The sequence below is a fragment of the Mesorhizobium sp. M2A.F.Ca.ET.043.05.1.1 genome, from assembly GCF_003952445.1.
Classification (GTDB): Bacteria; Pseudomonadota; Alphaproteobacteria; order Rhizobiales; family Rhizobiaceae; genus Mesorhizobium.
The window spans coordinates 285,806-340,615 of the sequence record NZ_CP034446.1 but is presented as its reverse complement, the minus strand read 5'-3'; the positions used below and the strand labels follow the sequence as shown (position 1 = coordinate 340,615).

The following is a 54,810-nucleotide window of genomic DNA, read 5'->3' as shown; positions in this document are numbered from 1 at the left end:
CCTTCATCCAGATGCGTGAGCGTATCGAGCGCCAGATCGAGCAGCGCACCGCCATGCTGACCGGCGTCAGCCACGACCTCAGGACCATCCTCACCCGCTTCAAGCTGCAGCTGGCGCTGGCCGGCGGCAAGGCCGAGACCAAGGCCGCGCTCAACCAGGACATCGACGACATGCAGTCGATGCTGGAAGGCTATCTCGCTTTCGCCCGTGGCGAGTCCGCGGAGGACACCGGACGCTTCGACCTCAACGCCTATTTCCAGAAGCTCGGCGAGGAAGCGCAATTGCGTGGCTGCAAGCTCACGACGACACAGACCGGCGACCCGGCGGTGCATGTGCGGCCGAACGCCTTTGCCCGTTTGCTTTCGAACGTCATCGGCAATGCGTTTCGCTATGCCAAGGCCGTCGAGGTCCACGCCAACCACGGCCATGGCTCGCTCACCGTCACCATCGACGACAATGGGCCAGGTATCGCGCCTGACAAGCGTGAAGAGGTGTTCAAGCCATTCCTGCGGCTGGACGAGGCGCGCAACCTGGACGCCAGCGGCACCGGACTTGGCCTGTCGATCGCCCGCGACATCGCCCGCAGCCACGGCGGAGACATCAGCCTCGAGGACAGTCCGCTCGGCGGCCTGCGCGCGGTCATCAAGGTGCCCGCGTAGGCAGGGCCAAGACAGGCTTCATCCGCCCGTCATGAAATCATGGTCAAGAGCGCGCATGAAGCGCGCAACCCTTGTTGATTCGGCCCTGCCGCCCGGCTTCGATCCCGCCCCCGCCCGGGTGCGCTGGAGCGAAGCCCAGGCTGCTGCCTGGCTGCCGTTCCGGCACCGCGCCGGCGCGTCCAGGAACTATTGCAAAGTGTCGCCATGGGCAGCGGGATCGCCATGCGCATCCTGATGGTCACCGACGCTTGGCGGCCGCAAGTCAACGGCGTGGTGCACACGCTGGAACGCCTCACCGAGGCGCTGAAACCCTTCGACGTCGAGCTCGATTTCCTGACGCCGAACCTCTTCCGCACCCTGCCGATGCCGACCTATCCCGACATCCGGCTCGCGCTGACGACGCCGGGTCGTGTGGCGAGCCTCATCGAAACGCGCAAGGCCGACCACATCCACATCGTCACCGAGGGCCCGCTCGGCATCATGGCGCGCCGCTACTGCCGCAAGGCCAGCCGCCCCTTCACCACCAGCTATCACACGCGCTTTCCCGAATATCTCAGCGCCCGCCTGCCGGTGCCGGAGAGCTGGGCCTACAACTGGCTGCGCGACTTCCACAATTCCGGACAAGGCACGCTTGTCGCCACGCAATCGCTGGCGGACGATCTCGCCGCGCGCGGCTTCAACAAGCTCAGGCCCTGGACGCGCGGCGTCGACACCGACCATTTCCGGCCCGACAAGCGTAAGGAAACCCGATTTCCGCACCCGGTCTTCCTGTGCGTCGGCCGCGTCGCGATCGAGAAGAACCTGACCGCCTTCCTCGATCTCGACCTGCCCGGCAGCAAGGTGATCGTCGGCGAAGGGCCCGAACTGGCAAAACTCAAGGCGCGCTATCCCGACGCGCATTTCCTCGGCCATCGCCCGAACGACGAGCTGGCCGAGATCTACGCCTCGGCCGATGTGTTCGTGTTTCCGAGCCGCACCGACACTTTCGGCAACGTCATCATCGAGGCGCTGGCCAGCGGAACGCCGGTGGCCGCCTATCCGGTGACCGGACCGATCGACATCGTCGGCGATGGCGTCGGCGGAGCCGTGTCGAAGGACCTGGGCGAGGCCGCGCTCAAGGCGCTTCACAGCGACCGCTCGGAAGCGCGCCAGCGCGCCATGCGCTACAGCTGGAAGGCCTGCGCCGAGATGTTCCTCGACGCGGTCGACGAAGCGCTGGGCATGCCAAGTAAGCGCGCCGACGAGGACAGGGTGGCTCCGGGTCGCCCTAGGCTCGTCCTAGAATAGGCGCCCGCCGTCGGGCACCTTGCGCTCAATGGCGCCGAGCACCACCGCGCCCTCCTCATCGGGAAAGCCGAGCGTCAGGACCTCCGACATGAACGGACCGATCTGGCGCGGCGGGAAATTGACCACCGCGAAGACCTGCCGGCCTACAAGCGTCTCCGGCGCGTAGTATTTGGTGATCTGCGCCGACGACTTCTTCACACCGATCGCCGGGCCGAAATCGATCTTCAGCTTGATTGCCGGCTTGCGCGCTTCCGGAAACGGCTCGGCCTCGACGATCGTGCCGGCACGGATATCGACACGGTCGAAATCGGCAAAGCTGATCTCGGGCTTGCGCTCGCTGCTGGAACTCATCGGCGATATCGGCTTGGTTCAGGCGTTTCCGTGGGTCTCGAAGAGCACGCTGGAGAGCGCGTCCTTGGCCGATGTACCCGACCAGACGACGAACTGGAAGGCCTGGAAATAGCATTCGCAGGCCTCGAGCGCCGACGATAGAAGCACCTCGACCTGCTGGCTCGACGGCTCGACGCCGCCGGCAAGCAGCAGCGATTGCCGGAACATGATCGCGCCTTCCTGCTCCCACAGATCGAAATGCCCGAACAGCATCTGCTCGTTGATCAGCGACAACAGCCGCATCACTTCCAGCGCGCGCGTCTCCGGCACCTTGATGTCGAAAGCGCAGGCCAGGTGCAGCGCCTCGAAATCCTCCATCCAGGAAAAGGAGACATGATAGTCGGTCCAGCTGCCGGCCACCGAAATCGAAATCTCGTCGTCGCCGGCGCGCTCGAAGGACCAGTCATTGTTGTGGGCCACCTGCTCGATGACGTCCACCGGGTGGATTTCGCGGGAGAATTCGAGTTCGAGGAGTTCCATGAATGCTTCCTGTGTTCAGGGGAGCGCCACACGCTCCGCGGGGCACACACGACGAACAATCTTGTCTAGAACTCGGACGGTCAGGACTTTCCAACGCAAAGACCCAACCGGACCCCACCGCCCGGCGCATGACCCTGCTTCGAATCATGCAACAAATTCAGTCTATTGATCGGGAGTCGCGTGAACAGCCCAATTTTTCGCACCGGGTCATCCGCATGTGGAAAGGTGGCTGTCACAAAGATTCATGCAATGCCGGTAAGCGATTCACGGCAAAGCGATTTTTCGGATCGCGCTATGTGGAAAAGTTTAACGATTATTTTTTTGCGCGGGGCTTCGCGGCACCCGCAGGTGCGGCCTGTCCGGTCAGTTCGGCGAGCCTGGCCTCGAGCGCCTCGACGCGCGTCGCCAGTTGGATGTTGTCTTCCCGCGCCTTGACCGCCATCTCGCGCACCGCCTCGAATTCTTCGCGCTGCACCACATCCATGGAATTCAGCATGCGCTCGGCTTGCGCCCGGAACGCCGTCTCCACTTCGCGCCGAACGCCCTGCGCGGCACCCGCGGCATCGGTCATGATCTTTGCGAATTCGTCGAGAATGCGGTTCGGTCCGGTCGCCATGGCAGATCCTCGCTTTGTCGTTTTGACGTAGTGGCGCGCGGCGTGGAATGCAAGAACGTTAAGGGTCAATGCGCCCTGTGCGTTGCTATGGCGCATGGCGCAGCATTGGCTTTGCGCGGCTGTACTTGAAGGCGCCAAATCGCCTAGTGTGTTGCATTCCTTCAGCACTCTTCAGTCAGGGTCAACCAATGGCAACACCCCCGCGCCGACCAACAGATCCGATGGCCGCCGCAGAAGCTGCCTTCAAGCCGGCCAAGAAACCAGCGGCCCCGATTCGCGAGCCCGCCAGCGCACCAAACGTCAGAGAGCTTGTTTCGATCAGAATCGATCGAGCTGTGCTGGACTATTTCCAGGAAGATGGTCCAGGCTGGCAGGACAGGATCAACGACGCTCTAAAGCAAATTGTCGCCGGCAAACGGCCGGTTTGAAAACCGCCGTCTGTGCGATCAAGGCAATCGCCGCCGTTGCCTTGACCCCGCCAAAACCCTGCCGCATGGTCCGCGCCCGAATGACCGCGCCCTGGAGACCCTGTTGAGCGAATATTTCCTCTTGCCGCTGGCCTCCCTGCCCTTCCCCCACATCGACCCGGTCATCGTCAAGATCGGGCCGCTGGCTGTGCACTGGTATGGCGTCGGCTATATCGTAGGCATCCTCTTTGCCTGGTGGTATGCCAAACGGCTGGTCACCAACGCTCGTCTCTGGCCGGACGGCCACCTGCCGATGAAGCCCGAGGACCTTGACGATTTCATCGTCTGGGCGGCGATCGGCGTCGTGCTCGGCGGGCGCACCGGCTATGTGCTGTTCTACGACCTGCCGCGCTACATCGCGCATCCGCTCGACATTTTCGCCGTCTGGCAGGGCGGCATGTCGTTCCATGGCGGCCTGCTTGGTGTGATCCTCGCCATGACGCTGTTTTCGCTCAAGCGCCGCATTCCAACCTGGACATTGTTCGATGTGGTGTCGGCAGGCGTGCCTGTCGGTCTCGGCCTTGTGCGTGTCGCCAACTTCATCAATTCGGAGCTTTGGGGCCGGCCGTCGAACGTGCCCTGGGCGATCGAATTCCCCAATGGCGGCCCATTCACCCGCCACCCCAGCCAGCTCTACGAGGCCTTGCTCGAGGGCCTGGTGCTGTTCCTGGTGCTGCGCTTCCTCACCCATTCGCGCCTGAAGCTGAAGACGCCGCGTTTCGTCGGCGGGGCCTTCATCTGCGGCTACGGCCTGTCGCGCATCTTCGTCGAATTCTTCCGTGAGCCGGACCAGCAGCTCGGTTACCTGCTCGGCACCAGCTGGCTGACCATGGGCATGATCCTGTCCACGCCGATGGTTCTCGCCGGCATCTGGGCCATGGTCACGGCAAAGCCGGCGCCGCAGCCGCGGGCGGCATGACCCGGCTGAAGGAACGCATCAAAGGCCTGATCGGCGCGGCCGGGCCGATCCCGGTCAGCGAATATATGGCGCTCTGCCTGTTCGATCCCGAGGAGGGTTACTACACGACGCGCGAGCCCTTCGGCGCCGTCGGCGACTTCATCACCGCGCCCGAGATCAGCCAGATGTTCGGCGAGCTCGTCGCCGTCTGGCTCTACCAGGCCTGGCAAGGTGCCGGCCGGCCCCTGCCCGCGACCTTTGCCGAGATCGGTCCCGGCCGCGGCACGCTGATGAAGGACATGCTGCGGACCTGGTCACGGCTCGACCCGGCGCTCGTGGCCGGCGCCTCCTTCGCCATGATCGAGACCAGCCCCCGCCTGGCCGAGATCCAGAAACAGACGCTCGCCGGCCAGAGCGTGGCGCCCGCCTGGCACCAGACCATCGACACGCTGCCGCGGCAGCCGCTCTTCATCGTCGGCAACGAATTGTTCGATGCGGTGCCTATCCGGCAGTTCGTCTATGTCGGCGCGGGCTGGCGTGAGCGCGTGGTCGGCCTCGATGGCGCCGACGAACTGCACTTCTTCGCCGGCGCGGGGTCCGTCGACCCGGCGCTGCTGCCACCAGCAGCCGCCGATGCGCCGCAAGGCGCCATCGTCGAAGTGGCGCCTGCTCGCTCGGCGCTGATGGCGCAGATCGCCGAACGCATAGCCGGCCAGGGCGGCGCCGGCCTTTTCATCGACTACGGCCATCTGCAGCCGGGTATCGGCGACACTTTCCAGGCGCTGCGCCGGCACGAGCGCGAGGACGTTTTGGCCAATCCAGGCGAAGCCGACCTCACCGCCCATGTCGATTTCGCCGCTCTTGCCGACATCGCGCGGGCGCACGGTCTCGATGTGCAATTGTCGACCCAGGGCGAATTCCTGCTCCGCATGGGCCTGCTCGAACGTGCCGGCACACTTGGCGCCGATGCCGATGCCGAAACACGTCAGATCATCTCGGGCGCGGTCGAACGCCTGGCCGGCCCCGACGCGATGGGCGAGTTGTTCAAGGTGATGAAGGTCCTGCCGAAGGCGAAAGGCGGCTGAGATCGGCGAGCGGCCGCGGCGGCTGGTCCGCTCGTCTCCGAACTTCGCCTTGACGAACCCGCCTTGCACGGACGACAAACCCAACCATGCTGAATCAGAACAGACCCGATCCAGTACGCTCGCCGCTGCTTGAAAAGGCGCAAGGCATGCGCCACGGCTACTTCACCCGCATCGGCGGCGTCTCCGACGGCATCTATCGGGGCCTCAACATCGGCACGGGCTCCAGCGACGACCAGACATTGGTCGCCGAGAACCGGCGGCGCGTCGCCGACTGGATGGGTGTGCCCGCGGACCATCTGCTGACCGCGCACCAGATCCACTCGCCGGATGTCGTTGTCGCCAGGGAACCCTTCGCCGGCCCTCGCCCGAAAGCCGACGCCATCGTCACTGATCGTCCGGGCATCGCCATCGGCGCATCGACCGCCGATTGCGGGCCGGTGTTGTTTGCCGATGCCGAGGCGCGCGTCATCGGCGCCGCCCATGCCGGCTGGAAGGGCGCCTTCACCGGCGTGCTCGAGAACACCGTCGCGGCGATGGAAGGCCTCGGCGCCCGCCGCGACCGCATCGTCGCCGTGCTTGGCCCCTCGATCGGGCCCGACAATTACGAGGTCGGGCCGGAATTCGTCGCCCGCTTCGTCGAGGCCGACGCCGGCAATGAACGCTATTTCAGGCCATCCAAGACTGTCGGCCACTCGATGTTCGACCTCAACCAATATACGGTCGACCGGCTGCGCAAGGCCGGCGTGACCGCCGAGGGGCTTGGCCGCTGCACCTACGCGGAAGAAGACCTTTTCTATTCCTACCGGCGCACCACACACCGCAAGGAAGCGGATTACGGGCGCCAGGTTTCGGCAATCGTTCTGGAGAAAGAGTAATGGCGCTGCATTTCGAACGTTCGGAATTCGACGCGCGACGTGATCGGCTGCTGATCGAGATGGCCGAAAAGAAGCTCGACGCCGTGCTCCTGTTCGCGCAGGAGAGCATGTACTGGCTGACCGGCTACGACACGTTCGGCTTCTGCTTCTTCCAATGCCTGGTGGTGAAGGCCGACGGCTCGATGGTGCTGCTCACCCGCTCGGCTGATCTGAGGCAAGCGCGCAATACCTCGACCATCGAGAACATCGTGCTGTGGACCGATCGTCAGGGCGCCAACCCGGCAATCGACCTGCGCAACCTGCTCAACGACCTCGATCTTCTCGGCGCCCGCATCGGCGTCGAATACGACACCCATGGCCTGACCGCCTATAACGGCCGCCGGCTCGACGAGCAGTTGCAGACTTTCGGCCAGATCGCCGATGCCTCCGGCATCGTCGGCCGGCTGCGCCTGTTCAAGAGCCCGGCCGAGATCGCCAAGGCGGAAAAGGCCGCCAATCTTTCCGACGACGCGCTCGATGCCGCCCTGCCGCTGATCAAGCAGGGCGGTGACGAAGGGCTCATCCTCGCCGCCATGCAGGGCGCGGTCTTTGCCGGCGGCGGCGACTATCCGGCCAACGAATACATCATCGGCTCAGGCGCGGACGCCCTGCTCTGCCGCTACAAGGCCGGCCGCCGCAAGCTTACCAAGAACGACCAGCTGACGCTCGAATGGGCCGGTGTGTTCCACCACTATCATGCCCCCATGATGCGCACCATTTTGACGGGCAAGGTGTCGAAGCGCCATCAGGAACTGTTCGACGCTTCCCGAGCCGCGCTGCTCGCGGTCGAAAAGGCGATGACGCCGGGCAACACCTTCGGCGATGTCTTCGACGCGCATGCCCGCACGCTCGAAGCACACAATCTGACCAAGCACCGGCTGAACGCCTGCGGCTACTCGGTCGGCGCCCGCTTCACGCCGTCCTGGATGGACATGCCGATGTTCTACCAAGGCAATCCGGAGCCGATCGCGCCCAATATGACGCTGTTCGCGCATATGATCATCATGGACTCCGAGACCGAGACGGCCATGACGCTCGGCCGCACCTACCTCACCACGGAATCGGCGCCGAAGCCGCTGTCGCGCCATGATCTCGACTTGATCGTGCAGTGAATCCATAATGGTTGGTTCACGCGGGGGCGTTCGCCAGTAGGGAGTTTTCAAGCAAATGAGACGATCGCGGATGACGACCGTGTCATTGCTTGCGGCGCTGGCGCTCGGCGCCTGCACAAACGCCAAGGACGTGCTCGAACCTTCGGCCATCACTCCGCCGGCGAGCTCGGCCCAGTCCTCGGCCGCCCCGCAGGGCACATCGACGACGGCCACAACCCCGACCACGACCGCGCCTGCCCCTTCTCCCGCGCCTTCCACCACAGCGTCACCCAGGACATCGGCCCAGACCGCTGCCCTGGCCAAGACACGGTTGCAGGTGGCGCCGATCGTCGGCGCATCGGTGGACGCGGCAGCACCGTTGACGGCGGAACTGCAGACCCGCGCCAAGCAACGCGGCTTGACGCTTGTCGGCAGCACCGACCAGACGGCGACGCATGTGCTGAAAGGCTATTTCTCGGCGATGTCCGAGGGCAAGGACACCACCGTCATCTATGTCTGGGACATTTACGACCCCTCGGGGAACCGCCTGCATCGCATCAACGGCCAGCAGAAAGCGCCCACGGTCGGCAGCGGCGAAGGCTGGCCCACTGTGGCGCCCGCGACCATGCAGGCCATCGCCGACCAGACGATCGACCAGTTCGCCGCATGGCTCGGCAGCGGCGGCGCCGGTTGACCGTAAGGTAGCCGGCCGAACTGTTGCCGGCTTGCGATGTTTTGCGTGTTTGTTGCGGTCGCCGGGAGGATTCCCGATAACGAGGCTTGCAATACCGGCACGGGCCGCTAAAAGCCCGCTTAAAAGGCTCGTTGAGAGTCTCTCGGGCCTCTCCATCCTTCGCCAGGAACGGTGCATGAAGCTTTTCGCGGGCAATTCCAACCGGGTGCTGGCCGAAGCGGTCGCTCGCTATCTCAACATCCCGCTAGGGAAGGCCAGCGTCAGGCGATTCGCCGACCAGGAGATCTTCGTCGAGATCCAGGAAAACGTGCGCGGCGAGGATGTCTTCATCCTGCAGTCCACCTCTTATCCGACCAACGACCATCTGATGGAGCTGCTCATCATGATGGACGCTTTCATGCGCTCCTCGGCGCGACGCATCACGGCGGTCATCCCCTATTTCGGCTATGCAAGGCAGGACCGCCGCGCCTCCGGCCGCACGCCGATCTCGGCCAAGCTGGTCGCCAACATGATCACCCGCGCCGGCGCCGACCGCGTGCTGACGCTCGACCTGCATGCCGGCCAGATCCAGGGCTTCTTCGACATCCCGACCGACAATCTGTTCTCGGTGCCGGTGATGGCCCGCGACGTGAAGGCCAAGTACAAGCAGCTCGGCAATGTCGTCGTCGTGTCGCCCGACATCGGCGGCGTGGTGCGGGCGCGCGCTCTGGCCAAGCGTTTCGACGCGCAGCTGGCCATCGTCGACAAGCGCCGCGAGCGCCCGGGTGAATCGGAAGTCATGAACATCATCGGCGCGGTCGCCGGCAAGGATTGCCTGCTGATCGACGACATCGTCGATTCCGGCGGCACGCTTTGCAACGCGGCCGACGCGCTGCTCGCCAACGGCGCGACGAGCGTCACCGCCTACATCACCCATGGCGTGCTGTCGGGCGGCGCCGTCGCCCGTATCGCCGGTTCGAAGCTGCAGGAACTGGTGATCACCGATTCCATCCAGCCGACGCAGGGCGTGCTCGATGCACCGAACATCCGCGTCATCTCGATCGCCGACCTGATGGGCGAGGCGATCTCGCGCACGGCGACGGAAGAGTCGGTCTCGAGCCTGTTCGACTAGAGCGTTTCACCGTTTCACGGAAACGGCGAACCGCTCTATCCTTTGTTTTTGCGCAATTCCGGACGGAAAACCGCTCACACTTTACCTGGAATTGCTCTAGTCGATTTCGATAGGCGCGTAACGCAGCAGCGTCACGCCTTGCGCAAGCCGCTCCGTGCCGAGCGGCTCCAACGCCAGCGACAGGCCGGACTGGAAATACGGCTTGCCGCCGCCGAGCACGACCGGATGCATGTAAAGCCGGTACTCGTCGATCAGCCCCGCGCGCGCAAGGTGCCCGGCAAGCTCGGCTCCGGAAACGGAAATCTCGCCGTCCGTGTCCGCCTTGAGCGACCTCGCCACGCCCTCGGCGTCCCCCTTCACCAGGCGGGCATTCGGCCCGACTTCCTGGAGCCTGGTCGAAAACACGATCTTCGGCGTTTCACGCCAGGCGTGGGCAAAATCCCGCTCGGCCTCCTCGGCGGCGATCTCACGCTCCGGGCTGTCCCAGAAGCGCATGGTCTCATACATCCGGCGTCCGCAGAGCGCGATCGACGTCCGCCGCATCTCGTCGTTGAAATGCTGATGAAGTTCCTCTTCGGGGACCGGCAGGTTGATGTCTCCGCTCGGGCCGGCGATATAGCCGTCGAGCGATGTCAGCATGGCATAGACGATCGTCGCCATAGCGTTCCTCCGATTTCGCGTCCCCCCAAAGGATCATATCTGGTTGCAATTTGCAATCAGAAGTCTGGATGGAACCCGGAGATGCGACGCATCGGCCCGATGCCGCGGCGCCGTCTCACGCAGCAAGCGGGCCGCCTGTGCGGCGCGGGTTTTCACCGGCATCGCGCGCGCCGCGCATATAGCCGCGCGGCGAAGCGCCGAGCATGCGCTTGAACATGGTGGTGAAGGCCGGCACGCTGTCATAGCCGAGATCGAGCGCCACTCTGGTGATCGGCTCGCCGTCGGCGAGCCTTGGCAGCGCGGCGAACAGGCAGGCCTGCTGGCGCCAGGTCGAAAGCGACAGCCCGGTCTGGCGCTGGAAAGCGCGGGTGAAAGTGCGCCGGCTCATGCCTGCGGCATCCGCCCACGCGTCGATCGTGGCGTGCGGCGAAGGAGCCGCCACGAAGCGCCTGCAAAGCGCCGCGAGCTTCGGATCGGACGGGAAAGGCAACCCAAGCGGGCGTTCCGGCAGGTTCGGAATCTCGTGCAGCAGCAGTCCCATGACCAGCGCTGCCCGCCCTTCGAGCTCGCCGCCTTGCGGCAATTTCTCCGATTCAACGATCAGGCTGTGCATCAGCTCGGTGATGCCGACGACGCGCAATCCCTCCGGCAGCCCGGCAATGGCATCAGGCATCACATAGACCGAGCGCATCGAGACGTCGCCCAGCATCTCGACCGAATGCTCGGTGCCGGCCGGTATCCACATCGCATGGTCGGGCGGGACCATCCAGCGCCCGTGCTTCGTCGTCACCAACACCACCCCCACCAGGGCATGCAAAAGCTGGCTGCGGCTGTGGCGGTGTTGCGGCACGTGATAGCCGTCCGGATATTCGGTCGGCAGCGCCACCGCCGGCCCGACGGCCTCCTCCAGCCACTGCCAGCGGCTTTCATGCAGCCTGCCCAGCTCGGCGGCGTCGCCCCAGAAGATTTCCCGGCCATGCGGCATCGGATGTGGCCCACTTGCGAAACTATTGGACCAAACCACGAAAGAAGTCGCCATTCAAGCCGAATATAAGGCAAGCGTCCTATCCCATGAGACTGCTGCGGTTCGCCGCCAAAAAAACTACGGAGCATTGCCTTGACTGATACGACCGCCACATCCGTCGCCACGCCGGCGACGGCAAGCAGCACCTCGGCGCAAGCGACGGTCTTTGTCGTCATCCTTTCGGTGAGCTTCTGCCACGGCATCAATGACATCATGCAGTCACTGCTGCCGGCGATCTATCCGCTCCTCAAAGAGAATTACGGTCTCGATTTCTGGCAGATCGGCCTTCTGACCTTCACCTTCCAGGTCACGGCCTCGCTGCTGCAACCGGTGATCGGCATGATCACCGACAAGCGGCCAATGCCTTATTCCTTGCCTTGGGGCATGGCTTCGTCGCTGGCCGGCCTGATCGTGCTGGCCTATGCCGGCCACTATGTGCTGCTTTTGGTCGGCGCCTCGCTGATCGGCATCGGCTCGGCGATCTTCCATCCGGAATCCTCGCGCATCGCGCGCTTCGCCTCGGGCGGCCGCTTCGGCCTTGCGCAGTCGCTGTTCCAGGTCGGCGGCAATTTCGGCCAGTCGATGGGCCCGCTGCTCGCAGCCTTCATCGTCGTGCCCTTCGGCCAGACCAGCATCTCCTGGTTCGCCATCGGCTCGCTGATCGGCATCTTTGTGCTGTGGCAGGTCGGCGGCTGGTACAGCCGCATGCGCGCCTCGCAGGCCACCCGCAAGCAGGTTGCCCATGTATCGCCCTTTCCGCGCAAGAAGGTGATGGGCGCGCTCGCCGTGTTGACGCTGCTGGTGCTGACCAAGAACGCCTATATCGCCTCGCTGTCCAGCTACTACACCTTCTATTCCATCCACAAGTTCGGGGTCTCGGTGCAGACGAGTCAGGTCATGCTTTTCCTGTTCCTCGGCGCATCGGCGCTGGGCATCCTGCTTGGCGGTCCGTTCGGCGACCGTTACGGGCAGAAGGCGATGATCTGGTTCTCGATCGTCGGCGTCCTGCCCTTCACGCTGGCGCTGCCCTACGCCAATCTGGAATGGACGATGGTGCTCACCGTGCTGATCGGCCTGATCCTGTCGTCGGCCTTCTCCAACATCGTGGTGTTCGCGCAGGAGCTGGTTCCGGGCCGCGTCGGCACGATCGCCGGCATCTTCTTCGGCTTTGCCTTCGGTATAGGCGGCATCGCCGCCGCCGTGCTCGGCGTCATCGCCGACATGAAGGGCATCGATTTCGTCTTCCAGATCTGTTCCTACCTGCCCTTCCTCGGTCTGCTGACGGTGTTCCTGCCCAATATGAAGGAAGCGCGAAGGGCCTGATTGCCCGGGCACTCCAAACGGCCTCCGAAGATCGAAGCACCCGCCGCCTGGCGGGTGCTTCGTGTTTGGCGTCCTGCTTCAAGCCTTGAAGAAGGCCAGCAGGTCGGCGTTGATGACATCCGCATGGGTCGTCGCCATGCCGTGCGGGAAGCCCTTGTAGACCTTGAGCTCGCCCTTCTTGAGCAGCTTGATCGAAAGCAGCGCGGAGTCCGCGATCGGCACGATCTGATCGTCGTCGCCATGCATGACCAGCACCGGTACGTCGATCTTCTTCAGGTCCTCGGTGAAGTCGGTTTCCGAGAAGGCCTTGATGCAATCGTAATGCGCCTTGGTGCCGCCCATCATGCCTTGGCGCCACCAATTGTCGACAACGGCTTGCGAGACCACCGCGCCCGGACGGTTGAAGCCATAGAATGGGCCGGACGGCACATCGCGGAAGAACTGGGCGCGGTTGGCTGCCTGGGCCGCGCGGAAGCCATCGAACACCTCGATCGGCAGGCCGCCTGGATTGGCGTCGCTCTTCAGCATGATCGGCGGCACCGCGCCAATCAGAACGGCCTTGGCAACCCGACCGCCGCCACCATACTGCGCCACGTAGCGAGCCACCTCGCCGCCGCCGGTCGAATGGCCGACATGGATCGCGTTCTTAAGATCGAGATGCGCCACGAGCGCCGCTACATCGGCGGCATAGGTGTCCATCTCGTTGCCGGTGTCAGTCTGGGTCGAACGGCCGTGTCCACGCCGGTCATGCGCGATGACGCGGTAGCCCTTCGACAGGAAGAACAGCATCTGGGCGTCCCAGTCGTCGCTGCTCAGCGGCCAGCCATGGTGGAAGACGATCGGCTGACCGGTCCCCCAGTCCTTGTAGAAGATCTGCGTTCCGTCCTTCGTGGTGATCGTGCCGCTGCCGATTTTGGTCTGCGAAGCTTCAGTCATCTCCATCTCCTTTGTAATTTTCGCAATAAATAATATCACGATAACGATATGCGTACCGCTATCGAGCCGGCTTGTCCATAGAAATATGTATCACGATAACATTTTCTGTGGTACATAATAGGTTATCAGTTGGCAAAAGGATCGTGTCGTGCCCCTTCCCTTGGACAATCAGCTCTGTTTCACGCTCTACGCGACCAGCATGACAATCAATCGTACCTACAAACCGATGCTGGACGAAATGGGCATCACCTATCCGCAATATCTCGTGCTCAATGCGCTGGGAGAGACTGACGGCATGTCGGTGGGCAGCATCGCGCATCGGCTCGCCCTGGAATCGAGCACCATCACTCCACTGGTGAAGCGAATGGAACAGGCCGGCCTCGTCACTCGCCAGCGCAGCCAGACCGACGAGCGCCAGGTGCAGGTCGACCTGACCCCTATCGGGCGAGCCTTGCTCGTCCAGTGCAATTGCCTGAACGAGACCCTGATCGAGCGCTCGGGCATGACGTTGGCCGAGCTCGATGCCCTAAACCGGCAAATCCAGAAATTGCGCGATGCGTTGAACGGCGGCCAGGTGGTTGACGCCGCCTAGGGCAATTTCGGGAAAAAAGCGTAGCCTTCTCCGTCCGGAATAGCGCAAAAGCCAGCGTGGTCACGCCTCGATCTTCACCGGCGGCAGCGGCGGCGCCTCCAGCCCCTGGAACGGGTCGCGCCAGGCGTCGATCGCGTCCAGCCGTCCGTACCAGCGGCGGATCGACGGGTAGTCGTGGAGCGGCAATCCGGCGACATCATTGAAAGGCAGGAACGTCGCCATGCGGAAGTCCGCATAGGAGATGGAATTGCCGACCAGCCACTCCCGCGCGGCAAGCTCGGGCTCGAGGACAGCCGCGGCCTTATGGAATTGCTTGAGCCCCTCCTCGACCAGCGCCTGATCGATCGGGCCGAGTCCATAGCGCTGCTTGGTCCCGCGCTCGAAATGCACCATGTCGCAGGCGAAGGCGAACCGTTCCTTGCCCCAACTGATCCAGCGGATCATGTCCGGCTCATCGTCCCCGCGGCGCCAGAAATCTGAACGCATCTCGCGCGAAAGCCGGCAGGCGATGGCGTCCGTCTCCCACAGGCTCCATCCCGCGCCGACCAAGATCGGCAAGGTCAGATTGGGGTTTAGCGCCTGGTAGCGCTCGGCCTGCCCCGGCGCCATCGGCGATGCGAACTCGAACGCGATCCTAGCCTTGAGATAGCGCGCCGTCGCGACCGCGAGGCGAGGATTGGGATTACGGCTGAACAGGAGTTTCATTTTGGTCCCCACGGATCTGGTTGCATGCCGCAGGACGACCGGAAGCCGCCCGATCCTACATTTGTCACGAACGGTAGATCCGGTTTATGTTTTCGGCATCGGAAAAACACCCTGCAAGCCTTCCGGCACAACCGCTTGCGCCCTTGCCCGCCTTCGGCTATAGAGCCGCCACCCGCGTAGACACCCTTGGAGGCAACGCGGAGGAAGGCCGGCCAGGCCTCGCATGATTCCAACGCATTTGGATTGCCAAACGCATCGGACGGATCGTGCAAGGCCGCGACGGCTTTCGACGTTTACGGTCGGCCTTACGCCGACCGCGAGCGCTCCACAACACGCGAAAGGAAATGCCATGAGCCACGATGCTTATGAGCTCAAAGCCGAAGCGCGCGAACAGGTCGGTAAGGGGTCCGCCCGTGCAGTTCGCCGCAACGGTAAAGTGCCTGCAGTTATCTACGGCGACAAGCAGCCTCCCCTGGCGATTGCGCTGAACTACAAGGACATCTTCTACAAGATCCATGGCGGCGGGTTCCTGACCACGGTCGCCACGATCGATGTCGACGGCAAGAAGATCCAGGTCCTGCCGAAGGATTTCCAGCTCGACCCGGTCAAGGATTTCCCTGTCCATGTCGACTTCCTGCGCATCGGCAAGGACACCGAGGTCAATGTCGACGTGCCCGTCCACTTCATCAATGAGGACAAGTCGCCCGGCATCAAGCGCGGCGGCGTGCTCAACATCGTTCGCCACGAAGTCGAGTTCCACTGCCCGGCCAACGCGATCCCGGAATTCATCACCGTCGATCTCGCCGGCACCGACATCGGCGACTCGATCCACATCTCGGCTGTCAAGCTGCCGGCCGGCGTCAAGCCGGTCATCTCCGATCGCGACTTCACCATCGCGACCATTGCCGGCTCGTCTGCCATGAAGCCGGAGACGGAAGCCACCACCGAAGTGGCGGCGACTGAGACGGCGGCCCCGGCGGCCGAAGAGAAGTAACCTATTTCTGCATCCGGAGGCGGCGATGCTTGTCTTTGCAGGCCTCGGCAATCCGGGCGCGAAATACGAAAACAACCGGCACAATGTCGGCTTCATGGCGGCGGACGCGATTGCCCGCCGCCATTCCTTTTCGCCCTGGTCGCGGAAATTCCAGGGCCTGATTTCGGAAGGCACGCTCGGCGGCGAGAAGATCCTGCTGATCAAGCCGCAGACCTTCATGAACCTTTCCGGACAGTCGGTGGGCGAAGCGCTGCGCTTCTACAAGCTCGAGCCGTCCGCGCTCACCGTCTTCTATGACGAGATCGATCTTGCCGCCGGCAAGCTCAGGGTCAAGGTGGGCGGCGGCTCCGGCGGCCATAACGGCATCCGCTCGCTCGATCAGCATGTCGGCAATGCCTATCGCCGGGTGCGCATCGGCGTCGGCCACCCCGGCGTCAAGGAGATGGTGCACGGCCATGTGCTCGGCGATTTCGCCAAAGCCGATCGCGAATGGCTGGATGTCCTGCTGGACGCAATCGCCGACGATGCGGCTCTGCTCGTCAAGGGCGATGACAATTCCTTCATGAACCGCGTCACGCTCGCCTTGCGTGAAAAACTCATGCCGACTGGCGATGACGACCGCCCGCCGCCTAAGCCGCCGAAGCAGCAAAGCCATGTCCGCCAGGCGCGCCCGCAGCAGCCGGCGGCAAAGCTTCCCGAGAGCGGCCCGATGGCCGCGATGCTGAAGAAGCTGTTCGGCAAGGAGTGAGCGCCGAACGAACGTCGCCCAGGGCTTGACGTTCGTCACCGCTATCGCCCATAGCCCTCAGCAAAATCGAATTCCGACAGGACTGGACGAACATGGGTTTCAAATGTGGCATCGTTGGCTTGCCCAACGTCGGCAAGTCGACGCTGTTCAATGCATTGACCAGGACGGCCGCCGCGCAGGCCGCCAACTATCCTTTCTGCACCATCGAGCCGAATACCGGCGAGGTGGCGGTGCCGGATCCCCGCCTGCAGAAGATCGCGGCGATCGGCAAGTCGAAGGAGATCATCCCGACCCGCATCTCCTTCGTCGACATTGCCGGCCTGGTGCGCGGCGCCTCCAAGGGCGAAGGGCTAGGCAACCAGTTCCTCGCCAACATCCGCGAGGTCGACGCGATCGTGCACGTGCTGCGCTGCTTCGAGGATGACGACATCACCCATGTCGAGGGCCGTATCGACCCCGTCGCCGACGCAGAGACGGTCGAGACCGAGCTGATGCTCGCCGACCTCGAAAGCATCGAGCGCCGCATCCTCCAGGTCCGCAAGCGGGCCGCCGGCAAGGACAAGGAAGCCATGGCCGTCCTGCCGATGATGGAGGCGTCGCTCGAATTGCTGCAGGCCGGCAAGCCGACGCGCTTCCTGCTCAACGGCATCTCGCCGGAGGATCTGCGCATCCTGCAGGGGCTGAACCTGCTCACCTCGCATCCCGTTCTCTATGTCTGCAACGTCGCCGAGGCGGACGCCGCCACCGGCAACGAGCACACGCGCGCGGTGGAGAAGATGGCGGCAGCTCAGGGCGCCGGCACGGTGGTGATCTCGGCGGCGATCGAGGCGGAAGTCGCCCAGCTTTCCGACGAAGAGGAAATGGAGTTCCTTGCCTCGATCGGCCTCGACGAGCCGGGCCTCAACAAGGTGATCCGCGCCGGCTACGAGCTCTTGCATCTGATCACCTACTTCACCGTCGGGCCGAAGGAGACGCGCGCCTGGACGATCCACAAGGGCGATAAGGCGCCGCAGGCGGCCGGCGTCATCCATACCGACTTCGAGCGCGGCTTCATCCGCGCCCAGACCATCTCCTACAACGACTTCGTCACGCTGGGCGGTGAAGTGGCCGCCAAGGAAGCCGGCAAGGCGCGCGACGAAGGCAAGGAGTATGTCGTCCAGGACGGCGACATCATGCTGTTCAAGTTCAACACCTGATCCTTCAGGAGACCCGGCGATGATAAAGACCTTCGTCGTGGACAATGACCGCCTGCGTCTCACCGAGGATCTCGCGGCGGATGGCGACAGGGTCGTCTGGGCCGACCTCTTAAACCCGACCAAGGAGGAAGAGGCGCGCATCGAGGGCTGGCTGGGCATAGCCATCCCGACCCGCGAGGAGATGGAGGAGATCGAGATATCGAGCCGCCTCTATGTCGAGGACGGCGGCTACTTCATGACCGCCGTGCTGCCGGCGCAGACCGAGGCCGACGATCCTTTGATGTCGCCAGTGACCTTCGCGCTTGCCGGAAATCGGTTGATCACCATCCGCTACCATGAACCCAAGGCCTTCAAGACCTTCCCGCTGCGCGCCGAGAAGGTGGCGACCGGCTGCACCAGCGGCGACACCATCCTGATCGGCCTTCTCGAGGCGATCGTCGATCGCCTGGCCGACATCCTCGAGCGCGCCGGCCGGGAGGTCGAGGCGATCTCGCGCGACATTTTCCAGGCGCGCTCGACCAAGGCCTCGAAGCGCAACCGTGATTTCCAGGAGCTCCTGAAAGGCATCGGCCGCAAGGAGGACCTCGCCTCCTCGGTCCGCGACAGCCTGATCTCGCTGCAGCGCCTCGCCGGCTTTCTTGCCCATGTCGCGGGCCAGACCAAGATGAGCAAGGATGTGCGCGCCCGTATCAAGACGCTGTCGCGCGACGTGCTGTCGCTCGCCGACCATGCCACCTTCCTGTCGCAGAAGATCTCCTTCCTGCTCGACGCCACGCCGGCATGATCTCGATCGAGCAGAACGCCATCATCAAGATCTTCTCGGTCGCCGCCGTCATCTTTCTGCCGCCGACGCTGGTTGCCTCGATCTACGGCATGAATTTCGACATCATCCCCGAGCTCAAATGGGAGTTCGGCTATCCCTTCGCCATCGGCCTGATGGTGGTCTCGGCCATCCTGCCCTTCTGGTATTTTCGCCGCCGCGGCTGGCTCTGACAGTGTCGGCCGGCGACGGCTGGCTTACCAGAAATCACTTGACCAAATTGCCTTGGACCTTCATCCGGGAATGCCGATTTGGGGATCACGCATTCGTCAACCGGATTGCCAGCATGACCGGAAAGACCTGGGCCTATGAGGATTTCGTCGAGGGGTCCTCGCTCGACCTCGGCAGCAAGACTGTAAGCGCTGCCGAGATCATCGAATTCGCCTCGGAATTCGATGCCCAGCCGATGCATCTCGACGAGGAAGCCGGCAGGGCGAGCATCCTCGGCGGCCTTTCGGCTTCGGGCTGGCACACCTGCGCGATGTTCATGCGCATGCTGTGCGACGCCTTCCTGCTCGATTCGACGTCTCAAGGGTCGCCCGGCATCGAGCATGTGAAATGGAAGAAGCCGGTTCTGGCCGGCGATACCTTGCGCGGCACGGTCACGATCCTGTCCAAGCGCCAGTCCAAATCGCGGCCTCAGCTCGGCTTGATCACCATGCGCAGCGAACTGGTCAACCAGCGCGGCGAGAGTGTCTTCGAGCTGGAGAACATCGGCATGTTCCTCACCCGCGAGGCCGCGGCATGACCCTCGACGAATTCTTCCTGATCGGCCAGACCGTCACGCTCGGCTCGCACAAATTCGAGGCTGACGAGATCAAGGCGTTCGCCAGGAAATACGATCCGCAGGTCTTCCATGTCGATGAGGAGGCGGCGAAGAAGAGCGTGCTCGGCGGGCTCTGCGCCTCGGGCTGGCACACCGCCGCCACCTGGATGAAATACAACCTCGCAAAGCGCATGGAGACCGAGGGCGTGCGCTGGACCGGCCCCGGCCCGCAGCCCGAATTCGGCCCCTCGCCCGGCTTCCGCAATCTGAAATGGCTGAAGCCGGTCTACGCGGGCGAGACGGTGACCTTCACGCGCACCGCGCTGGCACACCGCCCGCTCGCGGGACGCCCGGGCTGGAACCTGCTCACGCTGCGCTCGGAAGGGTTCGATTCGACCGGCGACAAGGTGATTGAATTCGACAGCGCGGTGCTGGTGAAGGTGGAGTAATGTCTCTTCCTTCTCCCCTTGTGGGAGAAGGTGTCGCCGAAGGCGACGGATGAGGGGTGCTCCAGGGAAAGCCAGCGTCTCACTCCGCTGGAACACCCCTCATCCGTCTCGGCGCTGCGCGCCGATCCACCTTCTACCACAAGGGGAGAAGGGAAAGCCGCGCTAATGCCCCTCGAACCCGATCAGCGTCCTGACCGGCACGCCGAGCGCTTCCAGCTTCTTGCGGCCGCCGAGGTCCGGCAGGTCGATGACGAAACAGGCCGCGACGATGTCGGCGCCGATCTGCCTGAGCAGCCTGACCGCCGCTTCCGCGGTGCCCCCGGTGGCGATCAGGTCGTCGACCACGATCACCTTCTCGCCAGGCGAGACGCCGTCCTTATGCATCTCCATCTCATCCAAGCCGTATTCGAGGCTGTAGGCGACGCGCACCGTTTCGTAAGGCAGCTTGCCCTTCTTGCGGATCGGCACGAAGCCGGCCGAAAGCTGGTGCGCCACGGCGCCGCCGAGGATAAAGCCGCGCGCCTCGATGCCGGCAATCTTGTCGATCTTCAGACCGGCATAGGGATGCACCAGTTCGTCGATGGCACGGCGAAAGGCGCGGGCATCGCCAAGCAGCGTGGTGATGTCGCGAAACAATATGCCGGGCTTTGGGTAATCCGGAATGGTGCGGATGGCCGCAAGCAGCGTGTCTTCGAGGGAGGATTTCATCGAGGCTTTCCGCGTGTCCGGCTGTCGGATTTGGCGTCGGCCATTGCTGCCCGACGCGACCGACAAGGGCTACCGCGATGTCGCGCCAGAGACAAGCACATCCGGCAAAGCATCGGCGCCGACCGGCCTCGGCCGTAACGAAAAGGGCGCCTGCGAAGGCGCCCTTCGAAAAGCAGGCGCTTGCCTGGCAACTACATGCCTAGGTCCGAGCGCAGCTCGGAGCGTGCCACTTCGAACTCGGCCTTGAAATCGGGACGGCTGAGCAGGACCGCCGCAATCACGCTGCCCGAAATCTTGCCCATCTCGATGTCGGACGGGTAGTGGATGCCGCCGACCACACGGTTATGGGCATATTCGGCCGCGCGGGCCATGATCTCGGCGCGCTTTTCCGGCACCATGTCGGACAGGATGATGCCCATCATGGTGCCGACCGTGGCATGGCCAGACGGCCAGGAACCGGAATTGGACAACTTCACCACGGGCTTGACGAGATCGCTGAGCTGATGCGGGCGCGGACGCTTCCAGAGGTCCTTGGCCGGGTCGACGACCGCGCCTTCAGTCGCGACCACGCGATCGAAGAACGCGCTGAACTTCGGCAGCGTCTCCTTGTTGAATTTCGGTCCCATGACATCGGCGAAGCGCCAGACATTCTCTTCGGCATCGGCAATTGCGCGCTTCTCCATTTCGGGCGTCCGCGTCACCTGCAGGGTCAGCACCTCGCCGAGTTCGGCCTTGGTCTCGGCCGAATCGTTGGCGGGCGGCGGCGGCAGGATCATCGTCAGGTCGATGTCCTTGTTGGTGACGAAGGGCTGGGCGTCCTCGGCTTGGACGGCCGGGCTGGCGACAAGAAGCAGCAACACGGCTGCGAGCGGCGCGAATCTTTTCATGGGGACGATCCTTTGCGGTAGGGGCAAGGCAGGATCGCCATGCGCAATGACGGCCATGTGACATGGCCGGATCGACGCGGTTCCGAGATACAAAAAGGGCGCCTTTCGGCGCCCTTGCATTTTTCTGGAAGCCGGCCGCGGCTCAGTGCGCGACGTCGGCCCACACCCTGCGCTTGGTCATGTAGACCAGCGCGCCGAAGAGCAGCAGGAAGATCATGACGCGGAAGCCGGTCTTCTTGCGGTCCTCGAGATGCGGTTCGGCGGCAAACATCAGGAAGGCCGAGACGTCACGGGCATACTGGTCGACGGTCTGCGGCGAGCCGTCGTCATAGGTCACCTGGCCATCCGAGAGCGGCTTCGGCATCTTCAGCGACACGCCGGACAGGAAGTACGGGTTGTAGTGCGTGCCTTCCGGGATCACCATGCCGGCCGGCGGCGTCTGGTCGTAGCCGGTGAGCAGCGAGTGGATATAGTCCGGGCCGCCCTGCGCATATTGCGTGAAGATGTCGAAGATGAAGCGCGGGAAGCCGCGCTCGACGCCGCGCGCCTTGGCGAGCAGCGACATGTCCGGCGGGGCGGCGCCGCCATTGGCGGAAGCCGCGGCCTGCTCGTTCGGGAACGGCGCCGGGAAGTGGTCCGACGGCTTGCCGGGACGGTCGAACATGTCGCCGGCGTCGTTCGGGCCGTCATGGATGGTGTATCCGGCGGCCAGCGTCTTGATCTGCGCTTCCGAATAGCCGAGCCCTTCCAGCGTGCGGAAGGCCACGAGGTTCATCGAGTGGCAGGCCGAGCAGACTTCCTTGTAGACCTTGAGGCCGCGCTGCAGCTGCGCCTTGTCATAGGTGCCGAACGGGCCGGCGAAGCTCCAGCTCATTTCCTTCGGCTCGTTGATCGGGAAATGCGTCGGCGCGGCCGCGTTGTGTTCCTCTTCCGCGGCGATGGCCCCAGCACTTGACATCCAGGTGCCCGCGACCACCAGGCCGAGCAGCGCCAGCGAGGTGAGAATCTTCTTCATACCCAAAATCCCCTCAGATCCTCAGCCTTTGGTTTCCGGCGCGGCGGTCGCGCCTGCCGGATGTCCGCTGCCGCCCTTGTTCTTTTCCAGCACCGCCTCGGTGATCGAGTTCGGCAGCCTGCGCGGCGTCTCGATCAGGCCAAGTACCGGCATGACGATCAGGAAGAAGGCGAAATAGAACAGCGTCGCCATCTGCGCCATGAACACGTAGGCGCCTTCCGCCGGCTGCGAGCCCAGCCATCCAAGCAGGATGGCGTCGGCCACGAACAGCCAGAAGAACAGCTTGTACCATGGACGGTAGACCGCCGAGCGCACCTTGGAGGTGTCGAGCCACGGCACCAGGAACAGCATGGCGATGGCGCCGAACATGCACAGCACGCCGCCGAGCTTGGAGTTGATCGGGCCGATGTTGAAGGTGATGGCGCGCAGGATCGCGTAGAACGGCAGGAAGTACCATTCCGGAACGATGTGGGCTGGCGTCTTCAGCGGGTTGGCGACCGTGTAGTTGTCCGGGTGGCCGAGATAGTTCGGCAGGTAGAAGACGAAATAGGCGAAGAAGAACAGGAACACGATCATGCCAAACGCGTCCTTGATGGTCGCGTAGGGCGTGAAGGCGACGGTGTCGGTCTTCGACTTGACCTCGATGCCGGTCGGGTTCGACTGGCCAACGACATGCAGCGCCCAGATGTGCAGCACCACGACGCCGGCGATCATGAACGGCAACAGGTAATGCAGCGCGAAGAAGCGGTTCAGCGTCGGATCGTCGACCGCGAAGCCGCCGAGCAGCAGCTGCTGGATCCAGTTGCCGACCAGCGGAATGGCGCTGAAGAAGCCGGTGATCACGGTGGCGCCCCAGAAGCTCATCTGTCCCCAGGGCAGCACGTAGCCCATGAAGCCGGTGGCCATCATCAGGAGGTAGATGATGCAGCCGAGGATCCACAGGAGCTCGCGCGGCGCCTTGTAGGAGCCGTAGAACAGGCCGCGGAAGATGTGGATGTAGACGGCGACGAAGAAGAACGAGGCGCCGTTGGAATGGAGATAGCGCAGGAGCCATCCCGAATTCACGTCGCGCATGATCTTCTCGACCGAATCGAAGGCGAGATTGGTGTCGGACGTGTAGTGCATCGCCAGCACGATGCCGGTCAGGATCTGCGAGACCAGCATGATCGACAGGATGCCGCCGAACGTCCACATGTAGTTGAGGTTGCGCGGCACCGGATAGGCGACGAAGCTGTCATAGATAAGCCGCGGCAGCGGCATGCGCGCGTCGAACCAGCGCTCGATACCGGTCTTGGGCGTATAGGTCGAGTGTCCCTCGCTCATCGAAATGTCCCCTGCCTCAACCGATAAGGATCTTGGTATCGGAAATGAACTTGAATACCGGGATCGCCATGTTCTCCGGCGCCGGACCTTTGCGGATGCGGCCGGCGGTGTCGTATTGCGAACCATGGCACGGGCAGAACCAGCCGCCGAAATCGCCTTCCTGGCCGAGCGGGATGCAGCCGAGATGGGTGCAGACCTGTACCATCACCATCCAGGCTTCCTTGCCGGGCGTCGTGCGGTTGGCGTCGGTCGCCGGCGCGTCGGACGGCAGGTTGGCATTGCGCGCGATCGGGTCCTTGAGATCGGCGAGGTTGACGGCCTCGCCGTCCTTCATTTCCTTTTCGGTGCGGTTGCGCACCACCACCGGCTTGCCGCGCCATTTGACGATCAGCGAGCTGCCCGGCTGCAGCGAGGAGACGTCGACCTCGACCGAGGCGAGAGCCAGCGTCGAGGCATCGGGGCGCATCTGGTCGATGAACGGCCACGCGACGGCTCCCGCGCCGACAACGGCCGCCATGCCGGTGGCTACGTAGAGAAAATCGCGACGGTTGGGATCGTGGATGTCGGTTGCGCTCACGGGTGCCTGATCCTTTCGCCTCTTCCTAACCGGAGGCCGAGCCTTGTCCCCGCTCAATCGCACCTGCCCGACAGCGCATGGCGAACAGGCTAGCGAATTCCTCCGGCATTTGGATTTTCGGTTTATGCGTGCGGCCCGTTTTTGTCCAGCGGGGTGAGGCCACAAGGGCAGATTGTCGCGGGGTGCGTAGCGGCAGTGGCTGGCGTGCCGCCGCCATGCTGCCGGGCGGGATGAAAACTGCCAGAAATCCGGGGCGAGATCGGGTCGGTGTTCGCCTCGACATCGGCTCCTGGCCCGGTCTATTCTGTCGCCATGGCGCATGTCATTGAACGCGACAGCTGGGCCGAATCCCCCGACCGCTGGAAGGGCGAGCTGCAATGCGGCCAGTTCGGCGCCAACTCCTGTCTGATCTTCAACTATCAGGAAAGGATCGGCGGCGGCCCGCGCCTGCACAAGCACCCCTATGCGGAGATCTTCGTCATTCGCTCTGGTACCGGCCTGTTCAAGATCGGCGACCAGGAAATCAAGGCCACCGCCGGCCAGATCCTGATCGTGCCCCCCGACACGCCGCACAAATTCACCAATCTCGGCCCCGGTCCGCTCGAAAGCACCGACATCCACGAGAACGGCCACTTCATCACGGAATGGCTGGAATAGCGGTTCAGAGCAATTCCAGGAAAAGTGTGAGCGGTTTTCCGTCCGGAATTGCGTAAAACAAGGAGATAGAGCGGTTCGCCGTTTCCGTGAAACGGTGAACCGCTCTAGCTGGCGCCTAGCCTGACCAGCACGGCCCTCGGGATGTCGTATTCGCGGATCACGGCATCGTGCTTGCGCAGACCGCAAAGCTCGCGCTGGATGAAATAGGCGTGCACGGCCGCGGCCGCTTCCTTGAGCAGCCGGTTGCGGTGCTCGCCCTCCCCCCTCTGGCGCAATCTGGCAAGGGTTTCCTCCACGCGCTGGCCTGCGCGGCCGAGCGCTGCGGCCTTTTCGGCGAGGATTTCGTGGCCGAGCAGGTCGAGCGCGCTTTCCTGAGCGCCTGACCGTCCAAAGTTTGTGGGCATGCGTACCGACATGACGCCGTTCTACTCCGCCGGCCGCGTCTCTTCCAGCGCGCTTTCCTCGTTGAACAGGAAGCCGCCCGACTGCCGTTTCCACAGCCGTGCATAAAGCCCGTCGAGCGCGACCAGCTCGTCATGCGTGCCCTGTTCGACGATGCGCCCGCCGTCGAGCACCACCAGCCGGTCGAGCGCCGCGATGGTGGAGAGCCGGTGCGCGATGGCGATCACGGTCTTGTTTTCCATCAGCCGGGTGAGATTCTCCTGGATCGCCGCTTCGATGTCCGAATCGAGCGCCGAGGTCGCCTCGTCGAGGATGAGGATCGGCGCGTCCTTGAGGAAGACGCGCGCGATGGCGACGCGCTGCCGCTGCCCGCCGGAGAGTTTCACGCCGCGCTCGCCGACATAGGCCTCGTAGCCGGCGCGACCGCGGTTGTCGTGCAGTCTCAGGATAAAGTCATGCGCCTCGGCCTTTTGGGCCGCGGCGATCACCTGCGCGTCGGTGGCGTCCGGCATGCCGAGCTTGATGTTGTCGCGCAGCGAGCGGTGGAACAGCGCCGTGTCCTGGCTGACCACGCCGATATTGCCGCGCAGCGAGTTCTGCGTCACATGCGCGATGTCCTGGCCGTCGATCAGGATCTGGCCGCCTTCAAGGTCGTAGAGGCGCAGGATCAGATTGGCCAAGGTCGTCTTGCCGGCGCCGGACGGGCCGACAAGGCCGACCTTCTCGCCCGGACGCACAACGAGGTCGATGCCGTCGAGCACTCCTGCCCCCTTGCCGTAATGGAAGGTGACGTTGCTGACGTCGATACGACCGCCGGTTACGACCAGTTCCTTTGCATCCGGGGCGTCGGTGAGGCCGAGCGGCTGCGAGATCATCGCCTTGGAATTCTCCAGCACGCCGAGGTTTCTCAAAATGCCGTTGAGCTGCATCATCACTCTTCCAAGCAGCATGTTGAGCCTGAGGACGAGAGAAAGCGTGAAGGCGACAGCGCCGACCGTGATCGAACCCTCGACCCACAGATAGATGGCGAAGCCGGCGATCGCCGTGATCATGACGCCCGACAGCGTCGTCAGCGCCATGCGCACTCCGGTCAGACGGCGCGTGAACGGCCGCAGCGCGTCGAGATAGATGTCGAAACCGTTCCTGATGTAGCGGTCGTCGCCATCCGCCGAGTACAGCTTCAGCGTCTGCACATTGGAGTAGGAATCGACGATCCGGCCGGTGATCATCGACCCGGCCTCGGCCGTCGCCTCGGCATGCTTGCGGATCTGCGGCAGATAGAGTTTGGCCAGCCATCCGAAGACGGCGATCCAGACCACCACCATAACCGCCAGCCTGAGGTCCAGGCCGGCGACCAGCGCCAGCGTCGTCACGGTATAGATGATCATGAACCAGATGACCTCGATGAAGCTTTCCATCAGGTCGCCCGTCGCCTGCCCCGCCTGCCAGACTTTTGTCGCGATGCGGCCGGCGAAATCGTTCTGGAAGAAGGCATAGGACTGGCGCGAGACATGCCGGTGCGCCTGCCAGCGCACCAGATTGTAGAAGCCGGGCGTGATCGTCTGTTCGTCGACCAGCGCCGACAGGCCGACCACGGCGGTGCGGATGACGAGCACCACTGCGCCCATGAACAAGAGCTCAGGTCCGGCCGCGGCCCACAGCGCGTGCCAGCTGCGCTCTCCGGGCAGCTGATCGAGGATGTCGACCAGCCTGCCGACGAAATAGAACAGGCCGGCCTCGACCAGCGGCGCGATGCCGCCGATGATCAGCATGGCGAAGAAGGCGAGCTTCGCCTGTCCGACATAGTGCCAGAGGAAGCCGCCGACGCTGGCGGGCGGCCGCAGATTGGCGGGCTCGCGGAACGGGTAGACCCAGTGCTCGAACCAGCGATAGATGGCCTGCATCATTCGGCGGCTTCACCTTTCGTCGGCGGGGCGTCGGCGACCGGCTTTTCCTCCAGCAGGAAGCCGCCGGACTGGCGGCGCCAGAGCTGGGCATAGAGCCCGCCCTTGGCGATCAGCGCCTCATGCGAGCCGTCCTCGACGATGCGGCCCTTGTCCATGACGACGAGCCGGTCCATCGCCGCGATCGTCGACAGCCGGTGCGCGATGGCGATGACGGTCTTGCCCTGCATGAGCTTGTAGAGGTTCTCCTGGATGGCGGCCTCCACCTCCGAATCGAGCGCGGAGGTCGCCTCGTCGAGGATGAGGATCGGCGCGTCCTTCAGCATAACACGGGCAATGGCGATGCGTTGCCGCTGGCCGCCGGACAGTTTCACGCCGCGCTCGCCGACAAGCGCCTCATAGCCGCTCTGTCCATGGGGATCTGTGAGCCCCGCGATCACCTCGTCGATCTGGGCGGCTTTCGCGGCGCCGACCATCGCCTCGTCGCTGGCCGACTGGCGCCCATATTTGAGGTTCTCGCGAACCGACCGGTGCAAGAGCGAGGTGTCCTGGTTGACGAAGCCAATCGCCGAGCGAACACTCTCCTGCGAGACGTTGCGGATGTCCTGCCCATCGATCAGCACCTTGCCGTCCTGCACGTCGAACAGCCGCAGCACGAGATTGACCAGCGTCGATTTGCCGGCCCCGGAACGGCCGATGAGGCCGACCCGCTCGCCCGGCGCGATCTTCAGCGACAGGTTGTCGATGACGCCGCCTTTGCCGTCCTTGCGCCAATAGTTGAAGTTCACCCGGTCGAACTCGATGCCGCCGGCGGTTACGACGAGGGCCGGCGCGTTGGGCTGGTCCTGCATGACGATCGGCCGCGCGATCGTCGTCATCGAGTTGCTGGCGACGCCGATCTGGCGGAAGACATTGGCGCCGACATCGAGGATCCTGCCGGAAATGTTGGCGATCTGCAGCGCGAACGGTATCGCCGTCGCCACGGCCGCGGTGGTCATCGTCCCGGCGTTCCAGCCGGCGAGCGCCAGCCAGCTCACGGCGATAAGCAGCGCCGCGTTGAGGACGAACAAGGCCGACCACATCAGCGTGAAAACGCGCATCAGTTGGTAGAATGTGTCGGCGTGCTCGACCACCGCCTGCGAGACATATTTGTCTTCGTGCCCGCCGGTCGAGAATGTCTTGAGCGTCAGGATATTGGTGTAGCTGTCGACCATGCGGCCGCTCACCTGCGACCACCGCTCCGACAATTGGGACGAGCGTTGCGTGATCCTGGGCATCGCGGACCAGAAGATCAGGCAATAGAACAACAGCCAGACCGCCACGACCGCCAGCAGAAGCGGGTCGAGCCGGGCCAGCACCACGATGGCGACCGCGACGAACACCAGCGCATACCACACGGCATCGACGGTGAGATTGACGCTCATCTCCACCGAATCGCCGCTCTGCATGACCTTGGTTCCGATGCGGCCGGCAAAGTCGTTCTGGAAGAACGACCAGTCCTGGCGCACGACATGCCAGTGGCTCTGCCAGCGGATGAGGTCGATGAGGTTCGGCGCGATCGCATGGTTGCGGATCAGCGCATCGACGACCATCGACAGCGGACGCAAAAGCACGACGAAGGCCATCAGGACGAGCAGCGGCCCATGCGCGGCGAAGAAATCGCCGGGCCTGGTGCTGGCGAGCAGGCCGACGATCATGCCGACGAAAATCGGCAGCATCGCGTCGATGATTGCCGCTACGGCAACGATGATCATGCGCAGCCGATAGGCGGCGCGAAACTGCCTAATGAAATACCAGTAGAACCGCCAAAGCCCCATTGGCGGCTGCCTGTCGTCGGCCAGCGCCACCGGTGAATAACGGCTTTCGAACCAGGTGAAGATGCGGTCGAACATTTTTGTCTCGTGGAGGCCACAAACCCGCCGGCACCCGATTTGGTCGCCGGCGGGCCTCTATGAGCAGGTCGAGGCAGGGCCTCTGGCCATACCGTGGTTACGCCCGGGATCGATTCCCGGCAATCGCCGTAACCTTGATCCCAATCGCGATCGCGTTACTCCGCCGCTATTTCCGTCGCCTTGGCGTCGGACTCGGCCGGTTCGTCATCGAGCAGGAAGCCGCCTGACTGACGCTGCCAGAGCTGGGCGTAGAGCCCGCCCTTGGCGACGAGTTCCTCATGCGAGCCCTCCTCGATGATGCGGCCCTTGTCCATGACGACGAGCCTGTCCATTGCCGCGATCGTCGACAGCCGGTGCGCGATGGCAATGACGGTCTTGCCCTGCATCAGCTTGTAGAGGTTCTCCTGGATCGCCGCCTCGGCCTCCGAATCGAGCGCCGAGGTCGCCTCGTCGAGGATCAGGATCGGCGCGTCCTTCAGCATGACGCGGGCGATCGCGATGCGCTGCCGCTGGCCGCCGGAGAGTTTGACGCCGCGGTCGCCGACATGGGCATCGAACCCTTTACGCCCATTGTGGTCCGAAAGGCCGCCGATGAAATCGAGCGCCTCCGCCCGCCGCGCCGCCTCGATCAGCATCTCGTCGGTCGCGTCCGGCCGGCCGTAAAGGATGTTCTCCTTCACCGAGCGATGCAGCAGCGAGGTGTCCTGCGTCACCATGCCGATCTGGGCGCGCAGCGAATCCTGCGTCACCGCCGCGATCTCCTGGCCGTCGACGAGGATCCTGCCGCTTTCCAGGTCGTAGAAGCGCAGCAAAAGGTTGACCAGCGTCGACTTGCCGGCGCCGGAGCGGCCGACGATGCCGACCTTCTCGCCGGATTTCACGGTGAGCGACAGGTTCTCGATGACGCCCTTCTGCTTGCCGTAATGGAAGCGGATGTCGTCGAAGCGGATCTCGCCCTGGCTGACGACGATGTCCTTGGCGCCCGGCCTGTCTTCGACCAGGCGCGGCAGCGAGATCGACTGGATGCCGTCCTGCACCGTGCCGATATTCTCGAACAGCCCGGACATCTCCCACATGATCCACTGCGACATGCCCCACATCCGGAGCACCAGGCCGATGACCACGGCGACCGCGCCGATCGTGACCGCCTGGCCGAGCCATAGCCACAGTGAGATTGCCGTCACCGAGAACAAAAGCAGCGAGTTCAGGACGTAGAGCAGACCGTAGAGCACCGTCACCAGCCGCATCGAGCGGTAGACGGTGTCGAGGAAGCTCGCCATGCCTTCTTTGGCGAAGGTCGCCTCGCGGCGCGCGTGGCTGAACAGCTTCACCGTCTGGATGTTGGTGTAGCTGTCGACGACGCGGCCGGTCATGGTCGAGCGCGCATTGGCTTGCTCCTCGCCAACCTTGCCCAGTCTCGGGATGAAAAAGCGCAGGAGACCGATATAGCCGACTAGCCAGACGGCGAGCGGTGCCGCCAGCCGCCAGTCGGCCGAGCCGACGATGAACAGCATGCCGAGGAAATAGACGATGACGTAGTTCAAGACGTCGATCAGCTTGATCACGCATTCGCGCACGGCGAGCGCCGTCTGCATCAGCTTGGTGGCGATGCGGCCGGCGAACTCGTCCTGGTAGAACGCCATCGATTGCTTGAGCAGGTAGCGATGCACCTGCCAGCGGATGCGCATGGGATAATTGCCCATCAGCGTCTGCTGGTTGAGCAGCGAATGCAGCCAGACCGTGCCCGGCAGCGCGAACAGCACGACGAAGGCCATGCCGGCGAGCTTCCAGCTCTCGGTCTGAAGGAAGGTTTCGCGGTTCTGCCCCGACAGCCAGTCGACGATGCGGCCCATGAAGCCGAACATCCACACTTCGGCGATGGAGATCGCCGTCACCAGCACCGCATCGAGGAGGATGTAGGGCCAGGCGCCGCGCGTATAATGCACGCAAAACGCGACCAGCGTCTTCGGCGGCTCGACCGGCTCCGCGGCGGGAAACGGATCGAGCCTCTGTTCAAACCAGCGGAACATTCCAGGCACTCACGATGCTATGCGCGCTTACGCGGCGCGGGATTGATGGGTTAGGCTTTGCGGCCGCGCGGCATTGCGCGCCGGCGATACGGAATCATCCGCATCGCCGGCCTTGCTGCTCGCAATATAGGGTTTCGCCGGCTTTTCGCCGACAGGCTCGCTCGACGATCCTGACGGCGCCGAGCTTCCCGACGAAAAGCCGGAGCCTGCCCGGTTCCTGTCGCCCGGCCGGAACAGACGGATGATCCGGCGCAACAGCGTCGGCCGGCTGTGGTCGGGCACCGCGCGCGAGAAATCGACGTCCGGCAGCATGCCGCGATGCGGCCTGCGCCGCTCCTCGGCATGCACCGCCGACGAATAGGTCTCGCCGATCAGCAGCGCCCAGGTCGCCGCCTTGCGCTCATGCAGGCTTCTTGACCCCGGTATCTTGTAGGGATCGAACATTGGTCCGTCCTCCATATGCAAATGCGTTAAAAAGGGTGATATGGCCTCGATCCCCGGCATTCGACCGAAGGCGCGGATCGAATCGTTGGGGGCCGGACGGCAAGCGTCGATCGGGACGCGGCAAGCGTCGGTCCCGGCACGTTCAGCTGGGGCGCGGCGCCCCTTTGGCAGTTTGAAAAACATCGCAAGATTCCTTCGAAGGCCGAAAACTGGGTTCGGCGGGAATCGGTGCGATGAAGACTTAAAGTGTCAGAAGAATCGTCGTACCGAAACCGCCATTGGGCATAGGAGAGCCCAGGAGAGGCGCTGGATGTGCATGGTCATCATGTGTTCCCCTCCATTCGGTTCGGGTTGACGATGATGGTCCTATACTCGACTTCGCAGAAAATGGCCACCCGACAGGCCAGAAATCGCCGAAAGCGGGAGATGCCTGTGGCCGATCTGCCACTTATTAGCAGGATGCGAAAATGAACGACCGTCTCCGCATCGCGCTCTACCAGCCGGATATCGCCGGCAACACCGGGACCATCCTGCGCTTCGGCGCCTGCCTCGACATCGCCGTCGATATCATCGAGCCGGCCGGCTTCCCGCTCTCCGACCGCGCGCTGAAACGGGCCGGCATGAACTACCTCGAAATGGCGGCGCTCACCCGCCACGCCGACTGGCACGCCTTCGAGGAATGGCGAAACGCGCATGCGCGCCGCCTGGTGCTGCTCACCACCAAGGCCACGGCCGCCTATACCGGCTTTGCTTTCGCCGCCGGCGACATTCTTCTGTTCGGCCGCGAATCCGCCGGCGTGACGGAAGAAGTCCACCAGGCGGCCGACTCGCGACTGACCATCCCGATGCGGCCGGGCGCGCGCAGCATCAATGTCGCGCTGTCGGTCGCCATGGTCGCCGGCGAAGCGCTCCGCCAGATCGGCTAAAGCAATTCCAGGAAAAGTGTGAAACGGTTTTCCGTCGGGTATTGCGTCGAAACAACGAGCCAGCTTTCGCGCCTCCGCGCTATCCCGAACCGCCATCCCTTCCGCCGTCATTCCTGCCCAGGCGCACATCGCCTTCTCCTGCAATTGCCCTATCGATATTTCCTGGCTACAAGCTCAACTTAACTTGAGGTCAAGCAGGAATTTGAGAATGGCTCCGGTAAGGGAATTGACGGTCGGCCAGGTCGCCATGCGCAGCGGCGTCGCGGTATCGGCGCTGCATTTCTACGAGGCGCGCGGGCTGATCCGCAGCCACCGCACGTCCGGCAACCAGCGGCGCTACGGCCGCGACGTGCTGCGCCGCGTGGCGATCATCCGCGTCGCCCAGGAGGTCGGCATCTCGCTTGCCGACATCGCCGCCGCGTTCCAGTCCCTACCCGAAGAGCGCACGCCGACGCGCGAGGACTGGAATGTGCTGTCGACGGCCTGGCGCGACGAGCTCGACCACAAGATCGCCCAGATGAAGAAATTGCGCGACGGCCTGACCGACTGCATCGGCTGCGGCTGCATGTCGATTGACAAATGCCCGCTGAGGAACAAGGAAGATCGGCTGAGCGCCCAAGGGTCGGGAGCAAGACGACTGGTGGTTGCGCGCTGACCCTCCATTTCAGTCGCCTTTCAAGACAGACGGGATGGACGCCTCTCGCCTGGAGACAGGCCATTGCCGCCAGCCTGCGCCAGTCCGCATTTTTGACGGTCTTGCCAAAGATAATCCTTGCAAGACAAGGATTTGGTCTGCAGGAGAAGGCCTTCGACCCTGGATTTCTTTAAAGGCCGAGCGGACCGCACGGGCATGAATTGTAACGCCATCGCGTCCCTTGGCCCGAAGGCCCTGCAGGGCCTGAGCCTGACCGCGCAGGATTTCGCCTCGCGCTGGCGCGCCGCTCCGGCCGGCCTCGCCGAGGCTTCGACGCATGATCTCTATCTTGCGCCTCATTGCGACGATATCTGTTTTTCGCTGGGAGCTTTCGTGCTTCGGCGGCGGAAAGGCATTCAGCTCACCTTGTTCTCGCAGTGCGGCTATGTGGCCCAGCCGGGAGCGGTCGCGGCGCATGACGACGAGCGTATCGCCGCGATCTCCAGCCTGCGCCAGCGCGAAGACCTCGCCTTTGCGGAACAGGTTGGCCTGCGCCTCCGCTTCGGCGGGTTCGACGAGGCGCCGCTGCGCGGGCACGCCCCCTTCGACATCACCGAGGTGGAAGACGATGCGCGGCAGCTTGACGAAGCGGTCGTCGCGGCAATCTTTGCCGCGGCAACGGAACAGCCCAAGGATCGGCGGCCCTGGCTCTTCTGCCCGATGGCCATCGGCGGGCATATCGACCACATGGTAGTCCTCAAGATCGTGTTACGGCACTATAACGCCCTGCGGGCGCGCTGGCGCATCGCCTTCTATGAAGATCTGCACTATGCCTCCGTCCGGCGGACGCGGGCGGCGGGGCTTGCCAGGTTCCAGGGCCTTGCCGCGCAATTGAAGCTCCGGCGCTCGCTTTGGCCCATTGCCGCGGCGGCCGACAAGCTGGCGCTCGTTGCGCTTTATCCGAGCCAGTTCGCGGAACCGCCAAGCTCGATAAAGCCATTCACACCGGCCCAGGGCATCCCGGCCCCGGCGCATGAGGCGCTCTGGAGCACCGAGCCGGCATGACGCGCGCCAACCGGTCCTTGCCGCCGCTGCGCCTTGCGTGGACAGCGCTGGCCAAAAGCTGGTCGAGCAAGATCGACAAATTGCGCCGGCTGGCGGGCCGCCCTGGGCGGGGAACGCCTCTCGCTGCCGCATCCCAAGAGCCGTTTTCCGCCCTGATGCGCTCATCGGGAAATCTTGCCGACTTGCGTCCGCATTTGCTCGTCCTGGTGCCCTGGCTGCCGATCGGCGGCGCCGAGGTGCTGCTGGCTGACATCCTCGACAGCCTCAAAGCGGAATGGCGCCTCAGCATCGTCACCACCGAGACCGGCGACCAGGCGCTGGCGCCGGCATTCGCGGCGATCACTTCCGAAATCTACCATCTGCCTGATCTGCTCGCCCGGCGATATTGGTTCGAATTCGTCGCCGCGCTCATGGCCTCGCGCGATTCCAAGGCGATCCTGTCAAGCGGATCTCGCTTCCTCTACAAGAACCTGAAGCGGATCAAGGCGCGTTTTCCGACCATCCTGAGCTACGACATCCTGCACAATGATGCGCCAAGGGCGCATTTGGCCTCGGCGCTGCGTGCCAGGTTTCACATCGATCGCCTCATCGCGGTGAACGAAAGGATTGGGCGCTCGCTCACCGGTGGCGGCGCTCGCCCCGGGACGGTGGCTATTATTCCCAACGGCGTCGATTACGAAGGCGTCTTCAATCCGCAAGGGGTCGACCGCGCCGCGGCCCGCAGGCGCTTCGGCGTCGAGGAGAACACCTTCGTCATCGGCTTCGTCGGGCGGATGAGCGAGGAAAAACGTCCCCTCGCCTTCCTGGCGGTGGCGGCGCCAATTCTCGCCGCCCATCCTGATGTCCGCCTTCTCGTGCTGGGCGACGGCCCTATGACCAAAGCGTTTCGCGATGCGGCCGATGCCGCCGGCATCTCCGACCGCCTGCATCATTTGCCCCGCCTCGACCGGAAGGCGATGCCGCGATTCTATGCCGCCTGCAGCATCCTCGTGATGCCGTCGCGCATCGAAGGCACACCGCTGGCGATGCTTGAGGCATTGGCGATGGGCTGCCCGGTGGCGACCACCGATGTCGGCGATGCGGCGCTCGTCATCCGCGAAGGCAGCAACGGCTTCATCGTTCCGATCACGGTTCCGGAAGCGCTGACGCCGCGCATTGCCGGGCTGGTCGACAACGCGGCGGCCCTCGAGCGGATGCGCGCTGCCGCTCGGCAGTCGATCATCGACACGGGACGGTCGGCCGACGCGATGCTCGCCGCCTACAGGGCATTGATACGCCCGGAAATGCCCTCGTAACGCCGAAGGCCGTGGCGGCGAAAATGGGCCGCGCTTCAATCGGCCGCTGGCAGACGTCGCATGGTGAATTCGATCACATCGCCTGGGCGTTCGAACCAGCTTTCGATCTCGGTCCAGTAGGCCTGCTTCGGAAAGCGCTCGAACCACTCCTTGGCCTTGAGGCGGGCGGCGGGCCTCGGCAGCACGAAGGTCTCCCGCAGGAAACCGTCGCGCGGCAGGTCTGCGCGCTCGGCGCGCGAGCGCTCCAGCCTCTTCTTCAAGCCATCCAGCGGCGGTCTTGCCGGGGTGCGCACGAAGGAACTCCTTTGCACCTGGATCAGACAGGACTTGACCCTTGTCTTTAACAGATTAGGGATCGCGCGCAGAAAAAACGAGTCATTTGTCGGCCGCGACTGGAGACAGCTTTTGGAACGACCCGAAATACCGGTGGGGTTGCCGGCCGACATCGAGCAGAAGAAGATGAAGGCCCGCCTCTGGTTCGAAGCGCTGCGCGAACGTATCTGCGCCACCTTCGAGCAGCTCGAGCAGGAGCTTCAGGGACCGCTGTCCTCATGGTCGCCCGGCCGTTTCGAGAAGACGCCCTGGGAGCGCGACGAAGGCCGCGGTGGCGGCGGCACCATGTCGATGATGCGCGGCCGCGTCTTCGAGAAGGTCGGCGTGCACACCTCGACCGTCCATGGCGAATTCTCGCCGGAATTCAGGAAGCAGATTCCTGGCGCCGAGGAGGATCCGCGCTTCTGGGCAAGCGGCATCTCGCTGATTGCGCATCCCTGGAACCCCAATGTGCCTGCCGTGCACATGAACACGCGCATGGTCGTCACCACGCGCCAATGGTTTGGCGGCGGCGCCGATCTGACGCCGGTGCTCGACCGCCGCCGCACCCAGGACGACCCCGACACGATTGCCTTCCATCGCGCCATGCAGTTCGCCTGCGAGAAGAACGCCGCGGTCGCCGACTATCCCAAATTCAAGGCCTGGTGCGACGAGTATTTCTTCCTGCCGCACCGCAACGAGCCGCGCGGCATCGGTGGCATCTTCTTCGACTGGCTGCATTCGGGCGAGGACAAGGGCGGCTGGAACGCCGATCTCAATTTCGTCCAGGACGTCGGCCGCTCCTTCCTGGTCGTCTATGCCCATCTGGTTCGTGGCAACTTCAACCAGAACTGGACCGATGGCGAGCGCGACGAACAGCTGATCCGGCGCGGCCGCTACGTCGAATTCAACTTGCTTCACGATCGCGGCACCATCTTCGGCCTGAAGACCGGCGGCAATGTCGCCTCGATCCTGTCCAGCCTGCCGCCCGAGGTAAAATGGCCGTAACGATCCGGTGAGCGCGGCCATGGGCCGCATTGCCGTCCCATTCGCCGAATCTTGGCGGCCAATGTGGCAGGGGCAATGTCTTTTTCGTCTAATATCCATTTGAAAAAATTGAGCTATTTAAAGTCGCCGGGTCGGGAAGCGCCGGCGGCGGAGGTGGCGATCATCGCATCCTATGGCCGTGACTCGACGCGACTTGACGGCCCTGATCAAAGAAGGGGTGCCTGATCCAACGGGCGCCCGCATTTCCAGGAGAGCATGCCATGCGCAAGCTTATCGTGACGGCGGCGACCGCCGCCTTCCTCGCCTCCGGTGGCGCCGCGTTCGCGGCGGTCAAGCACACCACGGGAACCGTGAAGAGCTTTGATGGAACGGCCATGAGCCTGGTTCTGGACAACGGATCGACCTTTACCCTGTCCAAGGCCTTCAAGGATCCCGGCATTCAGGCCGGCGAGAAGGTCCGCGTGTCCTGGGACATGAGCGGCAAGAAGAAGATCGCCGAGGCCGTCAAGATCATGAAGTAACGGCTGGAGCAATTCCAGGAAAGCTGCGCGGCGAGGCATAGCAGGCTCAGGCGGCGCGAAGGGCGGAGAACCAGTGCCCCGCCCTTCGGTTCATGCTTTTGCCGCGCCGACCGCTCTCGGTCCCTTCTTCGTGCAACCGAAAGCGGCGGCATGTGTTATTGATATCCATTCGCGCAATCCTGCGAAAACGCGCATCGGCCTTCGGCGGGATTGCATAAGACAAATGGCTGGAGCGCTCTGGCCGAGCGGCCCCGTCGCGAGGAAAGGAAAATCCCCATGAAGGAATTTCAATGCGGATCGCTGGTTCCCGGCTGTGACTGGCACACGCGCGCCGAGGCAGAAGCGGAGGTCATGCGCCGAGCCGTCGAGCATATGCGTGAAACGCATGGCGAGACCATCATCCGCGAGACGATGATCGAGGCGATCCGCTCGCGCATCCAGAAGGTTCGCGACGCCGCCTGAGCGAGTCTCATCACGGATTTCGAAACGCCAACATGCAGCAGGCGGGACGCCCTTCCGGCGCGTCTCGCTCTGCGTTGCCGATTCCTCTGATCGCCGGCCAATGCCATATTCACGCATATTTCGCGAATTCTTATATTCGTAATAGCGTAGATAACCTCGCGGTAACGGTGCGCGTGCGATTGTCCGGCGAATGATCCGGCCAGAGGCGGCTGCCCGAGGAGCCCTTCGCCATCAAGGCGCTGTCCGGAATGGTGGGGCGAGGTGCTTCGCGCATGCGCGAGCGGTCCAACATCCGAGGCGGTTTCTGCACGGCGATGCTCTTGGCGTGCGCGTTCCTCTTTGCGCCCGCCGCGGCCGCGCAGGAATGGACCACCTCGCTCGTCGATGTCCATCAGGGTTCTCCGCTCAGCGACAAGGCCAGGGGCCTCGGCACTGGCGGCTATGAATTGCAGAGCGGAAGCTGGGTGTCCTTCAGCCGTTGGTATCACGCGAGTTGGGTCGACATGCATGTCGACTTCCTCACTCAGATCACGCCCGATACGGGCTTTCTCTGGGGGTTCGGCACCGGCGAGCAAGCCGAGAAATATCGTATCGAGCCGAGCCTCAAGCTCGGATTTCTCACCCAGACCCATCCGAATCCCAACAGCACCCTGTCCCTGTCGGTCACCACCACAATCGGTGGCAACCTGACGGAGAAGCCCTGCGAGGCTGACTACGGCGAGTTCGGAACCTACAGCGTCAATTGCCGGCTGGCGGCGGGCGAGACCGCGCCTGAGGAAACGCTTAAGTATCTGGTCAGCGCCAGGCCGGAGACCATGCATCTCTGGCTGAACTACCGTCTAACTTTCTGATCGGAGGGGCAGGCAAATGAAATCATCTTGTCCCGAAACTCACGATCGCCCGTCCTGGTTCTGTCTGACTGGAGAATGAACATGTCGGTTAAGTCCTTGAAGTTCGGCCTCGCCGCCGCCTTGGCCATTCTTTCGGCGCCGATGGCATCGGCGCAGGAAGCTCTCAGCCCGGACGAAATGGCTGCGCTCTGCCACGGCGGCGGGTCCATCTGCGTGAGCGCCACGATCCCGGTCGCGCGCACGACGCAGTCCCTACAGAACTGGATGAGTCCCGACGTCGGCGCCGCATGGGCTGCCGGCTACAAGGGCAAGGGCGTCACCATCACCATGGTCGACGACTTCAGCAGTTCAGACCGCTTTTCCGGCAATTTCGGCATCGGCGTGCAGACGCAGCGGCACGGTGAATGGACGCGCGAGGAGGCAAGCATGATCGCTCCCGCGGCGACCATCCGCTCCAAGGATTTCTCGACCGGCACGTATGTCCCGCTGGCGGGCGGCCGCAACGTGCTCAACCTCAGCTACGGCATGTACACCACCGCAGGCTACAGCCCGAACCAGATCTGGTGGGCTCCGGAAGAGGCGTCGATCATATCGTATGCAACCAAAGGCTCGGCCATCGTCTCGAAGGCGGCCGGCAACGACGCCGTCGCCGTTGGCGCGGCCGTCAACGGCCAGCAGGACTATCTCGATCTCGCTTTGATCGGCAAATCGACGGCGATCTTCGTCGGCGCGCTGTCGACGAACGGCACGACGGCCAACAAGGCTGAGCTTGCATGGTATTCCGACTACGCCGGTACCAATACGCAGGTGCAGAGCCATTTCCTGGTGGTCGGCGTCGAAGGCGACAAGACCGGTCTTTACGGAACGTCCTTCGCCGCGCCGATCATCTCGGGCTACGCCGCGATCATCGGCAGCAAGTTCACCAAGGCGACGCCGGTTCAGATCACCAACGACCTGCTCAACACGGCCCGCACCGATACGCTGGCGAACTACGATCCGTCCATCTACGGCAAGGGCGAGGCGAGTCTCTCGCGGGCGCTGGCTCCCGTGGCGATACACTGACAGGCGCGCCAGTCGCCCGACGGACTCGCGCAAGTCGCCCGACGCACTAGGGCTCCAGGGCCTGCGCGGCGCGTTCCATGAGCGCGCCGCGTTGCAGGGTGAAGCCCGATCCGACCCATTCCCTTTCGAGGTTCTTCAGCGTCGCGCCGAGCTTCGGCCCCGGCGACGCCCCAAGTTCGGTCAGGTCGGCGCCCTTGATCGGAAATACCGGTTTTGTCCATCTCAGCGTGAAGTTGAGCAGGCGTGAAAGGCCGCCAGCCTCCATCATCGCCTGGTTGTCTTCCACGGCACGCGTCCGCGCGGCGGCAAGCGCCAGCCGGATGCCGTCGAGATAGCCGTCGCGACCGCCGTAATAGAGTTTCTTGGCCAGTTCGGTCTCGGTCATCTTCGCATCCGGGGCGATGGTCAGCGCCCAATGCCGCAGGCGAGCGGCCTCGTCATTCGAAAGCCGCAGCCGCTCGCCAAGGGTCTTCATGCGCGCGACATCGGGCGGGACGATTGCCTCGAGCCGCAGCATCGGATCGGCGATCCAGCCGAGATCCTTCCCGGTCCTGGCCAGCCCGTGGATGGCATCGATGCCCCATTTCTCGCTTTCCGGCAGCACGGCGGTCAGCACGCCGGCCTGGCGCATCCAGAGCAGGGCGCGCGAAGGGTCCGGAGCCGACAGCAGCTTCTTCAGTTCGGACCAGACGCGTTCGGCAGAAAGCTGGGCAAGCCCCTCCTTCAGCCTGGCGCAGGCCTTCAGGCCTTCGGCATCGGGCCGGCCGTCGCCATACCAGGCGAAGAAGCGGAAAAAGCGCAGGATGCGCAGATAATCCTCGCGGATGCGTGCCTCCGCGTCGCCGATGAAACGCAGCCGCCGCGCCTCGATATCGGCAATGCCGCCGACAAGATCGACGACCGTGCCGTCGGCTTCGGCATAGAGCGCGTTGATGGTGAAATCGCGCCGCTCGGCATCAAGTTTCCAGTCGCGCCCGAAAGTCACTTTCGCCCGGCGGCCGTCGGTCTCGACATCAGCGCGCAGTGTGGTGACTTCATAGGGCTTGCCGCCCGCAATCACGGTGATGGTGCCGTGTTCGATCCCTGTCGGCGCCGTCTTGAAGCCGGCCGCCTCCGCCCGCCGGATGGTCTCTTCGGGCAGTGTCGTCGCGGCGATGTCGATATCGGCCACCGGTTGGCCAAGCAGCGCATTGCGCACCGCGCCGCCGGCGACACGCGCTTCCTCGCCGCCCTGCTTCAGCGCAGCCAGCAATTGCTGCAGGGCCTTGTCGCCAAGCCAACCGGCCTGGCTCGAGAGGGACAGCTCGACGCTCACGCATAAAGCCTTTCATAAAGCGTGCGGATGATGCCGGCGGTGACGCCCCAGATTCGCTGGTCGCCATAGGGCATATCGTAAAAGAACCATTCGAGATCGTTCCACATGCGGCTGTCGCGCGTGTGGTTGGCCGGATCCATCAGGAAACTCAGGGGGACCTCGAAAGCGGCGTCGACTTCGTCGGCATTGAGCGTCAGCGAAAAGCCCGGACGCACGACGGCGAGCACCGGCACGATGCGGTAGCCGCTGCCCGACACATAATCCGGCATGCGGCCGATGATCTCGATATGGTCGCGATCGAGGCCGATCTCCTCGAAGGTCTCCCGCAGCGCGGTCGCCTCGGGGCCGGGATCGGTCGGATCGATCGTGCCGCCTGGAAATGCTACCTGGCCGGAATGGCTGCGCAGCTTCTCGGCGCGCTTGGTGAGCAGCACCATGGCGCCCTCGGCGCGGTCGACGACGGGGATAAGCACGGCCGCGTCACGCAGAGGCTTGACGTGTTGGAGCCTGGGGTGATCGGGATTGAAGCGATGATCGCCGAAATCCTCGCCAGCAGTGATCGCGGCCTGCGCGGCGGCCCGCGCCCGGAAATCCGCGATCGAAAACGGCGCCCGGGTCACCTGGTCCATCACGCGCTCAGCCGTTTCAGTTTTTCGGCCGGCATGATCGGATAGACCTCGCCGCCGGAGCGGACGGCGAACATCGCCTTGCCGTCGATGTCGATCTCCTCGCCATGCGCGACCAGCTCATACATCACAGCCCGCGCCACCAGCGCCTCAAGCCGTCCGCGTACCAGCACATAGGGTTTCAGCCCGCCGGTTTCGACCTCGTCGACGAAACGCAGCGGATGGCCGGGCCCGGCGGCGACAACGTCGCCAACATTGGTGCGGAAAGTGATGACTTGCTCGTTGCCGCTCCCGGAGACATTCATTTCGACGGCGATGAACGGCGCGTCGGCGACGCGGATTCCGACCCGCTCGACCGGAGTCACCAGATAGGTTTTGCCGTCGGCATCCTTGCGCAGCACGCTGGAAAAGAGCTGCACCAGCGGCATGCGCCCGATCGGCGTGCCGAGATAGAACCAAGTGCCGTCCGCCTTGATCTCCATATCGAGATCGCCGCAGAAATCCGGATTCCAGCGCTCGACCGGCGCCGGCCCCTTGCCCGCCCGGGCCGCGCGCGAGATCAGCGCCTCGAGGCCGCGCGCCTCGGTAGCGCTCGTCGAGCTCTGCTCACCCGGGCTTTGTTCACGATGTTCGCTGCGTTCGGCCATGGTCACGAAATAGTCACTGTTGTCCCGATTGTCAGCCTTGTCCGCCCAAGTCTGTGATTTAAGTTCATTCACAGGCGCCAAGCGAAGCCGAATCGCGGCATTCTGCGACATTGAGAATGCAGGCCGGTATCTCCAACCACAAGGATCGAACGGCATGAGCGTGATGATCAAGGAAAGCCCGATCAGCGAGAAAGCGATGATCGAGGAAGCTGAAAAAGCGCTGGCCGACATCTCCAAGGTCCGCGATGCGGTCGGCCGGGTGATCTTCGGCCAGGAAGCGGTCGTCGAGCGCACGCTGGTGGCGCTTCTGGCGGGCGGCCACGCGCTGCTGGTCGGCGTGCCGGGCCTCGCCAAGACCAAGCTGGTCGAAACGCTGGGCATCGTGCTCGGCCTCGATTCGCGCCGCGTCCAGTTCACGCCCGACCTGATGCCGTCCGACATCCTCGGCTCCGAGGTGATGGAGCAGGACGAGTTCGGCAAACGCTCCTTCCGCTTCATTTCCGGGCCGATCTTCACGCAATTGCTGATGGCGGACGAGATCAACCGCGCCTCGCCGCGCACGCAGTCGGCGCTGCTGCAGGCGATGCAGGAATATCACGTCACCATAGCCGGCGCCCGTTACGACCTGCCCTCGCCCTTCCACGTGCTGGCGACGCAGAACCCGCTGGAACAGGAAGGCACCTACCCGCTACCCGAAGCCCAGCTCGACCGCTTCCTGATGCAGGTCGACATCCTTTATCCGGAGATCGATGCGGAGCGCCGCATCCTGCTCGAAACGACCGGTATCGACGAAGCCAAGGCCGACAAGGTGCTGCAGCCGGCGAGACTGAAGGAGATCCAGACGCTGATCCGCCGCATGCCGGTGCCGGAAAGCGTCGTCGAGGCGATCCTCAAGCTGGTGCGTTCGGCCCGGCCCGGCCAGGGCAATGCCGAGACGGACAAGCATGTCGCCTGGGGGCCGGGGCCCCGCGCCAGCCAGGCGCTGACCCTGTGCGCCCGCGCCCGCGCCCTATATGATGGAAGGTTGGCGCCGTCGGTGGACGACGTCCGCGCCTTGGCCGAACCGGTGCTGCAGCACCGCATGGCGCTGACGTTCGCCGCCCGCGCCGAAGGCACTTCGGTGCGCGACGTGGTGGCGAAGCTGGCAAAAGGCATCTGATGGGTCGAATAGGCGAGGTCCAGGCACCGGTTGCGACGCGCGACGCGCTCGCCCGCGGCCGGTTGCGGGCTTCACTGGTGCCGGACCTGCTGGTCGAGGCGCGGCGCATCGTCAATACGGTGATCGCCGGTTGGCACGGCCGTCGCAAGCGCGGCATCGGCGAGAATTTCTGGCAGTTCCGGCCTTATGTCGAAGGCGATTCCTCGCGCATCGACTGGCGCCGCTCGGCCAGAGACGACCATACCTATGTGCGCGACCGCGAATGGGAAGCGGCGCACACCGTCTGGCTCTGGGCCGACCCCTCGCCTTCAATGCTCTACAAATCGACCGGCGCCGGCGTTTCCAAGGAATCGCGCGCGCTGGTGCTGGCGCTCGCCTTGGCCGAGCTTTTGTCGCGCAGCGGCGAGCGCATCGCCTGGCCGGGCCTGACCGACCCGTTCACCGCCCGCAACGGCGCCGAGCGTATCGCCGCCCAGTTGAGCCACGCCGCCGCGCTGCCGGCCAAACCCGACTTGTCGGCCATCCGCCGCTTCTGCGACATCGTGCTCGTCAGCGATTTCCTCGACCCGGTCGAGGAAACCATGGCCTGGCTCGAGGTGCTTGCCCGCCATGGCGTGCGCGCGCACCTGATCGAGGTCGCCGACCCGGCCGAGGAAACCTTCCCCTATGCCGGCCGCACCGAGTTCACCGATCCCGAGACCGGCGACAAGCTGACCGCCGGTCGCGCCGAGATGCTGGCCGAGGAATACCGCCTGCTTTACCAGGCCCGCCGCGAGGAGCTGGCCGCATGGTGCAAGCGCCTCGGCTGGAGCTTTACCGTCAATCACACGGACCGGCTCGCCTCCGAAGCGCTGGTGCGCGTCCACATGGCAATGACCATCGGCGGCAGTCATGCAGGGCTGGCCGACAAAGGTCATGCAGGGCTGGCCGATAGAGGTCACCCCCCGCAGGACACTGGAAAGGCGGTCGCATGAGCTGGCTGCCGCTTTCCTTCGGGGCGCCCATGGTGCTGTGGGGCCTTCTGGCGCTGCCGGTGATCTGGTGGCTGCTCAGGCTCACCCCGCCCAAGCCGCAGACGGAAGTTTTCCCGCCGCTGAAAATCCTGGCCCGGGTCCTCCGACGCGAGGAAACCCCGCAGCAAAGTCCGTGGTGGCTGACGCTGCTTCGGCTGCTGATGGCGGCGCTTGTCGTGATGGCGCTGGCCGAGCCGGTCTTCAATCCGCGCGAAAAGCTGCCGGCGGAAGGTTCCGCCCTGGCGCTTGTCATCGACAACAGCTGGGCAAGCGCCGCTGACTGGGGCAAGCGCGTCGCCACCGCCGAGCGGCTGATCGCCGACGCCGGATCGAACGGCGTGCCGATCGTCATTGCCTTCACCGCCGAGAAGCCCAATGCCGAGATCGGCCCCTTCGATGCCTCAGCCGCGCTCGACCATCTGCGCGCCGCCAAGCCGCGGCCGATCCCCACCGACAGGCCCGCCGTCTATGCCCGCGTCGCCGCCGCGTTGGAGCGCCTGCCGGGCGCCAGCGTCGCGGTGCTCGCCGATGGCCTTGCCGCCAAAGGTGACGAAGCCGCTTTCAAGACGCTGCTCGAAAAGAACGCGAAGCGGCTGGTCTGGGCCAATTCCGACCGGCCCTCGGTGACCGGCCTGACTAGCGCCGACAACCAGGTCGACGGTTTCGCTTTGACCGCTATCCGCGCGCCGGGCAATCCGGCGCCGGCGCAGGTCACCGCGGGCGCCTTCGACGACAAGGGCCGCCGCATTGCCGACGCGACGTTGACCTTCGCGCCGGGCGAAGCCGCCGCCACGGCGACGATGGCGGTTCCCTTCGAGCTACGCAACGATTTCGCCTCGATCGCGCTCGACGGCGAGCACCAGGCGGGCGCGGTGCGGGTGCTGGACGAAAGCTCGAAACGACGCCGTGTCGGCCTGCTGTCTCAGGCCGAGGCCGACCAGGCGCAGCCGCTTCTATCGCCGCTCTACTACATCCGCCGCGCCCTGCAGCCCTTCGCCGACCTGGTCGAGCCGTCGAGCGCCGACCTCGCCGACGCCATTCCGCAGCTTCTCGACCAGAAACCGGCGATGATCATCATGGCCGATGTCGGCACCATCCCGGAGCAGGTCAGGCAGCGTCTGGTCGACTGGGTCGACAAGGGCGGCACGCTGGTGCGTTTTGCCGGCCCGCGTCTTGCCGCGGCCGGCAATGACGACGACCTTTTGCCGGTCCGGCTGCGCAGCGGCGAGCGCGCGCTCGGCGGCGCGCTGTCCTGGACGACACCGCAGGCGGTCACCGAATTCCCGAAGAACGGTCCCTTCGCCGACCTTTCCCCGCCCTCCGAGGTGACGGTCAGCCGGCAGGTTCTGGCCGAGCCGACGCCCGACATCGTCGAGCGTACCTGGGCCACGCTTGCCGACGGCACGCCGCTGGTGACAGGCATGAAAAAGGACAAGGGCACGCTGGTGCTCTTCCATGTCACGCCCGAGGCGACCTGGTCGAACCTGCCGATCTCCGGCACTTTCGTCGAGATGCTGCGGCGCGTCGTGCAGCTGTCGCGCAACCAGGGCGCGGCGATCGCCAATGCCGAAGCCACCGCCGCTTCGCTGGCACCCTACCGCATGATCGGCGCCGACGGCATGCTGACGCCGCCCTCGCCTGATGCCCGGCCGCTGGTGCCCGGCGCCGGCCCGCTACCGGTGACGCTGGAGAACCCGCCCGGCCTTTACGGCTCCGAGACGGGCGTGTTCGCGCACAATCTACTCGAGGCATCGAGCACCTTCGCGCCGCTGGTGCGCCCGCAGATTTCGCTGCCGGTGACCGCCATCCCCTATGCCTTCGACGAGTCGGAGAACCTCAAGGGCCCGCTGGTCGCCGTCGCGCTCCTGTTGATGGCGCTCGACACCTTGGCCGTGTTCTGGATGGGCGGCCTGCTGGCGCGCCGGCCACGCCGCGCGGCCGCGGCCACGACAGCCGCCGTCCTGGTCGTGCTGGGCGGCCTCTTCGGCCACGCCGATCTCGCCCGCGCCGACGATTCGAAGCCAGGCGACGCCCAGGCGATCGACGACATTTCGAAGACCCGCATCGCCTATGTCATCACCGGCGAGCCCGGCGTCGATTCGATCAGCCGCGCCGGCCTTGAAGGCCTGACCCGTTTCCTGATCGAGAAGACCGCGCTCGAGCCCGGCCCCCCGGCCGGCGTCGACATCGCCAAGGACGAGCTGTCCTTCTTCCCGCTGATCTACTGGCCGATCGATGCATCGGCGCCGATGCCCAGCCAGGCGGCGATCGCCCGCATCGATGCCTATATGCAGCAGGGCGGCACGGTCTTGTTCGACACGCGCGACCAGTTCTCGAACGGCATCGGCGCCGGCTCGGCAAGCCCGGCGACCGAGCGGCTGCGCGACATCCTCGCGAATCTCAACGTGCCGCCGCTGGAGCCGGTGCCGTCCGACCACGTGCTGACCAAATCCTTCTTCATCCTGCCGGAATTCCCCGGCCGCTTCAGCGGCAGCCCGCTGTGGGTCGAGGCCTCGCTCGACGCCAGCAACACCGAGAACCGCCCCGTGCGCACCGGCGACGGCGTCTCGCCGATCATGATCACCGCCAATGATTTCGCCGGCGCCTGGGCGGTCGACGAGAACGGCGATCCGATGCTGCCGACCGTGCCGCCGGACCCGATGCAGCGCGTCTATGCGCTGCGCGCTGGCGTCAACATCATGATGTACATGCTGACCGGCAACTACAAATCCGACCAGGTGCATGTGCCTGTGCTGCTCGAACGGCTGGGGCAGTAGCTCCATGAACTGGTCGATTTCCTTCGAACCGCTCGTCTCCTGGCCGCTCTTCGGCCTGCTCTTCGTGCCGTTGCTGCTGCTGGCGCTGGTCGGCCTGTGGTTCCGCCAGCGCGGATCGGCATTGCGCTTCATCGCGCTGCTCGCGCTTGCCGCGGCTTTGCTCAACCCGGTGTTCCTCGCCGAGGAGCGCGAGGCTCTGAAGAGCGTCGTCGCGCTGATCGTCGACCGCAGCCAGAGCCAGGATATCGGCGACCGCGCCAGGCAGACCGACGAGGCGCTGGCCGGGATGCAGGAGCGTCTCGGCCGCTTCAAGCAATTCGATGTCCGCGTCGTCGAGGCCGGCAAGTCCGAAGCCGCTGACGAACGTACCGAAACCAGGCTGTTCAGCGCGTTGGAGGGCGCCTTCCGCGACGTGCCGCCGTCGCGCATCGGCGGCGCGATCATGATCACCGACGGCGAGGTGCATGATGCACCCGGCGGAACGCCGGAATTCAACGCGCCGCTGCATGCGCTGATCACCGGCAGCGAGCACGAGAAGGACCGCCGCATCCGCTTCGAGAACGCGCCGCGCTTCGGCCTCGTCGGCAAGCCGCTCGACATGACCTACCGCGTCATTTCGACGGAAGGCAATGGCGCCCCGGTGGATGTGCGGGTCTCGGTCAATGGCGAGCAGGTCTCGGTCGAGCACGCGACAGTCGGCCAGCCGATGAAGCTCTCGGTCACCATTCCCAATGCCGGCCGCAACATCGTCCAGCTCGGCATCGACCGCGAGCCCGGCGAGCTGACGGACGCCAACAACCGGGCGATCGCCCTGGTCGACGGCATCCGCGAGAACCTGCGCGTGCTCTTGGTCTCTGGCGAGCCGCATGCCGGCGAGCGCACCTGGCGCAACCTTTTGAAGTCGGACGCGTCGGTCGATCTCGTCCACTTCACGATCCTGCGCCCGCCGGAAAAGCAGGACGGCACGCCGATCAACGAGCTGTCACTGATCGCTTTCCCGACGCGCGAGCTGTTCGTCGAGAAAATCAAGGATTTCGACCTGATCATCTTCGACCGCTACCAGCACCGCGACGTGCTGCCGATCCTCTATTACGACTACATCTCCGAATATGTCGAAAAGGGCGGCGCGCTGCTGATTGCCGCCGGGCCCGAATATGCCGGCGAGAACTCCATCGCCCGCACCCCGCTTAACGCCGCGCTGCCGGCCATGCCCACCGGTGAAGTGGTGGACAAGGCCTTCTATCCGCGCCTGACCGATCTCGGCCAGCGCCACCCGGTGACGCGCGGGCTCGACGGCTCGGCAAGCGAGCCGCCGCATTGGAGCCGCTGGTTCCGCACCATCGGCGTCAAGAATCCGGAAGGGGAAGTGGTGATGAAGGGCGCCGACGACCGGCCCCTGCTCTTGCTCGACCGCAAGGGTGAAGGCCGGGTGGGCATGCTCTTGTCGGACCAAGGCTGGCTGTGGGCGCGTGGCTTCGAGGGCGGCGGCCCGCATGTGCAGCTTTATCGCCGCATCGCCCACTGGCTGATGAAGGAGCCCGAGCTGGAAGAGGAACGGCTGACGGCCGACGGCCGCGGCATGATGCTGGAGATCCGCCGCCAGACGATGAGCGACGATCCGGGCCCCGCCCAGGTCATCACGCCCTCCGGCAAGACCGTGACGGTGAAGCTCGAGAAAGCCGAGCCCGGCATCTTCACCGGCAGCCTGCGAACCAGCGAGATCGGACTCTACCAGATCGGCAATGGCGATCTCACGGCGCTCGCCCATGTCGGTCCGGTCAACGCGCCGGAATTCCAGGACGTGGTCTCGACAGAGGACAGGCTCAAGGCGCCGGCCGAAGCGACCGGCGGCAGCGTGCGGCGGCTGGCGCCGTCATCCACGCTCGCCAATCTCGCCGGTGGCGTGGCCCTGCCGTCGATCGTGCCGATCCGCTCTTCGGCGGCGGCTTCGGGTGACGATTGGATAGGCCTGCGCACCACCGACGACAGCACGCTCAAGGCCGTATCGCGCGTGCCGCTGTTCGGCGGCTTTCTCGGCCTCGGCCTCTTGCTGCTCGCCATCGGCTCGATGTGGTATCGCGAAGGGCGGTGAGTTTCTTACCTCTCCCCTTGTGGGAGAGGTCGGATTGCCCCGATTTGTCCTTCACAAATCGGCTGGCAATCCGGGTGAGGGGTAAGCTTGGCGCCAAGCTGGAGCACCCCTCATCCGTCTCGGCGCTGCGCGCCGATCCACCTTCTCCCACAAGGGGGAGAAGGAAAAGCGCCTGGCCCTACTCTTCCGGCTCGACGGTGAACAGCAACGGATAGCCCTTGGCCTTGCCGGCATCGGTCGCCCGCGTCGCCTTGGTTTCCGCGACATCCTTGGTGAACACCGCAACGACGCAGACGCCGCGTGTGTGCGCCGTGATCATGACACGATGCGCCTGGTCCTCGCTGAGCTTGAACTCGCCTTTGAGCACAGTGACGACAAATTCGCGCGGTGTGAAATCGTCATTGATCAGGATGACTTTGTAGAGCTTCGGCCGCTCGGTCTTCGGCTGCGCCTTGACACGGGGTTTGATGACGGTTTCGGGCATTGGAATCCACCAGCGATGAACTGGGTTTCACATCACTTTGTCACGCAGAAACGCGCTCGTCCATTTGACTGCGCAACGGCGACAAGGCCAGGGCGATCAACTCTATGTGGGGAAGCGCTGGCTGCCGGTCAACGGCCCTGCCGCCCGGCCGTGCGCGACCTGTCGGGGCCGCCCGATCCGCGCTCCAGCAGCGCAAAGAGCATCCAGGCGGCAAAGCCGATCATCGTCGAGCCGGTCAGCACGAGAAGAATCCAGGACTGCGCCGGCGTGATGTAGTCGAAGCTTGAAGAGATCAGCGGAGCGAACAGCTCTGGCTCGGTCCTGCCGCTGGCTGGATCCGGCACGGGGCTGGCGGTAAAGATGATCAACGACCGCGCGGCCGCGGTGACGATCAGGCCGCCGAGTGTCAGCGAACGCATCAGGGACGAAAACCGCTTCTTCATGCGGATTGTCCTACAGCACCGGCATTGCAATCAGGTTAAGGGTGCGCGGCGGAAACTGCCGATCGAGAAGGCTTCCGTCGCGCGTAAGCCGCCCCGGCCTGAGCCGGAGCGGCTTTGTAAGATGGAATGCCGAAGCCTGGATCAGGTCTTCGGAGCGTCCTTCTTCTCGGTCTTCTTGACGACCTTCTTCGTGGGGGCCTTCTTGTGCTTCTTCTTGGCGACTTTCTTCACCGGCTTGGCGGTGGCGTCGGCCGGAGCAGCCGTGGTGGTCGCGGTCGAGGCGGCCGGGGCAGCGGTCGTCGTGGCGGCGGCGTTGCCGAGAGCCGGCATGGCGAAAGCGAGAGCAACACCCAGGCCGAGGGCGGAGAGGATGGACTTCTTCATGGCTTCATTTCCTTTTCTTGCAGATCTGGATGAGCGTCACTGAACGGGATCGATCGGTGTCACTCCAAGCAGCTTCAAAGCGTTTGCGAGCATCCGGATACCCTGTGCCTGTTTCTTGTTGGCGCAGAACCGGTCTCCCTTTCTTTGCAGTGCTTTCGCCGCGGTGACCTGCGTTGCCGCGGCATGGGTTTCGAGGGCTTCGTCAACCTGACGGCTCAGATTGGTGCAACGCTCGGTCCGGGTGAGCGGTGGCGCGACCTTTGCGGTTGAGGCGCCGGCCGCTGCTGTGATGAGCGATATGCTGAGCAAAGCACCCATCACGCTGATCCAGAACCTCTGCATTGGTCTCGTCCGTTACTCCGGAAACTTGCGTCGCAGCCGATGACCTGACCGCCACGGCACCGGTTATGACCTTGAAATTTTTCACCAGTTTTTCTCGACTGTAGAATTTTGTTTCTGGATTGTTTCTGGGGAACCCGACCGGCGCTGCGATCGCGACCACTGGCCAAGATGTGGCCCGAATTCTATCGTGTGAGGGATCGCCGAAGGGACGCTCGGCTAACAGAATCATAGGTTTCGAGTGAAATCGGACGCACACATACTGATCGTCGACGACGACAAGGGCATACGCGACCTGCTGCAGGAGTTTTTCCAGAAGCGCGGGCTGCACACGACGGTGGCCGGTGACGGCACCGAGATGGAGGCGGTCCTGCGCCGCACGCCGGTGGACCTGATCGTTCTCGACGTGATGCTGCCTGGAAGGAGCGGACTCGAGCTTTGCCGCGAGATCCGCGCCAACTACACCACGCCGATCATCATGCTGACCGCGGTCACCGAGACGACCGACCGTGTTGTGGGTCTCGAAATGGGCGCCGACGACTATGTGCCCAAGCCCTTCGATCCGCGCGAGCTCCTGGCCCGCATCCGTGCCGTGCTGAGGCGCAACGGCAGCGCCGAGCCGCGTCGCCCGGTCGCCAAGCAGATCTATCACTTCGCCGGCTGGACGATGGACTGCGCGCGGCGGCGCCTGACGGCCCCCGACGACGTGCGGGTAGAGCTGACTATGGCCGAGTTCAACCTGTTGCAGACCCTCGTCAAGAGCGCGGGACGCGTGCTGACCCGCGAGCAGCTGATCGAGCTCTCCGGAGGCGACACCGGCTACAGCTTCGACCGCAGCGTCGACATTCTGGTGAGCCGGCTGCGCCGCAAGATGGAAGACGATCCGAAAACGCCGAAACTGATCCTGACGGTGCGCAGCGGCGGCTATCAGTTCCTGCCCGAGACAACGTCCGAATGAGACGCTTCCTGCCGCAGACCCTGCCTGCCTGGGTGCTGCTCATCGTCATTGCCGGCCTCATGCTCAGCCAGGTGGCGACGCTCTACATCGTGGCGCGCGACCGCGCCGCCGCCAACGGTGTCGTCGATCTCTACCGGTTGAACGACCGTGCCTATTCGCTCGTGCAGTTGATGCACGACGCCACGCCCGAAGAGCGCAAGGCGACCGCATCCGGCCTGTTCAACTCGACCTATGCGCTGACGGTTTCGGACACGCCCGCCGTCACCTCCTCGATCGCCGGCGATGATGAACTGGCCGAGCTGGAGGACATCCTGGTCGGCCGCCTTTCGAAATTCGGCGTCACCGACGCGCGCGTGCGGCGCGATCCGGCCACCCAGGAGGCCGACGTCCCGGACGGTCAGGCGGTGAACAAGGATGTCGGCCAGGTCGAACGCGACCTTCTGGTCCTCGCCGCGGATTTCGCGCAGAGCGACAAGCTGACGGCATCATTGCGTTTTTCCGACGGGCAGTGGTTGAATTTCACGGAACCGATCACGCCGGCGGGGCCGATTCTGAGCCTCGACAGCCTGCCGCTCTACTCGCTGATCGCCGGTCTGATCGTCATCATGTCGATCTGGTCGCTGCGCCGGCTGACCGCGCCTTACCGGATGATGGAAACGGCGGTGAGGCGGATCGGCAACGACCTGAAAAGCCCGCCGATCTCAGAGAGCGGCAGCCGCGAGATCCGCGCCGCGGCGAAGGCGATCAACGCCATGCAGATGCGGCTTCGCGATTATGTCGAGGACCGCGAGCACCTTGCGGCGGCGCTGGCGCATGACCTGCGCACGCCGCTGACCCGCATGCGGCTTCGCCTCGAATTGTTGCGCAAATCGCCGGCCCGTGAGGCCCTCGCCCACGACCTCGCCGACATCGAAAGCATCGCGAGTTCCGTCATCGACTTCGCCAAATTCGAGGTGACCGAGGAAAAGGCCGAGCGGATCGATTTCTGGTCGCTGGTGGAATCGGTGGCGGACTCTTTCGAAGACGCGTCCTTCGACGAGGACGCGACGCCTTCGCGCGGCCTGATCTGCATCGCGCGGCCGGTGGCGCTGCGCCGCTGCATCACCAATCTCATCCAGAACGCGGTGACCTACGGCAAGAAAGCGCATCTCGGCGTGCGGCGAACGGGCGACACGATCACGCTCTCGATCCGCGACGAGGGCCCCGGCATCCCGCAGGCGAAGCTGGACGCGGTGTTCGGCTCCTTCGTGCGTCTGGAGGAATCGCGCAACCGCACCACCGGCGGCCTCGGCCTCGGCTTGACCATCGCCCGCAACATCGCCCGCGGCGCCGGCGGCGAGGTCGATCTTTCCAACCATCCGGGCGGTGGCCTGCTGACAGAGCTGCGGCTGCCGGTGGCAGCTTGAGTCAGCAGGCGGCTTGCTGGTCCCAATCCGCCACTGGATCGGCCGGCTCTTCCTTGTGATAGTGCCGCCCGTCCTGGCTATGAGGAACCGCATCGTGTTTTACGCTATCCTGGCCTACCACGTCGAAGACACCGTCCAGTCCTGGACGCCCGACGAGGATGCGGCGCTGATGAAGGACCTGCTCGATGTCAACGACAGGCTCACGCGCGAGGGCAAGCTCGGCCCGGCAGCGAGGCTCGACGCGACGGCCAAGGCCGTGACGCTGCGCGGTCCCGGCGACGGCATGGTGATCGACGGTCCCTTCGCCGAAACCAAGGAACAGTTGCTCGGCCTCTATGTCCTCGACTGCGCCAACCAGGACGAAGCGATCGCCGCGGCGCGCGATCTCAAGCGCGTCAACCCATCCGCTGTCTACGAAATCCGGCCGATCATGCTCTATCTGCCCGGCGCCACACTGGCGGCTCGTTGAAATACGCTTCGGGCGCGTTTCACATTCGTGGCGTGGCCGCCTTGATCTCCCGCCCAAGCCGAAGCATCTCGCGCACCATCAGGTCGAGATCGTCGCGGCGTGTGCGGTGATTGGCGATCGCCACTCTCAGGCAATGCCGGCCGTGCACGGTCGTGTCGGACAGAGCCGCGATGCCCTCTTCCTGCAGTCTCAGCATGATCTCGGTGTTGAACGCCTTGAGCCGCTCTTCGGACGCGCCGGCCAGCCGGTGGCGGAAGCTGACGATGTTGATGGTGGTCGGCGCCATCAGCTCGAGCGCCGGCTCCGCCTCGACCAGGCCGGTGAGGTAGCGGGCCTGGGCGATGTTCTGGTCGATCAGCCGGCCGAACTTTTCGACGCCATGCTCCTTCAGCGCCATCCAGATTTTCAGCGCGCGGAAACCGCGCGACGTTTGAAGCCCGTAGTCGTGCAGCCACTCTCCGGAGGCAAGGCCGCGCGGGGTCGATTCCAGATATTCCGGCGTGACGGCAAAAGTGTTGCGGTGCGCGGATGCGTCCCGCACCAGCGCGCAGCCGGCCTCGAAAGGCGCATGCAGCCATTTGTGCGGATCGAGCGCGATCGAATCCGCCTGCTCGATGCCGGCGACAAGCGATCGGTTCTCGGGCGCGATCGCGATCAGCGCGCCGATGCAGCCGTCGACATGGAACCAGAGGTCTTCTTCGGCCGCCACTTTCGCCAGCAGCTGCAGATCGTCGACCGCGCCGGTATTGACCGTGCCGGCGGTGCCGATCACGCAGGCCGGCTTGAAACCCGCCTCGCGATCCTCCGCGATGGCCGCT

At 64.4% G+C, this 54,810-nt stretch carries 59 protein-coding genes and 1 pseudogene (2 of these 60 only partly in view); 34 read left to right on the top strand and 26 right to left on the bottom strand.

Translation table 11 applies throughout. The annotated features are described in order from the left end of the window. Positions 1-659, top strand: the end of a protein-coding gene (locus EJ069_RS01600; protein WP_126059775.1) for an ATP-binding protein. Its footprint begins 757 nt before the window's first position; only the last 659 of its 1,416 coding nucleotides appear in the window; the start codon falls outside the window, past its left edge; it ends in the stop codon at positions 657-659. Between the two features lie 222 nt (positions 660-881). Next, a complete protein-coding gene (locus EJ069_RS01595) occupies positions 882-1,946 on the top strand; it encodes a glycosyltransferase family 1 protein (RefSeq protein ID WP_245456741.1) in 1,065 nt (354 codons plus the stop codon). On the opposite strand, the gene EJ069_RS01590 is transcribed toward EJ069_RS01595, so the two are convergent. From EJ069_RS01590 to EJ069_RS01580, 3 genes are all read right to left on the bottom strand, one after another. Further along, a complete protein-coding gene (locus tag EJ069_RS01590; protein WP_040989641.1) occupies positions 1,938-2,297 on the bottom strand; it encodes a tRNA-binding protein in 360 nt (119 codons plus the stop codon). The two genes, EJ069_RS01595 and EJ069_RS01590, sit on opposite strands and share 9 nt — an antisense overlap. 18 nt (positions 2,298-2,315) lie before the next feature. Beyond that, a complete protein-coding gene (locus tag EJ069_RS01585) occupies positions 2,316-2,816 on the bottom strand; it encodes a YbjN domain-containing protein (RefSeq protein ID WP_040989643.1) in 501 nt (166 codons plus the stop codon). Between the two features lie 313 nt (positions 2,817-3,129). Continuing rightward, on the bottom strand, positions 3,130-3,432 hold the full coding sequence (locus EJ069_RS01580; protein ID WP_040990372.1) for an accessory factor UbiK family protein: 303 nt from the start codon (positions 3,430-3,432) through the stop codon (positions 3,130-3,132). A 188-nt stretch (positions 3,433-3,620) separates the two neighbouring features. Here EJ069_RS01580 and EJ069_RS01575 point away from each other — a divergent pair, with 188 nt between their 5' ends. The 7 genes from EJ069_RS01575 to EJ069_RS01545 all read left to right on the top strand — a co-directional run bounded on the left by EJ069_RS01575 (position 3,621) and on the right by EJ069_RS01545 (position 9,692). Then, on the top strand, positions 3,621-3,860 hold the full coding sequence (locus EJ069_RS01575; RefSeq protein WP_126059774.1) for a BrnA antitoxin family protein: 240 nt from the start codon (positions 3,621-3,623) through the stop codon (positions 3,858-3,860). Between the two features lie 103 nt (positions 3,861-3,963). Continuing rightward, the gene (gene lgt / locus EJ069_RS01570) at positions 3,964-4,818 is read left to right on the top strand and encodes a prolipoprotein diacylglyceryl transferase (protein WP_126059773.1); all 855 of its coding nucleotides are present in this window, start codon (positions 3,964-3,966) and stop codon (positions 4,816-4,818) included. After that, positions 4,815-5,882, top strand: a complete 1,068-nt coding sequence (locus tag EJ069_RS01565) for a class I SAM-dependent methyltransferase (protein ID WP_126059772.1) — start codon at positions 4,815-4,817, stop codon at positions 5,880-5,882. The genes lgt and EJ069_RS01565 overlap by 4 nt, the downstream gene beginning before the upstream one ends. Before the next feature lie 86 nt (positions 5,883-5,968). Then, positions 5,969-6,757 carry a peptidoglycan editing factor PgeF gene (gene pgeF / locus EJ069_RS01560; RefSeq protein WP_126059771.1) on the top strand — a complete coding sequence of 263 codons (789 nt, stop codon included), beginning with the start codon at positions 5,969-5,971 and terminating at the stop codon, positions 6,755-6,757. Then, a complete protein-coding gene (locus tag EJ069_RS01555) occupies positions 6,757-7,908 on the top strand; it encodes a Xaa-Pro peptidase family protein (RefSeq protein WP_126059770.1) in 1,152 nt (383 codons plus the stop codon). The genes pgeF and EJ069_RS01555 overlap by 1 nt, the downstream gene beginning before the upstream one ends. Positions 7,909-7,963: 55 nt before the next feature. Then, positions 7,964-8,581: a hypothetical protein gene (locus EJ069_RS01550; protein ID WP_126059769.1), complete on the top strand. Its 618-nt coding sequence runs from the start codon at positions 7,964-7,966 to the stop codon at positions 8,579-8,581. Positions 8,582-8,756: 175 nt separating this feature from the next. Further along, positions 8,757-9,692: a ribose-phosphate pyrophosphokinase gene (locus tag EJ069_RS01545; RefSeq protein WP_126059768.1), complete on the top strand. Its 936-nt coding sequence runs from the start codon at positions 8,757-8,759 to the stop codon at positions 9,690-9,692. A gap of 96 nt (positions 9,693-9,788) precedes the next feature. Here the strand turns inward: EJ069_RS01545 and EJ069_RS01540 are convergent, their stop codons facing one another. Beyond that, the gene (locus EJ069_RS01540) at positions 9,789-10,352 is read right to left on the bottom strand and encodes a dihydrofolate reductase family protein (protein ID WP_126059767.1); all 564 of its coding nucleotides are present in this window, start codon (positions 10,350-10,352) and stop codon (positions 9,789-9,791) included. A 115-nt stretch (positions 10,353-10,467) separates the two neighbouring features. Continuing rightward, positions 10,468-11,337 (bottom strand): helix-turn-helix transcriptional regulator, encoded by an 870-nt coding sequence (locus EJ069_RS01535; protein WP_126059766.1) that lies wholly within the window; start codon positions 11,335-11,337, stop codon positions 10,468-10,470. 132 nt (positions 11,338-11,469) lie between these two features. Here EJ069_RS01535 and EJ069_RS01530 point away from each other — a divergent pair, with 132 nt between their 5' ends. After that, positions 11,470-12,699 (top strand): MFS transporter, encoded by a 1,230-nt coding sequence (locus EJ069_RS01530; RefSeq protein ID WP_189476132.1) that lies wholly within the window; start codon positions 11,470-11,472, stop codon positions 12,697-12,699. A gap of 78 nt (positions 12,700-12,777) precedes the next feature. Here EJ069_RS01530 and EJ069_RS01525 read toward each other — a convergent pair whose 3' ends face one another. Next, on the bottom strand, positions 12,778-13,635 hold the full coding sequence (locus EJ069_RS01525) for an alpha/beta hydrolase (RefSeq protein WP_126059764.1): 858 nt from the start codon (positions 13,633-13,635) through the stop codon (positions 12,778-12,780). 148 nt (positions 13,636-13,783) lie between these two features. Here EJ069_RS01525 and EJ069_RS01520 point away from each other — a divergent pair, with 148 nt between their 5' ends. Beyond that, the gene (locus EJ069_RS01520) at positions 13,784-14,227 is read left to right on the top strand and encodes a MarR family transcriptional regulator (protein ID WP_126059763.1); all 444 of its coding nucleotides are present in this window, start codon (positions 13,784-13,786) and stop codon (positions 14,225-14,227) included. Positions 14,228-14,287: 60 nt separating this feature from the next. Here the strand turns inward: EJ069_RS01520 and EJ069_RS01515 are convergent, their stop codons facing one another. After that, the gene (locus EJ069_RS01515; RefSeq protein WP_126059762.1) at positions 14,288-14,932 is read right to left on the bottom strand and encodes a glutathione S-transferase family protein; all 645 of its coding nucleotides are present in this window, start codon (positions 14,930-14,932) and stop codon (positions 14,288-14,290) included. Positions 14,933-15,281: 349 nt separating this feature from the next. Between EJ069_RS01515 and EJ069_RS01510 the strand changes: the two genes are divergently transcribed. The 6 genes and pseudogenes from EJ069_RS01510 to EJ069_RS01485 all read left to right on the top strand — a co-directional run bounded on the left by EJ069_RS01510 (position 15,282) and on the right by EJ069_RS01485 (position 19,905). Continuing rightward, a complete protein-coding gene (locus EJ069_RS01510) occupies positions 15,282-15,926 on the top strand; it encodes a 50S ribosomal protein L25/general stress protein Ctc (RefSeq protein ID WP_126059761.1) in 645 nt (214 codons plus the stop codon). Positions 15,927-15,951: 25 nt separating this feature from the next. Beyond that, entirely contained in the window at positions 15,952-16,674 is a 723-nt protein-coding gene (pth, locus tag EJ069_RS01505; protein ID WP_126059760.1) for an aminoacyl-tRNA hydrolase, read from the top strand. A 92-nt stretch (positions 16,675-16,766) separates the two neighbouring features. Further along, on the top strand, positions 16,767-17,870 hold the full coding sequence (gene ychF, locus EJ069_RS01500; RefSeq protein ID WP_126059759.1) for a redox-regulated ATPase YchF: 1,104 nt from the start codon (positions 16,767-16,769) through the stop codon (positions 17,868-17,870). 19 nt (positions 17,871-17,889) lie between these two features. After that, positions 17,890-18,863, top strand: a pseudogene (gene corA, locus EJ069_RS01495) (magnesium/cobalt transporter CorA). A 113-nt stretch (positions 18,864-18,976) separates the two neighbouring features. Beyond that, the gene (locus tag EJ069_RS01490) at positions 18,977-19,438 is read left to right on the top strand and encodes a MaoC family dehydratase (protein ID WP_126059758.1); all 462 of its coding nucleotides are present in this window, start codon (positions 18,977-18,979) and stop codon (positions 19,436-19,438) included. Continuing rightward, a complete protein-coding gene (locus EJ069_RS01485) occupies positions 19,435-19,905 on the top strand; it encodes a MaoC family dehydratase (RefSeq protein ID WP_126059757.1) in 471 nt (156 codons plus the stop codon). Before EJ069_RS01490 ends, EJ069_RS01485 begins: the two co-directional genes overlap by 4 nt. 162 nt (positions 19,906-20,067) lie before the next feature. Here the strand turns inward: EJ069_RS01485 and EJ069_RS01480 are convergent, their stop codons facing one another. The 5 genes from EJ069_RS01480 to petA form a co-directional block, all read right to left on the bottom strand. Then, positions 20,068-20,613 carry an adenine phosphoribosyltransferase gene (locus tag EJ069_RS01480; protein WP_126059756.1) on the bottom strand — a complete coding sequence of 182 codons (546 nt, stop codon included), beginning with the start codon at positions 20,611-20,613 and terminating at the stop codon, positions 20,068-20,070. 191 nt (positions 20,614-20,804) lie between these two features. Continuing rightward, positions 20,805-21,500, bottom strand: coding sequence for a phosphatase PAP2 family protein (locus EJ069_RS01475; RefSeq protein WP_126059755.1), 696 nt, complete (start codon positions 21,498-21,500; stop codon positions 20,805-20,807). A gap of 142 nt (positions 21,501-21,642) precedes the next feature. After that, on the bottom strand, positions 21,643-22,515 hold the full coding sequence (locus tag EJ069_RS01470; RefSeq protein ID WP_042647593.1) for a cytochrome c1: 873 nt from the start codon (positions 22,513-22,515) through the stop codon (positions 21,643-21,645). A 21-nt stretch (positions 22,516-22,536) separates the two neighbouring features. Beyond that, complete coding sequence (locus EJ069_RS01465) at positions 22,537-23,838, bottom strand: cytochrome b N-terminal domain-containing protein (protein ID WP_126059754.1); 1,302 nt, start codon at positions 23,836-23,838, stop codon at positions 22,537-22,539. 16 nt (positions 23,839-23,854) lie between these two features. Further along, positions 23,855-24,415: a ubiquinol-cytochrome c reductase iron-sulfur subunit gene (petA, locus tag EJ069_RS01460; protein WP_042647595.1), complete on the bottom strand. Its 561-nt coding sequence runs from the start codon at positions 24,413-24,415 to the stop codon at positions 23,855-23,857. A 312-nt stretch (positions 24,416-24,727) separates the two neighbouring features. Between petA and EJ069_RS01455 the strand changes: the two genes are divergently transcribed. Further along, a complete protein-coding gene (locus EJ069_RS01455; protein ID WP_042647596.1) occupies positions 24,728-25,072 on the top strand; it encodes a cupin domain-containing protein in 345 nt (114 codons plus the stop codon). Between the two features lie 104 nt (positions 25,073-25,176). On the opposite strand, the gene EJ069_RS01450 is transcribed toward EJ069_RS01455, so the two are convergent. From EJ069_RS01450 to EJ069_RS01430, 5 genes are all read right to left on the bottom strand, one after another. After that, positions 25,177-25,488: a DUF6665 family protein gene (locus EJ069_RS01450; protein WP_126059753.1), complete on the bottom strand. Its 312-nt coding sequence runs from the start codon at positions 25,486-25,488 to the stop codon at positions 25,177-25,179. Positions 25,489-25,497: 9 nt separating this feature from the next. Further along, positions 25,498-27,381: an ABC transporter ATP-binding protein gene (locus tag EJ069_RS01445; RefSeq protein WP_126059752.1), complete on the bottom strand. Its 1,884-nt coding sequence runs from the start codon at positions 27,379-27,381 to the stop codon at positions 25,498-25,500. Beyond that, a complete protein-coding gene (locus tag EJ069_RS01440; RefSeq protein WP_126059751.1) occupies positions 27,378-29,270 on the bottom strand; it encodes an ABC transporter ATP-binding protein in 1,893 nt (630 codons plus the stop codon). The genes EJ069_RS01445 and EJ069_RS01440 overlap by 4 nt, the downstream gene beginning before the upstream one ends. Before the next feature lie 155 nt (positions 29,271-29,425). Next, positions 29,426-31,300 (bottom strand): ABC transporter ATP-binding protein, encoded by a 1,875-nt coding sequence (locus EJ069_RS01435; protein ID WP_126059750.1) that lies wholly within the window; start codon positions 31,298-31,300, stop codon positions 29,426-29,428. A gap of 27 nt (positions 31,301-31,327) precedes the next feature. Beyond that, positions 31,328-31,744: a hypothetical protein gene (locus EJ069_RS01430; RefSeq protein ID WP_126059749.1), complete on the bottom strand. Its 417-nt coding sequence runs from the start codon at positions 31,742-31,744 to the stop codon at positions 31,328-31,330. 467 nt (positions 31,745-32,211) lie between these two features. Here EJ069_RS01430 and EJ069_RS01425 point away from each other — a divergent pair, with 467 nt between their 5' ends. The 4 genes from EJ069_RS01425 to EJ069_RS01410 all read left to right on the top strand — a co-directional run bounded on the left by EJ069_RS01425 (position 32,212) and on the right by EJ069_RS01410 (position 35,664). After that, positions 32,212-32,670, top strand: coding sequence for a tRNA (cytidine(34)-2'-O)-methyltransferase (locus EJ069_RS01425; protein ID WP_126059748.1), 459 nt, complete (start codon positions 32,212-32,214; stop codon positions 32,668-32,670). A gap of 208 nt (positions 32,671-32,878) precedes the next feature. After that, positions 32,879-33,325 carry a redox-sensitive transcriptional activator SoxR gene (soxR, locus tag EJ069_RS01420; protein WP_126059747.1) on the top strand — a complete coding sequence of 149 codons (447 nt, stop codon included), beginning with the start codon at positions 32,879-32,881 and terminating at the stop codon, positions 33,323-33,325. A gap of 195 nt (positions 33,326-33,520) precedes the next feature. Next, positions 33,521-34,369, top strand: a complete 849-nt coding sequence (locus tag EJ069_RS01415) for a PIG-L family deacetylase (RefSeq protein WP_126059746.1) — start codon at positions 33,521-33,523, stop codon at positions 34,367-34,369. Next, positions 34,366-35,664, top strand: coding sequence for a glycosyltransferase family 4 protein (locus tag EJ069_RS01410; protein WP_126059745.1), 1,299 nt, complete (start codon positions 34,366-34,368; stop codon positions 35,662-35,664). The genes EJ069_RS01415 and EJ069_RS01410 overlap by 4 nt, the downstream gene beginning before the upstream one ends. A 35-nt stretch (positions 35,665-35,699) precedes the next feature. Here the strand turns inward: EJ069_RS01410 and EJ069_RS01405 are convergent, their stop codons facing one another. Then, positions 35,700-35,957, bottom strand: coding sequence for a hypothetical protein (locus EJ069_RS01405; protein ID WP_126059744.1), 258 nt, complete (start codon positions 35,955-35,957; stop codon positions 35,700-35,702). A 112-nt stretch (positions 35,958-36,069) separates the two neighbouring features. Here EJ069_RS01405 and hemF point away from each other — a divergent pair, with 112 nt between their 5' ends. The 5 genes from hemF to EJ069_RS01380 all read left to right on the top strand — a co-directional run bounded on the left by hemF (position 36,070) and on the right by EJ069_RS01380 (position 39,880). Then, positions 36,070-36,984, top strand: coding sequence for an oxygen-dependent coproporphyrinogen oxidase (gene hemF, locus EJ069_RS01400; protein WP_126059743.1), 915 nt, complete (start codon positions 36,070-36,072; stop codon positions 36,982-36,984). Between the two features lie 260 nt (positions 36,985-37,244). Then, positions 37,245-37,505 (top strand): DUF1344 domain-containing protein, encoded by a 261-nt coding sequence (locus tag EJ069_RS01395; protein WP_126059742.1) that lies wholly within the window; start codon positions 37,245-37,247, stop codon positions 37,503-37,505. 276 nt (positions 37,506-37,781) lie between these two features. Continuing rightward, positions 37,782-37,967: a DUF1059 domain-containing protein gene (locus tag EJ069_RS01390; protein ID WP_126059741.1), complete on the top strand. Its 186-nt coding sequence runs from the start codon at positions 37,782-37,784 to the stop codon at positions 37,965-37,967. A gap of 272 nt (positions 37,968-38,239) precedes the next feature. Then, positions 38,240-38,818 carry a hypothetical protein gene (locus EJ069_RS01385; protein ID WP_126059740.1) on the top strand — a complete coding sequence of 193 codons (579 nt, stop codon included), beginning with the start codon at positions 38,240-38,242 and terminating at the stop codon, positions 38,816-38,818. Between the two features lie 81 nt (positions 38,819-38,899). Then, positions 38,900-39,880: a S8 family serine peptidase gene (locus EJ069_RS01380; protein ID WP_126059739.1), complete on the top strand. Its 981-nt coding sequence runs from the start codon at positions 38,900-38,902 to the stop codon at positions 39,878-39,880. Positions 39,881-39,926: 46 nt separating this feature from the next. On the opposite strand, the gene EJ069_RS01375 is transcribed toward EJ069_RS01380, so the two are convergent. The 3 genes from EJ069_RS01375 to EJ069_RS01365 are packed head-to-tail and all read right to left on the bottom strand — an operon-like array spanning position 39,927 to position 42,468. Further along, positions 39,927-41,195 (bottom strand): CCA tRNA nucleotidyltransferase, encoded by a 1,269-nt coding sequence (locus EJ069_RS01375; RefSeq protein ID WP_126059738.1) that lies wholly within the window; start codon positions 41,193-41,195, stop codon positions 39,927-39,929. Then, positions 41,192-41,824 carry a CoA pyrophosphatase gene (locus EJ069_RS01370; RefSeq protein ID WP_126059737.1) on the bottom strand — a complete coding sequence of 211 codons (633 nt, stop codon included), beginning with the start codon at positions 41,822-41,824 and terminating at the stop codon, positions 41,192-41,194. The genes EJ069_RS01375 and EJ069_RS01370 overlap by 4 nt, the downstream gene beginning before the upstream one ends. Then, positions 41,824-42,468 carry a DUF1285 domain-containing protein gene (locus EJ069_RS01365; protein ID WP_126064603.1) on the bottom strand — a complete coding sequence of 215 codons (645 nt, stop codon included), beginning with the start codon at positions 42,466-42,468 and terminating at the stop codon, positions 41,824-41,826. The genes EJ069_RS01370 and EJ069_RS01365 overlap by 1 nt, the downstream gene beginning before the upstream one ends. A gap of 154 nt (positions 42,469-42,622) precedes the next feature. Between EJ069_RS01365 and EJ069_RS01360 the strand changes: the two genes are divergently transcribed. The 4 genes from EJ069_RS01360 to EJ069_RS01345 are packed head-to-tail and all read left to right on the top strand — an operon-like array spanning position 42,623 to position 49,509. Continuing rightward, on the top strand, positions 42,623-43,627 hold the full coding sequence (locus EJ069_RS01360; protein WP_126059736.1) for a MoxR family ATPase: 1,005 nt from the start codon (positions 42,623-42,625) through the stop codon (positions 43,625-43,627). After that, positions 43,627-44,601 carry a DUF58 domain-containing protein gene (locus EJ069_RS01355; protein ID WP_126059735.1) on the top strand — a complete coding sequence of 325 codons (975 nt, stop codon included), beginning with the start codon at positions 43,627-43,629 and terminating at the stop codon, positions 44,599-44,601. The genes EJ069_RS01360 and EJ069_RS01355 overlap by 1 nt, the downstream gene beginning before the upstream one ends. Next, a complete protein-coding gene (locus tag EJ069_RS01350; RefSeq protein WP_126059734.1) occupies positions 44,598-47,417 on the top strand; it encodes a DUF4159 domain-containing protein in 2,820 nt (939 codons plus the stop codon). Before EJ069_RS01355 ends, EJ069_RS01350 begins: the two co-directional genes overlap by 4 nt. 4 nt (positions 47,418-47,421) lie before the next feature. After that, positions 47,422-49,509 (top strand): hypothetical protein, encoded by a 2,088-nt coding sequence (locus EJ069_RS01345; protein WP_126059733.1) that lies wholly within the window; start codon positions 47,422-47,424, stop codon positions 49,507-49,509. A 178-nt stretch (positions 49,510-49,687) separates the two neighbouring features. On the opposite strand, the gene clpS is transcribed toward EJ069_RS01345, so the two are convergent. The 4 genes from clpS to EJ069_RS01325 all read right to left on the bottom strand — a co-directional run bounded on the left by clpS (position 49,688) and on the right by EJ069_RS01325 (position 51,162). Beyond that, positions 49,688-49,993, bottom strand: coding sequence for an ATP-dependent Clp protease adapter ClpS (clpS, locus tag EJ069_RS01340; RefSeq protein ID WP_042640247.1), 306 nt, complete (start codon positions 49,991-49,993; stop codon positions 49,688-49,690). A gap of 128 nt (positions 49,994-50,121) precedes the next feature. Beyond that, positions 50,122-50,436, bottom strand: a complete 315-nt coding sequence (locus EJ069_RS01335) for a hypothetical protein (RefSeq protein ID WP_245456413.1) — start codon at positions 50,434-50,436, stop codon at positions 50,122-50,124. Positions 50,437-50,577: 141 nt separating this feature from the next. Further along, entirely contained in the window at positions 50,578-50,820 is a 243-nt protein-coding gene (locus tag EJ069_RS01330; protein ID WP_126059732.1) for a hypothetical protein, read from the bottom strand. A 36-nt stretch (positions 50,821-50,856) separates the two neighbouring features. Next, positions 50,857-51,162: a hypothetical protein gene (locus EJ069_RS01325; protein ID WP_126059731.1), complete on the bottom strand. Its 306-nt coding sequence runs from the start codon at positions 51,160-51,162 to the stop codon at positions 50,857-50,859. A gap of 238 nt (positions 51,163-51,400) precedes the next feature. Between EJ069_RS01325 and EJ069_RS01320 the strand changes: the two genes are divergently transcribed. The 3 genes from EJ069_RS01320 (at position 51,401) to EJ069_RS01310 (ending at position 53,992) form a co-directional block, all read left to right on the top strand. Continuing rightward, on the top strand, positions 51,401-52,117 hold the full coding sequence (locus tag EJ069_RS01320) for a response regulator transcription factor (protein WP_126059730.1): 717 nt from the start codon (positions 51,401-51,403) through the stop codon (positions 52,115-52,117). Beyond that, positions 52,114-53,523, top strand: coding sequence for an ATP-binding protein (locus EJ069_RS01315; RefSeq protein ID WP_126059729.1), 1,410 nt, complete (start codon positions 52,114-52,116; stop codon positions 53,521-53,523). Before EJ069_RS01320 ends, EJ069_RS01315 begins: the two co-directional genes overlap by 4 nt. 94 nt (positions 53,524-53,617) lie before the next feature. Further along, positions 53,618-53,992 carry a YciI family protein gene (locus EJ069_RS01310; protein WP_042640579.1) on the top strand — a complete coding sequence of 125 codons (375 nt, stop codon included), beginning with the start codon at positions 53,618-53,620 and terminating at the stop codon, positions 53,990-53,992. 19 nt (positions 53,993-54,011) lie between these two features. On the opposite strand, the gene EJ069_RS01305 is transcribed toward EJ069_RS01310, so the two are convergent. Beyond that, positions 54,012-54,810, bottom strand: partial view of an aspartate aminotransferase family protein gene (locus EJ069_RS01305; RefSeq protein WP_126059728.1) — the 3' portion only. 683 nt of this gene lie beyond the right edge of the window; 799 of the gene's 1,482 nt are visible here — the last part of the coding sequence; its start codon lies off the right edge, out of view; its stop codon occupies positions 54,012-54,014.

Bases quoted from the DNA above. Each gene is read 5' to 3' on its own strand.
- clpS (WP_042640247.1), bottom strand. From the start codon at position 49,993: ATGCCCGAAACCGTCATCAAACCCCGTGTCAAGGCGCAGCCGAAGACC.
- EJ069_RS01355 (WP_126059735.1), top strand. From the start codon at position 43,627: ATGGGTCGAATAGGCGAGGTCCAGGCACCGGTTGCGACGCGCGACGCG.
- EJ069_RS01590 (WP_040989641.1), bottom strand. From the start codon at position 2,297: ATGAGTTCCAGCAGCGAGCGCAAGCCCGAGATCAGCTTTGCCGATTTC.
- EJ069_RS01490 (WP_126059758.1), top strand. From the start codon at position 18,977: ATGACCGGAAAGACCTGGGCCTATGAGGATTTCGTCGAGGGGTCCTCG.
- EJ069_RS01585 (WP_040989643.1), bottom strand. From the start codon at position 2,816: ATGGAACTCCTCGAACTCGAATTCTCCCGCGAAATCCACCCGGTGGAC.
- EJ069_RS01325 (WP_126059731.1), bottom strand. From the start codon at position 51,162: ATGCAGAGGTTCTGGATCAGCGTGATGGGTGCTTTGCTCAGCATATCG.
- EJ069_RS01595 (WP_245456741.1), top strand. From the start codon at position 882: ATGCGCATCCTGATGGTCACCGACGCTTGGCGGCCGCAAGTCAACGGC.
- EJ069_RS01350 (WP_126059734.1), top strand. From the start codon at position 44,598: ATGAGCTGGCTGCCGCTTTCCTTCGGGGCGCCCATGGTGCTGTGGGGC.
- EJ069_RS01575 (WP_126059774.1), top strand. From the start codon at position 3,621: ATGGCAACACCCCCGCGCCGACCAACAGATCCGATGGCCGCCGCAGAA.
- EJ069_RS01550 (WP_126059769.1), top strand. From the start codon at position 7,964: ATGAGACGATCGCGGATGACGACCGTGTCATTGCTTGCGGCGCTGGCG.
- ychF (WP_126059759.1), top strand. From the start codon at position 16,767: ATGGGTTTCAAATGTGGCATCGTTGGCTTGCCCAACGTCGGCAAGTCG.
- EJ069_RS01415 (WP_126059746.1), top strand. From the start codon at position 33,521: ATGAATTGTAACGCCATCGCGTCCCTTGGCCCGAAGGCCCTGCAGGGC.
- EJ069_RS01565 (WP_126059772.1), top strand. From the start codon at position 4,815: ATGACCCGGCTGAAGGAACGCATCAAAGGCCTGATCGGCGCGGCCGGG.
- EJ069_RS01440 (WP_126059751.1), bottom strand. From the start codon at position 29,270: ATGTTCGACCGCATCTTCACCTGGTTCGAAAGCCGTTATTCACCGGTG.
- EJ069_RS01395 (WP_126059742.1), top strand. From the start codon at position 37,245: ATGCGCAAGCTTATCGTGACGGCGGCGACCGCCGCCTTCCTCGCCTCC.
- EJ069_RS01510 (WP_126059761.1), top strand. From the start codon at position 15,282: ATGAGCCACGATGCTTATGAGCTCAAAGCCGAAGCGCGCGAACAGGTC.
- EJ069_RS01475 (WP_126059755.1), bottom strand. From the start codon at position 21,500: ATGAAAAGATTCGCGCCGCTCGCAGCCGTGTTGCTGCTTCTTGTCGCC.
- EJ069_RS01545 (WP_126059768.1), top strand. From the start codon at position 8,757: ATGAAGCTTTTCGCGGGCAATTCCAACCGGGTGCTGGCCGAAGCGGTC.
- EJ069_RS01580 (WP_040990372.1), bottom strand. From the start codon at position 3,432: ATGGCGACCGGACCGAACCGCATTCTCGACGAATTCGCAAAGATCATG.
- soxR (WP_126059747.1), top strand. From the start codon at position 32,879: ATGGCTCCGGTAAGGGAATTGACGGTCGGCCAGGTCGCCATGCGCAGC.
- EJ069_RS01390 (WP_126059741.1), top strand. From the start codon at position 37,782: ATGAAGGAATTTCAATGCGGATCGCTGGTTCCCGGCTGTGACTGGCAC.
- EJ069_RS01385 (WP_126059740.1), top strand. From the start codon at position 38,240: ATGCGCGAGCGGTCCAACATCCGAGGCGGTTTCTGCACGGCGATGCTC.
- EJ069_RS01425 (WP_126059748.1), top strand. From the start codon at position 32,212: ATGAACGACCGTCTCCGCATCGCGCTCTACCAGCCGGATATCGCCGGC.
- EJ069_RS01360 (WP_126059736.1), top strand. From the start codon at position 42,623: ATGAGCGTGATGATCAAGGAAAGCCCGATCAGCGAGAAAGCGATGATC.
- EJ069_RS01345 (WP_126059733.1), top strand. From the start codon at position 47,422: ATGAACTGGTCGATTTCCTTCGAACCGCTCGTCTCCTGGCCGCTCTTC.
- EJ069_RS01380 (WP_126059739.1), top strand. From the start codon at position 38,900: ATGTCGGTTAAGTCCTTGAAGTTCGGCCTCGCCGCCGCCTTGGCCATT.
- EJ069_RS01435 (WP_126059750.1), bottom strand. From the start codon at position 31,300: ATGTTCCGCTGGTTTGAACAGAGGCTCGATCCGTTTCCCGCCGCGGAG.
- EJ069_RS01470 (WP_042647593.1), bottom strand. From the start codon at position 22,515: ATGAAGAAGATTCTCACCTCGCTGGCGCTGCTCGGCCTGGTGGTCGCG.
- EJ069_RS01525 (WP_126059764.1), bottom strand. From the start codon at position 13,635: ATGACTGAAGCTTCGCAGACCAAAATCGGCAGCGGCACGATCACCACG.
- EJ069_RS01365 (WP_126064603.1), bottom strand. From the start codon at position 42,468: ATGGCCGAACGCAGCGAACATCGTGAACAAAGCCCGGGTGAGCAGAGC.
- EJ069_RS01515 (WP_126059762.1), bottom strand. From the start codon at position 14,932: ATGAAACTCCTGTTCAGCCGTAATCCCAATCCTCGCCTCGCGGTCGCG.
- EJ069_RS01330 (WP_126059732.1), bottom strand. From the start codon at position 50,820: ATGAAGAAGTCCATCCTCTCCGCCCTCGGCCTGGGTGTTGCTCTCGCT.
- EJ069_RS01410 (WP_126059745.1), top strand. From the start codon at position 34,366: ATGACGCGCGCCAACCGGTCCTTGCCGCCGCTGCGCCTTGCGTGGACA.
- EJ069_RS01335 (WP_245456413.1), bottom strand. From the start codon at position 50,436: ATGAAGAAGCGGTTTTCGTCCCTGATGCGTTCGCTGACACTCGGCGGC.
- EJ069_RS01465 (WP_126059754.1), bottom strand. From the start codon at position 23,838: ATGAGCGAGGGACACTCGACCTATACGCCCAAGACCGGTATCGAGCGC.
- EJ069_RS01370 (WP_126059737.1), bottom strand. From the start codon at position 41,824: ATGGACCAGGTGACCCGGGCGCCGTTTTCGATCGCGGATTTCCGGGCG.
- EJ069_RS01555 (WP_126059770.1), top strand. From the start codon at position 6,757: ATGGCGCTGCATTTCGAACGTTCGGAATTCGACGCGCGACGTGATCGG.
- pgeF (WP_126059771.1), top strand. From the start codon at position 5,969: ATGCTGAATCAGAACAGACCCGATCCAGTACGCTCGCCGCTGCTTGAA.
- EJ069_RS01430 (WP_126059749.1), bottom strand. From the start codon at position 31,744: ATGTTCGATCCCTACAAGATACCGGGGTCAAGAAGCCTGCATGAGCGC.
- EJ069_RS01315 (WP_126059729.1), top strand. From the start codon at position 52,114: ATGAGACGCTTCCTGCCGCAGACCCTGCCTGCCTGGGTGCTGCTCATC.
- EJ069_RS01535 (WP_126059766.1), bottom strand. From the start codon at position 11,337: ATGCCGCATGGCCGGGAAATCTTCTGGGGCGACGCCGCCGAGCTGGGC.
- EJ069_RS01455 (WP_042647596.1), top strand. From the start codon at position 24,728: ATGGCGCATGTCATTGAACGCGACAGCTGGGCCGAATCCCCCGACCGC.
- EJ069_RS01480 (WP_126059756.1), bottom strand. From the start codon at position 20,613: ATGAAATCCTCCCTCGAAGACACGCTGCTTGCGGCCATCCGCACCATT.
- EJ069_RS01540 (WP_126059767.1), bottom strand. From the start codon at position 10,352: ATGGCGACGATCGTCTATGCCATGCTGACATCGCTCGACGGCTATATC.
- EJ069_RS01450 (WP_126059753.1), bottom strand. From the start codon at position 25,488: ATGTCGGTACGCATGCCCACAAACTTTGGACGGTCAGGCGCTCAGGAA.
- pth (WP_126059760.1), top strand. From the start codon at position 15,952: ATGCTTGTCTTTGCAGGCCTCGGCAATCCGGGCGCGAAATACGAAAAC.
- EJ069_RS01445 (WP_126059752.1), bottom strand. From the start codon at position 27,381: ATGATGCAGGCCATCTATCGCTGGTTCGAGCACTGGGTCTACCCGTTC.
- EJ069_RS01485 (WP_126059757.1), top strand. From the start codon at position 19,435: ATGACCCTCGACGAATTCTTCCTGATCGGCCAGACCGTCACGCTCGGC.